The sequence below is a fragment of the Lacrimispora sphenoides genome (assembly GCF_900105215.1).
Taxonomy (GTDB): domain Bacteria; phylum Bacillota; class Clostridia; order Lachnospirales; family Lachnospiraceae; genus Lacrimispora; species Lacrimispora sphenoides_A.
Map to the genome: position 1 here is coordinate 1 of NZ_FOIP01000001.1, position 57,671 is coordinate 57,671.

Here is a 57,671-nt window from a genome sequence, read left to right on the forward strand (position 1 = left end):
TACGAGCTGCTTCATAAAGTTCCCTGAACTCGATTTCATTAAGGCCACTCATGGTGTACTGCATGGATTTGAGTAGTAGGAATTGGGCAGTTGCCGCCGTACTTAGTGCTTTGTATTCAAGATCTTTTATTTCTTTAAATTTCCCATCAAATTCTGAACGAAGTGTTCTCCTAAGTGTTGTAGTAATTATATCAAGGCCACGTTCCGCAGCGTCAGTAGCTATTGCATCATGTAACATTCTTCGAGCCATCTCCGCTTTGCTGATTCCTTGTTCCTCCGCCATGGCTTTTATTTGTTTGTGATCATCGTCTACTAGGCGAACATGTAACTCAGGTAAACTGCAGCTGCTTTTGCTTTTTTGTGTTTTCGTATTCCTCATAATCGTGTAGATAGAAAGTAATTGCTATATGCTTATATTATACTTTTGCTGTTTGAGATTTTATCGTATAGCCCTTTTTGGGCCTCGATAGAATAATTGAGGTATATCATTGTGTTACTGATATATTTGTGTCCAAGCCACCATTGAACGTCCCGCACGTCGATATGAGGAATGGCAATAAGTTCCATGGCACGGGTGTGCTTGAGTGTATGGAAATGCCATTTATCCTGACTTATTGTTGTGAAACTACAATAAAATTTCATCAGAATATCTAAAGTTCTGCGATTTATTGGCCGGCCGCTTTTGGATGGGAATAAATAATTACTGGTGAAGGGAGTTCTAATTCTTTCTTGATAATATTTCTCTAATTCATAAAATACCCGTTCATCAACAATCTTCAGAACATTACTCACACTTCCTTTTAACCTTCGACAGAAAATACTCTGATCTTTCACATTGAAATCTGTAATTTCAATTAAACCAATCTCGCTGGCACGTAGACCGCAATATTCAGCAATCAAAAAAATAGTTAGATTTCGTGAGTGAAATTTTGATGACGTATCAACTTTTTTAATTACATCAATTAATTCATTGTACTCTGCCGTTGATAAATATTTTATGTTTGAGGTACTAAATGATGATCCCATTGGATATTCACCACCTTTTTTTAGTTTAGTTCAAACAGCAATGCGACAAAATAAGCATTTTGTCTTTCTATCGTTCTCCTTTCAAAATTATTATATATTAGTTATTTTCGATTAACAACTATATTACATATCTTTTTGTTATTTCAACTCAAAGTTGACCAAATCCTGTTAATACTGTTGATTTCATACCAAAAACCTTATCTTTCTGGTTCATTTATTCAAAATTCCATCTGTTTAAGCACCAATGCATCATAATCCGTTTCTCGCTGCGGAAAGCTCTGAAAGGCATTTAGAGATTTTGGTAGTCTTTTTTTTGTACCTGGAGTAATGTCCCATTGCGTGGTACCTATAATTCTTGCATAAACAGATTGCACCCAGCCCTGAGGATAGGATATTGGTTCTTCGCTTTGTTCATAAAGCTCAACAATTCGATTTATTGTTTTCGTAAAACTATTTTCTTCAATCGCTCTCACAGTCTTTGATTCTAAGTATTCATATGTCCGTTCCAGCCCTTTACTCTTCACCCCTTGATTAAAAATAAACAGCTCACTAATATACTCTATCACCATCCGTTCCGGATCAGATAGGCATAGCTTGTCCATCGAAGATTTTATATATTGCTCAAATACCACAACAACATCTTCATTTGTTTTACTGGTTAATTTCTGAATTAATAATTCATTAATGTCTTTAGTAGTAGTGGTTTTATAAATACTAGAAATATTATTATTATGGTAGTGTCCTTGTTTTGACCCCATGGCTCCATTTTGCATGTCCCTAGTTTGACCCCATGGCTCATTTTGCGTGTCCCTAGTTTGACCCCATGGCTCGGCTTGCGTGTCCCCAGTTTGACCCCATGGTTCATTTTGCGTGTCCCCAGTTTGACCCCATGGCTCGGTTTGCGTGTCCCTAGTTTGACCCCATGGTTCAGTTTGCCTATCCCCAGTTACAGATTCATCCTGCTCTTTCAGAGGAATATCTGTTACACTTGTCCATGTTGTGGGTGTCAATATGACTTCATATCTGCCACCTGTAACACGGCCAAGTTTGTCCCGTACATGAGAATATTTTACTAATTCCAACGCACTCAATCTGGCAATAGACCTTTTATATGTCTTTTCGCTTATTCCCAGATGTACAAGTATTTCCTCACGTGCAGGCATTCTTGTGTTTCCAGCCCCCATAAATGATACAATATAACCATATATCACTTTTTCGGTACAGGATATGGCTCTGCTTTTCATAACTCTATAACTAAGCATCCCGGAGCCACCAGAAAGAAGCCCCTCCACGACTATTGTATCACCAGATAATTTATCATCAATCATATATCGTTTGGGATTAAGATTCAAATGGTAAATATTATGTTCAAATTTATTAGCTGTTGCTTTTTCTTTGCTAATATGTATGTAATTTTGCTCTGTTAAATTCTCCATGGCAGCATAGTATTTATCCTTACCAATGCCCAAGTCATTCAATATTTGTGCACGAGTCGGATATACACTATAATTTCCACCTGTTAATGAACAAAAGTATAAATATACTGCTTTCGCAGCTATTGACAGTTCAGTATCTTGTGTTAAAAATTTAGGAGCAAAGCCATAGCCTGATGCATATATAGAATGTTCCTCAAATTTAATAATATCTGTTTGTGTTATCATAACGTCCCACCCACTTATCTCTGTTTTTCATGTGCGGATATTATACATCTCCGGCCATTGCAACTGCACCTTTAAAATGATACAGTCCATTGTAAACCTCATCTTCAAACGGATCCTACAAAAGGCTTCTCTCCTCTTCTTCCGGATCTACTGTTTTTTCTCCCTGGGTCAGCCCCCCCACTCATTTCTCATCCTGTTCTTCCTCCATATCACTTAAAACTCCATATACTGCATATCTGGCATTGTTATATTCATAAGAGCATGTACAAAGCACCAATATCCGATCATGTTCTTCTACTGCAACCGGACTTTTAAATGTCGAAGAAACCAAAAGCTTTTTCAACCAGCTCTCCCGTGCATCTGTACTTTCAAATATTATTGGAAATGATCCTTTCTGACCATCCAGTATCTCTCCAGCAAATAAATCTACCCGGTAATCCTGATCTGGAGTATACAAATACAGAATAGGATGCTCCTCATAATAACTTTGTGTCTTATAACCTGAAAGGGAAGAGAATATCTGCCCTCCTCTGATATGATGGCCATATAGAATAGTCACATCATCCTGAAACTCTTTCTGGTTCAGGCTTTCCATAAAGATTGATCCTATGATGCTCCGCTCACCATCCACCATATGATTCAGATAGTAATTATTATCTGATCCCTGTACAACAGGATAATCAATATCTGATCCCGGCGACCATATCCATCCTGCAATATCCGGATTCCATTGTAACAATATCCCAAAATTCGGTCCTTTTCTTGTATATACTTTCACGGCCATAATATCCTTATCATACTCCATTACAGCGGCGGATTCATGGAAAGCACGCTCTCTTATCTTGTTGTATACCTGCTCTGCCTGAACTCTGGGTATCATCTCCTGATAAAAATTCCAGCCGCAAAAAACAGCTACTGCCAGACATGATAAAATCAGCCCCAAAAGTAATAATCGTTTTTTCTTCATCCTAATATCCTAATTAAAGTGCAAAGATATGTATGCAAGCCCAAATATAATGACAAATATTATCGCCCTAATAATTAATCTTAATCTATCACTTTCCTCCAATTCATCCTTAAACCAATTTACAACAATTATTGTGAGAACAAACATTATCATCGGTACTATTAATAATATTAAAGTTAAATCCATATGTACTTACCCTTCTAATTTCAGTTTACTTACCTAAATCACTAACCAAATCAACATACCGATGACACATCATAGACACTAAGCGATCACCTATTTTATGATCTTCATTAAAACGACATATTTCTGAATAATATTTCCACATGGTGACCAAATCTTCATGTGACATTCTTGCAAGTAATCTTACCTGTTCATCTTCTGGTAAAAGTCTCAAATCATCAAATAATTTTTTTCCTCTTGACAATATATTTCCCTTCCCTCCGGTTCTGTCGGATAATCCTAATTCGCCTGCGGCATCAAGTTATGCTCTTCAATAAAATGTTGAACGATAAGCCCGACACGATCTGGAGATATTGGTACAGAAATAAAAGTCCCATGATCCTCCTCAATGCCATCATGTTTTAAAAACACATTACCATCTGACGATATCTCTATTTCAATTTTTGTTGTATTTGCTATCTTCATAAGTTACCTCCATAAAATCCTAATTTAACCGACTAATAGTTAGCGCTATATCATCAATATTTCCTTCGCCGTAGTCAATAAAACAGTTAAGAGCATCATAGAGATTATCTGCATTTACACCCGCATAAGGCACATCCATGAGACTAAAAACTCCCTGAATTTTATTGAAAAGTTCATCTTTGAGACAAGACGCTTTTTCTGTCTGTTTTCTAACCCTGGCTATCTCTTTCGTCAATTCTCCTTGTTTCATGCGCACCTCCTCAAAATCCTAATAAGACCGCTTATCAGTCTGCTTATGATTTGTGAGTGACTCTATTTCCTCTACCTGCTTTTTAGATAGATTACACTCATGGGTGCAATGGTAATCATCACCTTGTGGCTCACATGTACCAAAAGCATTAATTTGATCATTCATATCATAAAATCTACAGCTAATACAGTTCATCGTTCCTCCTCTAATCCTAATCTATTGAATAACATAAATACTCAATAGACAAACTAACACCCATTTCTTTACCGCATTTCGGACACTCCACAACGCTGGTATCCATATTGCAGTTGCAGGCTTCTTTCCCATTAAATACATGATGACAATAGATACATTCACAATCATCTGTTTTCTGCGTACTATCAGCCATTTCACACCTTCTTTCTATCGAAAATCCTAATTTTCTTCCAGTTCAATACATGTTTCTACATCGTACATGCCACCTCCAATTGTTACTATACACTTCACATTCCGGTCCTTAATTTCTGTATACCATGATTCTTCCTTTAATCTATCCAAGCCTTCTCTGTATTCTTCGCAATATGGTAAAATTGAAAAACAGGCTACCCCATCTGTTAATACATTCATAAGTTCTTTCAGTTTCATGTTTTTTCTCTCCTTTTAAATTTCTAGATCAGAGACGCAGCTCTGTGAAATATCAGTTTACTAGTTCAAAATAGTTTTCTAAATCCGACTCTGTTATATTAATTTTAAACGCTTTAATCCCATCAATACGCCTCATATAAACTTCTCCACACAGTTTATATGCACTTACGTCTAATTCCCAAATAGAACCAACAGATACCGTTTCGTATGTCTCGTTGGGATTGATATTTTCATCTGTTATTAGTAATCCCATTTCCTTTATGCACTTATATTCCTTCTTTTCCTCCATCAAATCCGGATTTTCAAATATATTACCGATTACTTTCGCATAATCTTCCAACGGACCTAACGGCATCTGTGGATACCCAACAGCTTCTACATAAAATCCCACATTATCCATATAACAGCCATCTGCTGGGCAATATGCTTCATATGTACCATACCTTATAACCATTACAATAGCCAATATCTGGCTCCCCTGATGGCTTTCAATTATATCTCCCTCAAATACTTCCTTGCCCGATATGTCATGCTTGCCTGTACATTGTCCGACCGTAACAGGGTCAACTTCTATTCCATGTCTTCCATACTCATCTTCTCCGAATATAGTTATTGGAAAGTCAGGGCTATAACAATAGTTCCCTATAACCCACTCACCGTTAGTAGTCCGCTTTCCGCGGAATAAGTATCTGTTATCCATTACTCTATTACCTCCATCAAATACTAATTTAAAATTTTTCAACTAAAACTTACCATCAAAAGAATGCATTTCCCAATACCACCCCTTTTTTAAGGCCGAATAATCATTCTCTTTGATATCCTCAAATTCGGCACCACAATTTGGGCAATATCGGATATTATATTGTAGATGCGGCCATAGCCCAATCAGTATTCTTTCCGGAACTAGACAGCCGCAATTAGTACAGTGAGAAACTTCATACTGATTTTTTCTCACCAACCTTGCTTTTGAGGTAAACATATTCAACTGATATTCCATACTGTTCCTCCTCCAAATCCTAATTTACTAACTAATCTCGCTCATAAATAACATCTTCATCAACAGTCACTTTAACTGGTTCGTCTGTACAGAACATTAGATATAAGGCCTCATCTGCGTCTAATTCCTCTTGATTTTTTATTTTAATTCTTAATTTTTCCAAATCATAATTTGACATAAGTTTTCCTTTATAAATATAAATTGTGGATCAGCACCGTTCCACTCCATAGTGAAATATATCGAACTGTGCCTTGTGCTCCTGCAGTCTTTTGTTTGCCATGTTGTAGGTGTAAATATCCTTTTCGGTCCCCACATACTGGATACCCATATCCTCACAGGCTATTAAGCTGCTAGCACTCCCGACATGGGTATCAATGAGTATATTCCCTGGCTCTAAATACTTTTGCATAATCCATTTATACAAAGCCACCGGCTTCTGAGTAGGTGTTATCCGCCTTTCATTCAGCTTCTTATTGCCTTGCTGTATCCATCCCTCTTCAATAGATTTTCCCTGCATCATTCCCCGCCACATAAAGCGGAATATATCTACCCTATTATTGAAGGAGTTATAGGCAATCTCTGCATCTGACTGATCAGTTCCATCGTTGCATTTATCCCAAATGATCCGGCCTCCGACAAGAGGATAATTAAAGTAGTTACAGCCGAATATGATTTGATGCTTAGATATCCTTATCACTTCGTCAAAGTATTCGCTGTCTGGAGGTTCGTTGTCCCAGCCTCGATTTTCATAGTTCCCATCTTTAACATAAATTTTACTGCCGTTCTTCTGCTTTACAAATCCGCTCCTGTCTTTTCCTCCATGTTCCTTCAAACCATACTGAGGATCACAGAGAGCCAAATCAAAATAATTATCTGGATATAGTTTCATTACATCTTTGCAATCGGCATTTATGAAACTGTTCGGCAATGGTATTTCCATCTGACCATCACAGGCATAATTATCAAATACTTCTAATCCCATCTTTTCAAGAAGCCTGGTATACCCTTACCCCAGCTGGAGGCTGGCCCCTTTCTTTTATTCAATCAAATACTAATTCGCTTTATCCAAAACTCGATTGTAAGGAATTCCCACCCTATCATTTATAGTTTTTATGTAAAAATCCCCTGTTTGATTTTCTCTTATAAGAATAGTCCATACAACATTTAATACTGCCCCTTGTACATTTTCTGCTAATTGCGATTCAGTAATTCTGCTCGAAGAAGATGAACCATATCCATTATACATGTAGTAAAATGTTTCACTTTTATCAACAGCTTCTACTTGAAATGGAATTGTATAAGGCTCTGACTTTTGTATACTTATTCCACCTGTAGGCAAGGAATAATATTCAACATTGAGACTGTCTTGCCTAATACCATTATATTTTGCATATTTAGACAGCAATGATATATCGCTATACACCTGAGATGTCATAACATCAATACCTTCTGGAACATCATCTATATAAAGAGACAATTTTATAGATGAAGATTGTGTAAACAACCAGTTTTTAGCCCTTGAAGTTTCAATTGAATATGTAGGTTTTAATTTCAAACTGATATCTTTAAATTCAATTGTATGGTTTGTTTCAAGGTCAGTCATTTCTTCTTCCCGACTTTCAATCGTCATATCTTTTCCGATTGTACCGATTGTTTCATTTTCCAACGTCACACCACTTTCTTCCAACGTACATCCTGTAATAGATAAAATGATTATCAAATTAAGTAGTATTGTAATTATTCTCTTCATCTATAAATTTTCCTTTCAATTAGCAAGTCTCATTTTTCTGTTTCAAAATAAAATTGCTTAGATCATCAGTTCCTCCATACCAGTACAAGGATTCCACATGATCGACTTGCATTTCACTAAGTTCCATTTCACAGCCGCAATAGGCACAATGCCCATTATATTTTTCATAGACCTTTTTTCGTATCTTTTTAGGGATTGCTTTTCTCTTTACTTCTGTATTACCCATGGTATCCTTTCCTCGATTCTCCGGAAAATCCTAATTCAACACATTAGCTTTATAAATTGCATCGGATCTTGTATGTGCTGATACATAAAAACCCACACTGACCATATAACACTTAAACCTAACACAATCAGAATTCGAATCAACTCATGATTCTATTAAGGCTAATAGCTTTTTCAGCTCCTTCATACTGAGTGTCATTTCAGAAACATGTTTAATATCTTCTACTTTAGCCAATACCTTATAGCTCTCAATATTTGCGATTAGCTTACTACAAAGATTTCCCAGAAAAGAAAAGTTCATATCCAGTTGTGTCTGGATACGTAATAACTCCTCCAACTCCTCCATTTGCGCTGTATCCTGTTCCTGGTTCTCCAACTCCTGGATACGCTGCTTCGCCTCTTGTAATGCTCCCTGCGCTTCTTCTAGGCGGTTATTTGTATCTGTAATCATTCGGCTAGCACTATTCTTTTCTTCAGCAAGTTCATTTTGTAAACGTATAATTCGGTCAGCATTTTTTTCTTTCTCAGCTTTCGCTATCTCCTCCCGGATTTGTTTTTCCCGTTCTTTGGATTCCTCTAGGATTCTGTCAATATCATCATCTCGGTTCGCACGAAGGGTATCTAAATCTGATTCAATTTGGTCTTTTTCCTCTATTAACTGCCGCTTTTCTGTTTCAGCCTTCTCAGCACGTTCCATATACAATTTTACCTGTGCTGGGTCAGCATTTTTTTCTCTCTGCAGGAAATCCAGAAATAAAAGCTGTTCCTCCTCAGACATTTTTGCGATTGTCGGCACCTTATTAATACTTAGATTTCCATGTTCAAATTCTGCCTTCAGTGCTGGAATCAGTTCCTGAATCTGTTCATATTTTCGAATCTGCCGCTCTGTTATCCCTGTTGCCTCAGCAACCTGGGCCTGTGTCACTTTAGGGGGATTGCCTCCATACAATAGCAAGTTTTTTTCTTCCATCAGAGTACGTACTTTTTGTGTGTACTCGGCTCGTTGTTGCGGTGTAAAAGTACGGACATCAATATTTGCTGTATATTTTCTTAGATTGCTATCAATCTCATCTACTTTGGACAGCTCCGGCTCGTCTTGATATTTAGCTTTTTTTACATTTACAGGAAAACCATTGATATAAAATTCCTTAATATACTCTACATAGGAAAGATACTCTACATCCTCTGAATCTTCATAGTCTTTAAAACGTTCATGTGCCAGATCAAAAGCGCGTAACCTTCTCTCTCCAGATTCCAGAATATACTTATCTGTATCCTCATCATAAAATGCTACTAAATTATGTAATAAACCATCTTCCAAAAGCTTGGCTGATAGACTTTCAACTTCATCCATATCAAAATCATTGTTTTTATTGAATACGATTTTCTCTCGTGGAATAAATTTGAAGTTAAATGCCTTATTGGACTGCTCCGATGAATCCACAGCCTTAACCAGCTCATGTAAACCCGCCTGTGGCTGAAAACTATCCACATTTTCTTTGCTAGTCTCCATTTCTTTGCTCTGCACATCTGCTTTAGTGAATGCCGGATTTTTTCCATCAAGATTTAAATTATTAAATTTTCCCATTATTCATTTACCCTTTCATTATTACGCACTTATGCTCATTATCAATTTTTCTTTTGCTTCATCTGGTAAAATGTCCATCTCCAGTAAAAGATTGCAATAATCAATCAGTGCATTGCTATCGTTACTCAATTGCAACATAGGGATATGCTTCTTTTGCATTTGTTCTATCTTTGTATCTCTTCTAATACAGGTATTGAAAAATTTATCTGCAATCTCATCTTTATATTCCTGAACACATTCCTTATATACATTGGTTCGACTATCAGCTTGTGTCAAAAATGCTCCCAGAAATTTAACATTATCCAAATCATACTCATCCTTGATCTGATTAAGTTTATCCAATATTTCCACTACACCTTTTTTTGAATAATCTTCCGATCGGACAGGAGTTATTATATAATCACTTGCCACAATACTGTTTAGTGTGAAAAAATTCATACTTGGAGAATTGTCGATGAGGACAAAATCGTAATCCTCTTTTACTGCTTTAATAGCCTTACTGAGAATAAATGGGCTTTTATAGCAGTCTTCCAAATTCTTTTCTATATTATTAAAGCGGTTACTTGACGGAATAATATCAACGCCTAAAATATTGGTATGTTTAATTAGTCTAGTAATTTCTGTTTTTTCTTTTAATCGATCAACAAACACCTCAAAGATGTTTTCCTGTTCTGGTGCTGTCCTTCCTGATACACTACTAAGAGATTCCTTTACATAAGAATGTAATGTTAGAGAAACATTACTCTGACCGTCAAGATCAAGAACTAATACCCGGAATCCCAGATAAGCTAATAATTCTGCCAAAATTAAGGTTGTTGCTGTTTTCCCTACCCCACCTTTATTATTGATAATGCTGATAACATTGAAAATCCCTGCTTTGATAGTATTTTTAATATTGTTACACATATTAGACATCCTCCTCCACTTTTTCACTCCAAATGATTTTATTACCACAATTCCCACAGCAAGAACTGTTAAATCGCTCCATTAATTCATTACCACAATAAGGGCAAATTCCTTGTCTTTCCTTTGCTATTTTCCTTACTTTATTTACGGCTTGTACGATATTATCAGAACACTTTAAAATCAGCTCTGTTCCATTTACACGAAATTCACATGCCGTTCCTATAGACATTTTCAACTTACGTCTAATCTCAATCGGAATCACAATTCTTCCTAATCGATCAATCTTTCTTACCATATGTCCCCTCTCCTCTCAGATTTAATGCTTTCTTTCATACCTATTCCTTTCTTAAAAATCCTAACATTCATCCACAGTTACTATAATCTCTCATGTAAATAAGTAACAATATCCTCAATATTTCTTTCCAGCTCTCGTAACTGCAAAGAAGTATCTTCAATCTGGTTTTCTCCGGATTCCTCATCCTCATATCGTTCCCGCTGAAATAGTTTACGTTTATTTTCCAGATCTTCTAGCTCATTCAGCAATCGAATTCTTTTTTTTCGATGAACTTTGATCATAGTGCACTCCCTTCTTATCAAAATTAATATAGATGAAATGCCATCCGTTTCTAAAATGAGTTCTTGAATTTTAGACAAAAACATGATATACTTTTTTGCATTAGGGCAAAGTGATTCATGTGACCAATGTCACGACGATGGATTCATTGAAGTTTTGTCCTTTAAGGAAGTCTCTTGGCGGGGGCTTCTTTTTTTGCTATTTTAAGTTCATCCATTTTCGTTCACTTCCCTGTTCTCAAATTGAAAACAAAAAAAGGACACTTCCTTTTAAGGAAATGTCCAAATAACAAGCAATTCTGCTATATTATATTGTATGAATCAATTACTGATATTTTTTACATAAACGTGTAGAGCTTTATTCCGGCTTATATCAAATTAACTATTTGATGTATATTTGATGTAAACTCTCTATTTTTCAAGAAAAAACCTTTGTAGACTATTGATTTTATTAGGTTTTTACTTGTCGAGACTCTTCATCGTCGGGAACAACAACACATCCCTGATCGCATAAGAATCCGTAAGCAGCATAACAAACCGGTCAATACCGATACCAATACCGCCAGTAGGAGGCATACCGATCATGAGTGCATTTACAAAATCATCATCCATGGAATTCGCTTCATCGTCTCCAGCTGCAAGAAGTGCTTCCTGAGCCTTAAAGCGCTCGATCTGATCCAGAGGATCATTTAACTCAGAGTAAGCATTTGCCATCTCACGCTTTGTAATGAACAGCTCAAAACGCTCCGTATAATCTGGATCATCAGGCTTTTTCTTGGTAAGAGGAGAAATCTCTACCGGATGGTCCATAATAAAGGTCGGCTGTACCAGATGCTCTTCAACAAATTCCTCAAAAAGCATGCTTAAAATGTCGCCCTTCTTATGATGTGCCCCATACTCCACATGATACTGGTCTGCGAGAGCCTTAGCTTCTTCATCCGTATGAATGGTGGTAAAATCAATATCCTTATATTTCTTTAAAGCATCTACCATGGTAATGCGTTCAAATGGCTTTGATAAGTCAATTTCCACACCATCATAGTTCACCACAGCCGTTCCAAGGACCTTAAGGGCAACTGACCGGAATAAATCCTCTACCAGATCCATCATGCCGTGGTAATCGGTATAAGCCTGATATAATTCCATTAAAGTAAACTCTGGGTTATGACGGGTATCCACGCCTTCATTACGGAAAACGCGTCCGATTTCATAAACTCTTTCCAGACCGCCTACAATCAGTCTCTTTAAGTAAAGTTCCAAAGAAATACGCAGCTTCACATCTTCATCAAGAGCATTGTAGTGAGTTTCAAATGGTCTTGCCGCAGCGCCGCCTGCATTAGCAACCAGCATAGGTGTCTCCACCTCCATAAAGCCCTGGGCATCCAGATGGTCACGGATGGACTTGATGATCTGGGAACGTTTTACAAACGTATCCCTTACTTCAGGGTTCATGATCAGATCCACATATCTCTGTCTATATCGAATGTCCGTATTGGTCAGGCCGTGGAACTTCTCCGGAAGAATCTGAAGGCTCTTGGTAAGCAGGAGAACGCTCTCAGCATGGATGGAAACTTCTCCCGTCTTTGTTGTAAAAGCAGTTCCCTTAATGCCTACGATATCACCGATATCCAGCTTCTTGAATTCCTTGTATTCCTCTTCTCCGATACTGTCTCTGGCCACATAGGACTGAATATTGCCCTTTAAATCCTGTACATTACAGAAGGAAGCTTTCCCCATCACGCGCTTTGACATAAGACGTCCTGCGATGGATACTTCCTTACCTTCCCATTCTTCATAATGCTCTTTGATTTCACCGCTGTGTACGTTAACATCGTACTTTGTAACTTTAAACGGATCCTTTCCCGATTCCTGAAGCTCTGCCAGCTTTTCCCGGCGGACCTTCAGCAAATGGTTTAAGTCCTCTTCTTTCACCTGATTCTGGTTTTGATTCTGCTGTTCTGCCACCTGTTTGCACTCCTTTGTGAACTATGTTAAGGAAGTTCGATTCGCCAGACGGCTCATCGAACCGCTATTTTTCTATGACACTCTCTGGATTTCCAGAACTTTATACTGGATCACGCCGGACTGTGTCTCTACGTCTACCACATCTCCAACTTTCCTGCCCATCAGTGCATGACCAACCGGGGATTCGTTGGAAATTTTATTCTGAAGGCTGTTTGCCTCTGTGGAACCCACGATTTTGAATTCCATTTCTTCGTCTTCATCAACATCGTAGACTTTTACCTTGCAGCCAATATTAATCTTATCTAAATCAATCTCATCCTCAACCACTACCTCTGCATTTTTAAGGAGCTTCTCCAGCTCTTCAATACGCATCTCAATGTCTCTCTGCTCATCCTTAGCGGCATCATACTCAGCGTTCTCGGATAAGTCACCTTGCTCCCTGGCTTCCTTGATCTTCTGGGCGACCTCTTGTCTTTTGACTACCTTTAAATTATGAAGCTCATCCTCGTATCTTTTAAGGCCTTCGTAGGTTAAAATATTTTTCTTGTCTACCATGGTTTTTGATTCCTCCTGGTTTCATACTCGCTCATTCGCATTCCAAATATTATAGCGTAAACATCTAAAAATGTCAAGAATGTAACTATTCCTTATTCTATTTCTCTGATCGGAATTTTCCGATCCTATCTTCCGCAAAATGCCTTAATTCGTCCATGGTTCCCACCTGGTTGATATCATTTCTAAGCTTTGCAGAATGAGGAAGTCCGGCTGTATACCACGCCATATGCCCGCGCATTTCACGCATGGCCACCGCTTCCCCTTTGTGCTCCATCTCCAGGGCACCATGGCGGATGATCATATTAGAAATCTCTTCTCTGGTGGGTGCTGGAAGCAGCTCTCCTGTTTCCAGATAATGAAGGGTCCTTTTAAAGATCCAGGGATTTCCCTTAGCTCCTCTGGCGATCATCACCCCGTCACAGCCGGTTTCCTCCAGAAGAGCCTTTGCATCCTCCGGCTTAAATACGTCGCCGTTTCCAATGACCGGAATTGAGACAGCTTCCTTTACCTTCCTTATAATATCCCAGTCCGCTGTTCCTGAATAATATTGCTCCCTGGTCCTGCCATGAACAGCAACTGCCGCCACTCCGCAGCTTTCCGCCATTTTGGCAAATTCCACGGCATTGCAGTCCTCATCTGTAAAGCCTTTTCTGAATTTTACGGTCACAGGCTTTTTAATGGTCTTTACCATAGCGGTTAAAATACGCTCTGCAAGCCTGATATCTTTCATTAGCGCCGACCCCTCGCCGTTATTAACGATCTTCGGCATGGGACATCCCATGTTCACATCAATGAATGCATAGGGCCCTTCTTCCACTTTAGCAGCAATATCCGCCATGATATCCGGATCAGAACCAAAAAGCTGGAGGCTGACAGGACCTTCCCCATCGGCCACCTTTAGCAGCTCATTTGTATTTTTGTTTTTATATAAAATTGCCTTAGCGCTGACCATCTCCGTTACTGCCATACCGCAGCCCTGCTCCCTGCAGAGAAAACGAAATGGCAGGTCCGTAACTCCTGCCATAGGTGCCAGTATCAGGTTGTTGTCCAACGTCAAATTTCCAATTCTGAGCTTCACGTATCTATTTCTCCGCCTTCCAATTCTTCTCCCAGATAAAACACCCGGTAATACATTTCCAAAGATTCCAGAAGTTCTCTTTTCTCTTTCCGGTACTGCTTGATCTTCAGCACGCTTCCGATCTCATCAAACAGATAATCCCCCTCCTCTGCTGTTACCTTAAATTCCAGGGTGCCATCCTCATCGTATTCCATGATAAGGATTCCTCCTACATCTTCGGTATAAAGCACGCACATAATTTGAAGATCCTGCTTGATGCTTTCGGGGAGGCTCATAAACTGCTGGTTAAAATAATATTTCTGCTCATAGGAATTGGCGCCGCAAAGCACCACATTATCTCCATCATGCTCCATCGTTTCTGCCACCGCTCTTTCCTTATTAATGCGCATTTCCAATATTTACTGAGATTATATTTTAGCATACACGGAAAGAAATGACAATAGGCTAAAAATCAGTGGTACACCGCTTAATCAGCCGGCATGGAATCCGGTTATTCCTGTTAACTTCCGTTTCTTCTCCCAGAAGGATTTTCATCATATTATCGACAGAGATGTTGCATAATTCCTCGACCCGGTTATCAATGGAAGAAAGCTCCGGATCGCTGCAGATCGACAGGGCGGAATTATTAAATCCGGTAATACACAAATTTTCCGGTACCTTTAATAGCTTTGCATTGGCATACTTAATCGCACCTACGGCAAGACCGTCATCTGTAGCTACCACGCTGTCAAATCGTAAATCACGGCGCTCCAGAAGAATATCCCTTACCGTATGGATCCGGTTCTTTACATAAAGCTTTAAATCTCCCAGCACAGGAAGCCCGTGGGCTTTTAAAGCGGATTCATAGCCTGCCAGTTTCTGATTTGCGCTGTAGGAATGGGAGTCACAGAGAAACAGGATTCTGCGCCGTCCTGTCTCAATCATCTGGCTGGTCACATCGTAGGTTGCCTGATAATCATCTCCATAAGCACAATAAATATTCTCGCCATCCAAATATCCGTTGATCAAAAATATCGGAACCTGCTTTGCTGCATTGCGGACATACTGCGTATTTTTATCTGATTCCCCTGTTCCTGCATAAGTAGAACCAACCATGAGGAGTGCATCAATCCGCTTCGCAAGAAGAAGGCTGACATACTTTTCTTTCACGGACTGTTCAAATCCGCTGCAGCACAAAATACAGTCGTAACCATGCTCGTGCATGCGGCTCTCTAAATGGGCTACCGCTGTAGCCATATATGCATCTGATACATCCGGACATAATATCCCAATGGTCTTCATGGAATCAAGCCCAAGGCCTCTGGCAAATACATTGGGAGTATAGCCATGTTCTTCCATAATCGTCCTGACTTTTTGTTTTGTTTTCTCACTCACACGGGGGCTGTCGTTCACCACCCGGGATACGGTAGCGATGGAAACTCCTGCAAGTTCTGCAATGTCATAAATGTTCATCCTAGTAATCCCTTTTACTCATCAAAATTTCCACACACAAAGTAAGCGTAAGCGCTTACACTTTTCTCGCTTCATTATACAGGATAAATTTCTGTAAAGCAACTGTTATTGCTGATTTTATTTCTTAAAAAAATCTGTTTATTTCTTAAATTGTTCCCCTAAACAAAAAGAAAAATCTCTTTTTTTCTTTCCCTATTGACGTCTGCACCAAAATAGTGTATGTTTTATGTAAGTACTTACATTACATGTACCGATTGATTCTGGTACCAAGAAAGGAAAGGAAGCTTATGCAGGATTTTATCAAAATTCATTCCGGAGATAATGTTGCAGTTGCATTAAAGCCGCTTTCTTCCGGCACTGCCGCAGAGATAGGCGGAAATACCGTTACACTCCTGGAAGATATCCCACAGGGTCATAAATTCGCCCTCGCCGATATACCTGCCGGCTCATCCGTCATCAAATACGGCTGTGCCATTGGCATGGCAAAGGAACATATTAAGACAGGGGCCTGGATTCACACGCATAATTTAAAAACAGGTTTGGGGGATTTACTTACTTATACGTACGAGAAACAGGAAACGGCTGTTATCCCCACAGAAGAACGTTTCTTTCAAGGCTACCGCAGGACGGACGGTAAAGTGGGTGTGCGCAATGAAATCTGGATCATTCCCACTGTTGGCTGTGTCAATAACATAGCCACTGCTCTGGAGCGTATGGCTAAGAAATACGTAGGCGGCTCCATTGACGAAATCGCCGCATTCCCTCATCCTTACGGCTGTTCCCAAATGGGTGACGACCAGGAATATACAAGAACCATTCTGGCTGATTTAATTAACCATCCCAACGCCGGAGGCGTTCTGGTCCTGGGACTTGGCTGCGAAAACAGCAGCGTTTCCGAACTGAAACCCTATATCGGCGATTACGACGAGAACAGGGTAAAATTCCTGGTAACTCAGGAGTCTGAGGATGAAATGGCTGATGCCATGGAGCTCATCGGACAGCTGGCTGAATACGCAGGCACGTTCCACAGAGAGCCTGTAAGCTGCAGCGAACTCACCATTGGTATGAAATGCGGCGGTTCCGACGGTTTATCCGGGATCACAGCCAATCCCACGGTAGGAGCATTCTCCGATATGCTGGTTTCTAAAGGCGGAACCACCATCCTGACGGAGGTTCCCGAAATGTTCGGTGCGGAAACGCTTCTTATGAACCGCTGCCAGAATGAAGAAACCTTTGATAAAACCGTGGATCTGATTAATGATTTCAAGAACTATTTCACCAGCCATAACCAGACTATTTACGAAAATCCTTCCCCTGGCAACAAAAAGGGCGGTATCTCTACCCTGGAGGACAAATCCTTAGGCTGTGTCCAGAAATCCGGCAGCGCTCCGGTCGTAGATGTATTAAAATACGGGGAACCGGTACGCGATAAGGGCTTAAATCTCTTAAGTGCTCCCGGTAACGACTTAGTGGCCTCCACGGCACTGGCCGCTTCCGGTGCCCACATCGTTCTGTTCACCACAGGCCGCGGTACTCCATTTGCCTGTCCGGTACCGACCATGAAGATTTCGACCAACACTGCCTTAAGCACAAAGAAAAGTAACTGGATTGATTTCAACTGCGGCGTACTGGTCGAGGGTACTGATATGGATACCCTTAAAAATGAATTCTTTGATTTTGTCATCGAGGTAGCTTCCGGCAAAAAGGTGAAATCCGAAGAAGCAGGTTTCCATGACATGGCTATCTTTAAGCAGGGCGTGACCTTATAATTCAACTACTATGCCATTCTGTGTCCCTATATGAATGCAGAATGCAGATTGAAATATGCAATGAAGAAAAAAGGAGATAAATTCAATGGAAAAGTTATGTTATGAAACACTGGAAAAACTTGGGTATGACGGATATCTTTTAAAGGAAGCCCCAGAACGTGTGCTGCAGTTCGGCGAAGGTAATTTCTTAAGGGCATTTGTGGATTATTTTATCGATGTCCTGAATGAAAAAACTGGATTTAACTCCAAGGTTGTATTATGCCAGCCCATTGCACCAGGTCTTGCGGATATGATCAACGAACAGGAAGGACTTTATACCCTTTTCCTCCGCGGTTTTGAAAACGGGCAGAAGGTAAATGCCAAGCGGGTGATCTCCTGTGTAAGCAGATGCTTAAATCCTTATGCAGATTATGAGTCCGTATTGGCCTGTGCGGATAATCCTGACCTGCGTTACATTGCCTGCAATACCACTGAAGCAGGTATTACCTACGATCCTTCCTGCCAGTTTACAGATGTTCCGGCTGACAGCTACCCTGGAAAACTGACCCAGTTCCTTTACAGAAGATTTGAAAAGTTCGGAAAGGAAGCCGGAAAGGGATTTGTTATCCTCTCCTGCGAGCTGATCGATAACAACGGAAAAGAGCTGGAGAAATGTGTTTTAAAATACGCCGAGCAATGGAACCTGGGCGATGAATTCATTAATTGGATCAAAGAGGAGAACATCTTCTGCTCCACTCTGGTAGACCGTATCGTAACCGGATATCCGAGAAATGAAGCTGCTGCCATCTGTGAAGAATTAGGCTATCAGGATAACATCATCGATACCGGTGAAGTCTTCGGCTTCTGGGTCATCGAAGGACCGGACAGCTTAAAGAAAGAACTGCCTTTTGAAGAAGCAGGCCTCCCTGTTATCATCTGTAACGATCACAAGCCATATAAGCAGAGAAAGGTCCGCATTTTAAACGGCGCACATACATCCTTTGTATTAGGCGCTTACCTTGCCGGTCAGGATATTGTCCGCAACTGCATGGATGACGAAGTGATCCGCGACTTTATGAATAAGACCATTTATGATGAGATCATTCCTACCCTGACCCTTCCAAAGGAAGAATTAATGAGTTTTGCATCCTCTGTTACGGAGCGTTTCAAAAACCCATTTATTGATCATGCTCTGTTATCCATTTCCTTAAATACCACCTCCAAATGGAAAGCCCGGGTTATGCCTTCCCTTAAAAGCTACGTGGAGCAAACAGGCACACTTCCTAAATGTATAACAGCCTCCTTCGCTTTCTACATTGCATTCTACAACGGAATGAACCTTACGGTCGACGGCCTTGTTGCAGTACGTCCTGCAGGTGACGAATACACCATCAAGGATGATAAGCCGATTCTTCAGTTCTTCTATGATCATAAGGATGACGATGCGGCTTCCCTTGTTCACGCGGTTTGCACCAATGCTGACTTCTGGGATGAGGATTTAAGTGAAATTCCAGGATTTGAAGAAGCCGTGGCAGGTTATTTAACAGGTATTAAAGATAAAGGCGCGTATGAAGTTATGAAGGAATGTTTAAACTGACCGGAATAACGAGTGCCCATTCATAAAGCACATATAGACTTGAGGATACAAACACCGGTGTCACCTTGATTGGTGATACCGGTGTTTTAATCTGGATGTAAATGGAGCAATCCCTTATTCTCCGGATGCAATAAGTAAGTTGTCAATATGCCGCAGTCACATTGCTTGCCGTTTTGCGCAGGCCGCATTAAGAAGCATAGAACTTTACCACCTTATTATATTCCTTCATGATACTATGCAAAACATCTGCATGTTTAAAATCGCTGTGATACAGAATGTTGATCTCCCGAATCATACTAAGATTTTCTATAGGCAATGCAGTAATTTTCCCTTTCTTTAGTTCGTCCAGACATACGCTTCGTGAAAGTATGGAAACTCCTATATCCCGTCTAATAAGATCTTTAATCGTTGCAATATTGTCGACTTCTAAAATGACATTAAAATCATCAAGTGACATGTTATTACTTTCTAAGTGGGCAGTAAACAGGTTTCTAGTCCCCGATGAGGGTCTGCGAAGTATCAATGGCTCCTTCATTAATTCATTTATGGTTACCATGCTCTTTTTTGCCAGGAGATTATTGTTTGATACAACCAGCATCAGGGAATCTGTGTCCAACAGAAGCGAGTTAATGCTGTCATCTTGAACCTTCCCCTCTACAACAGCTAAATCCACCTCATAATTTTTCAGCATATCATAAAGATTATTTATAGAGTCAGAAATAATTGTTATGCTTGCACCAGGATTTTTGGAGCTGTACTTTCCTAACACTTCTGCCACTGCATTACTTTCCGCAGTATGGGTAATTCCAACCGTAAGCCGTCTAACATGGCGCTGCTCATCCAAAATATTTTGTTCCATCCTCTGATATAGGGCTATGCTTCGCCGGGCATATTGAATTACAATATTTCCTTCATTTGTAGGCTTTATATCATTTCCAACACGATTGAAAATTTTAATATTCAATTCTCTTTCCAATTGCTTTATGTGTTGAGTAACCGCTGGCTGCGTCAAAGAAAGATGTTCTGCCGCACGTGTGTAACTGTTAAATTCGACCACTGCTAATAACGTATAAAGTTTAGTATCAATCATCTTATTCACCCCCAACTATAATGATTACTTATGGAATACTAAATAATTATAAATATACATTATGCAATTTATGATTATAATAGTAGCATAAATCAAGAAAGGAGGCAAGAATAATGAGGCAAAAGCTTTTATTTGTATGGCATGTTCTTATTTTTAATGTAATTAAACCATTTCCATATTCTTCATACTATTTTAACAATCATTTTCGGTCACCGACACAAAATATTGCTGATTATTCAATTTCGCGATACAAGGGGATCGTTAACTTCGGAAAGGAACAGTCAGGTTATGCCGGAGTAATCTTAGCAAATATTGCACTTATGTTTTTCTTCTTACCACTTTGTTTTTCAGTAGATTTGGTAAATCATGCAGTGCATCTGCTTTCAATAAAAATATCATGCAATGTAATTCTTGTCCTAATGACTATGGTTAAATTTGATATGCTTCACCTTCGTGACACGCGAAATTATTTAAAACTTCTTTATCTTTTTAGTTGTATGGTTACATCATCATATTGGACTTTAACGTGCGTGTTTTTAACCGCATTTGAAAATATAGGATTATAGAGGAGGATTTATCCATGGATCATCTTTTTAGTCATTTAAATGACACAACAATTATTCTTTTATCTTTATCAGTAATATTGCTGGCCGGATTTCTGCTTACACGTATTACAAAGCTGGCTAAACTGCCTAATGTAACTGGTTATATTATTGCCGGAGTTGTGATAGGACCATATGTTTTGAACTTGATTCCACATGAAATGGTTGAACATATGGGGTTTATCAGTGACATTGCTTTGGCCTTTATCGCGTTTGGTGTTGGGCGTTTTTTTAAAAAAGAGGCTTTTAAAGAAACTGGATTGGGAGTTATCGTGATTACTTTAATGGAATCTTTATTGGCCGGAATATTAGTAACGTTATCCATGCACTACATATTCCATTTAAGCTGGAGCTTTTGTCTGCTCTTGGGAGCGATTGCAACGGCAACAGCCCCAGCAAGCACTATGATTACAATCCGGCAATATCATGCGCGTGGGAATTTTGTAAATATATTATTACAGGTAGCTGCACTCGATGACGCTGTGTGTCTTATCGCTTTCAGCTTAGCCTCAGCTTTTGTCAATACGGAAGCCGGAGCAGGTGTTTCTGCTTTTGAAATCATATTGCCCATCATTTATAATATTGGTGCATTGGTAATCGGTTTTATAAGCGGAGCTTTATTAAGCCGGCTGATGACTCCGGGACGGAGTGAGGATAACAGGCTGATATTAACAATTTCACTTCTTCTTGGAATTGCGGGTCTATGCGCCTCCGTAGATATTTCACCTTTACTTTCTTGTATGCTTTTTGGCACAACTTATATCAATATGACGAAAGACAAAGAATTATACAGGCAAGTTGAAAGGTTTACTCCGCCTATTTTGTCTATGTTCTTTGTTGTATCAGGAATGAGTTTAAATATTCGCTCGTTTGGTACTCTGGGGATAATTGGAGCATCTTATTTTGTAATACGGATTGTGGGAAAATACCTTGGTGCTTTTGGAGGTTGTATGATAGCTAAAACAACAGCAGCAGTACGAAACTATTTAGGGTTAGCCTTGATCCCACAAGCCGGTGTTGCCATTGGCCTTGCTTTCATGGGGAAAAGAGTTTTGCCCGATCGTATGGGAAATATGTTGCTTACGATAATATTATCCTCTTCGGTTTTGTATGAGTTAATTGGACCAGTCTGTGCTAAAATCGCTCTAATTCATTCTGGATCTATAAAAAAAGATAAAGTTGAAACTTGTAACGATAAAACTGAGCCAACAACCGATAGAACACAAGAGGGTCAAAATGTTAAACTGGACGTAGTTATGCAAAATAATACGTTCATTTAATCAGCAGAGCATGCAAAACGGTGAGGACAAAAGCCTCACCGTTCTCATCTGCTGTATTTTAAGTTATCTTCTTAACCACCATAATTCTCAAGAAATTTCCTTGACCATTCTGCATTATCCGGCCTGCTGTCCTCAATGGTCATCTGGATATACGGCTTTTCCTTTTTTACAAAATCCAGGATCGCATCGTATTTCATAACACCGGTTCCCGGAGCGCCGGATATGATGCGGCCGTCTTCCACTACAAAGTCTTTCATATGAAGAACATCTGTATAGCAGCCTAAATCCTCAATGGCTTCCCTTATTACCTGCTCGTAATTACCGCTGTTTTCTACTGTCAAAAGATTAACCGGATCCAGGATAATTCTTAAATTAGGCGAACCAATGGCATTAATCACCTTTAGTGCCTGTTTGGAATTGTATACAATATGGCTCCACACCGGTTCGATTGCCAGAATCACACCGAATTTTTCCGCACACTCCACAACCGGACGCAAATTGGTGATAAAAGTCTGTAGGGCTTCCTCTGTGTGGCAGGCCGGTTCATAACAATATTCCTTATTCGGTGCGCCAGTCTCGGTTCCGACAACGCTGCAGCCTAAAATAGAAGCAAAACGCAGATGGGCGAAATAACGCTCCTGGATTTTTTTGATTTCTTCCGGATCTGGATGAGCCAGATTTAAATAGCAGCCCAAAACTGCGATATCCACATCATGTTCTGCGAATTTTTTACGCAAATATGAAGCATAGCCTGGCGTCAGTGCGGAATTCTCCACGGAATGTTCCTGCACAGTTTTTGCCAGGGCCAAATGGGCACAGGTAAATCCCTGTTCGTGGGCAATCTTCACCCGTTCCTCCAGGGTTCCAGGTGCGACATCATGTAACCGGATTCCGATCTGCATAATAAACTCCTCCTTTATCTCACTTCGTAATGATTGATGCTGCTTAACTCAAAGGCTTCCCCTTCCTGGCCGGAAATCTTCACATGATCACAGATAAGGGTGTCTACGTTACTGATGAGAAATCCTTTTTTCCTGCACTCTCCTACTCCGGACAGCATGGCGGGGGCTCCTGTCTTTGCCTCGTCCGCAAAGGAAATATCAACATTTTTAAATTCAATGCGTTCAATTTTTTTCTCCGGCAGCCCATAGAGAAAGGAAGCCGCCACATGGCAGTTTTCCGCCTTGATGTTGGTAAAGTACAGCCTCTTGATCTCTGGGGTCCGTTCATCAACAGGAAGGGCCTCTCTGCACTGCACATAATCAGACTTTCCATCGGGATCACAGAAATAAAAGCTATTTACAACAAATGGTGTCATGACATGATCCATGTGTATTTGGTCAAAATAAATTTCAGAAAGCACAGAGTCCTTTCCCCGGCCTCTTCTTGTCTTGATCCGCAGGCCTCTGTCCGTTTTGGAAAACAGGCAGCGCTCCACTCGGATATTCTTAACGCCTGCACCCACTTCGCTTCCCACAGTCACCCCCCCGTGGCCATCTTCCATCAGGCACTGGCGGATCACGATGTTTTCAGAAGGCGTTTGATACCTGCGGCCCATGTAGATTTTTCCAGACTTGATTGCTATGCAGTCATCGCCTAAAGAAAAGTGAAGGCCCAGTATTTCCACGTTCTTGCAGGATTCCGGGTCCAGACCATCCGTATTGGGAGAATCTGCCGGATTATGAACATCCAGATTGAGGAATTTTAAGTCCTTACTGAAATATGGATGAAGCACCCAGGCAGGACTGTTTTTTAAGGAAAAGCCCTGAAGGGTAACGTTTTTACACCTTTCTAAAAATACCATGCGCGGACGGAATGCCACCTTCATCTGACGGACATTATCCCACCAGTTATCAAAGGAAGCCTGACCATTGATGAGGCCGCTGCCATAGACCACCGCATCTTCTACATCGATACCGGTTATGATTCCTGCAAACATTGGGAGAGGATTACCTTCCCAGGTCCCCAGATTGTAATCCTCTTTTTCATCATAGCTCTCGATCATTCCAGGAAATCTGGGATATTTACTCCGGTCCGTATCTGCCAGAAGTTCCGCTCCCTCCGCCAGCTCAAGCCTTAAATGGCTCTTTAGAAACAGGCTGGTAATACGGTATTTTCCTTTTGGAATCAATACCCGGCTGTCCTTCGGACAGGCCATGATAGCCGCCTGGATAAAGGAGGTATCATCCTGGATTCCATCGCCCCTGGCTCCCATATCTTTTACATTTAATGTTACAAATTCATAGTCGGTATGGAAACTGGCTTCCGCCCTTTCCCCATTTCTTTCCAGAGAAATATTATAATCCATATCAGGTTTTAAGTCAAACAACGTAAAGACAACCCGTTTCGTTTCTCCATAAACATTTCCGTTTACCAGAATCTTTCCCGGTGTTTCAAATTCATAAATCTGCTCCGTCACAGTCTCCAGGGTTACGGACCGTGCCGTTTTAAAGACAATTTTTAATTCCATTCTAACTTCACCTCTACTTTTTCCTATGTCAATCGGATGTTCGCAATCCGCGATCCTACTTGATGATGTTAAAAAGGGCGCGGAAATTACTTACCACGCCCGTGCTTTTCATTATCCTTTCACGCCTCCTGCTGCGATACCGTCAATAAAGGCATCCTGGGCACAGAAGAATACGATCAGGGAAGGAATAATGGAGATTAAAGACATCGCCAGAATCCGGTTCCACTGGAATCCTACATCACCGTCCATGGACATGCGCAAATAAATGGAATTCGTATATTTGGGCATATCGGAAACGTAAATAAGCGGTCCCATAAAGTCGTTGGACGTCCACATGAACTGAAACAATGCAACGGATACCAGCGATGGCTTTAACATGGGAACAATCACATGCCATAAGGTTTTAATGGAACTGCAGCCATCAATTTTGGCAGCTTCCTCCAGTTCCTTTGGCACACCTCTTAAAAACTGTATCAGCATGAATAAGAAATAGGTATCTCCTGCAAACAGTGAGGGAACCACTAACGGTAAATAGGAGTTGGTCCAGCCCCATTTATTGAACATGATATACTGGGGTGCATTTAACACTACCTGAGGCAGAAACAGGGTGGAAATCATAAGAGAGAACAGGATTCCCTTTCCCTTAAATTCAAACCGGCCGAAACCATAAGCCGTGATCGTGGCTGATACAACGGTGAAAAGAACCTTTGGCACAACAATCTTGTATGTATTGAGCATGGATTTGATCAGATTGATCTTTCCACCGTAATCTACAAATGCATTGGCATAACCATCGGTCACAGGCTTTTTGGGCCAAAACCATGCGCTGGTAAAAATCTCCGAGTTTGTCTTAAAAGTAGCCCCCACCATCCAGATCAGGGGGTATACCATAATAAATCCGACAAGAATCAATAATGCATAACGGATCGCTGCACTGATCTTTCTCTTAGTCTCTTTCGTCATGTCATTTACCTCCCATCCTCATCTGAATAATAAACCCACTTTTTCTGGCTTACAAACGCTACTACCGTAAAGGTCATAACAATGAGGAACAGGATCCAGGCCTGTGCACTTGCCATACCCATCTTATGCCGTAAGAATGCGTTGTTATAAATCAGGATCGAGATCAAAGTAGTCGCACCGTTAGGTCCTCCCTTTGTTACAAGGAATGGCCCATTGAATTCCTGGAACGCCTGGCATAACTGAGTGATCAGGTTGTAGAAAATAACCGGTGTAATTAAAGGAACCGTAATTTTAAAGAACTGTGTCCACTTTCCTGCCCCGTCAATGGAAGCTGCTTCGTATAAGTCTTCAGAGACACCCTTTAAGGCTGCGAGGAAGATTACCATGGCAGAACCAAACTGCCAGACCCTTAAAAGTACAATCACGGTCAGGGCACCGCCTCCGCTTGCCATCCAGTTGATCTTTTCAACACCAAATACGCCAAGAACTGTATTAATCAGGCCGTCTGTATTGAATACGGCTCTCCATAAAATTGCAATGGCAATGGATCCTCCCAGAATAGACGGAACATAATACGCAGTCCGGAAGAAATTAACTCCTTTTAATTTAAAGTTCAGGATATATGCGATGAACAATGCGAACATCAGCTTTAAGGGAACATCAAAAATTGCATATTTAAATGTAACATAAAACGCTTTTTTAATGTCGGAATCTGTGAAAATCTTATTATAGTTCATCATACCTGTCTTCGAAATGCCGTTAAACAAATCATAGTTTGTAAAGCTATAGTATAGGGAAGAGGCGAACGGATAAACTTTGAAAAGTATAAATCCGACCAGCCATGGTAAGATGAAAAAGAATCCTGCATTGTCTGCCAGAACCTTACGGATACCTTTTGACTTCATACTTTATTCCTCCTGTTTTTTTAATATAGTATGTTGCGCTTTAAGCATTTCCTGTAGGCCTGCGCATGTATCTTTATCGTTACTTTCGATCGTTTTCCATATTAATTCCCCGAAATCACTGTATTTCTCTCTTTGAAGCACGCCCATATTGCATGCTCTCAAGATGGAATAACCGATTTCCAGGGCTTCAGAAGAATCCGGGAGTTCCTTTATTTTTTCCTTGACTGCGGTTTTAAATAAATCCCTTAATTCCCTATAATATTCATAGATTTCTTCTGACATCTGACCAATTGTTTCTATAAGAGCTATCAGATCACTTCCTGCAAGCCTTTCTTCCCCCCGGAACAAAGCTGCAATCTCATTATAATGTTCTTTTCTTTTATACCTTGTCTCGTATGCTGTTACAAAGGGCATAAAATCTAAGGTCCAATCATTCTGCCCGATGAATGACTTTATCGTCTGTCTGTATTTCTCATTCCCTGTCTGATCCAAAGCAAAAAAGCAGGCCAGGCTATCCTGTATCGGCAGACCTTCTGCCAATCCTTCCGGAGCTTCCAGCCCGCTTAGATAAGTCATTACAGCATCCTTATAGACCTCTTCGCCGGTAGCTTCATACATCTGTATTGCCCCCGTCAGCTGGTATGGTTTTATTCTCTTAATTCTGCATTCCATAACTTTTGTCTGCCCTTTTCTTTATGGGAGCCGCCATAAAATTATGGCGGCTCGTATGAAATATGTATCACTTATTCAAACTGTCAGAATTCTTAATTAACTCTCAAGAGTCTCTGTAATGCCCTTAATCAGTTCACTTGCTGCCTGCTTGGAATCAATTTCCCTTGTGCTTAACTTACCAAATACTTTATAGTAAACGCCATCTGGATTTGCTTTTAAATCGTTGTGCTCAAACTTGCTGTCTAAGTTGAACTTGCTGTAATTCATAACCTTTGTATTAGCTTCAATGGTCAGAGGATCGCCAAGTTTGTTCGCCTCAAGAATCTTTAAGCCCTCTGTAGAGCAAGGAATCCCTCTCTCTGTGGAAACGAGCTTAACGCCTTCCTCATCATTTAACAAGAAGTTGATTAACATTGCTGCTTCCTTTGGATGCTTGGAATTACCTGCAACTGCATATGCCATGGAAATCTTTGTAAAGCCTCCGTTGTTATCGCCCATCTTAACGAAATCACCAACTACGAACTTTTGACCAGGCTTGTTTACGCTGCCTTCCAGTGCTGCCATGAATTTAGAAGCAGAGGAATCCCACTCAAAGATACCTGCATACTTGCCATCGATCCATTTTGCATTCTTGTCAAGAGAGTCAGCCATATCACCCTGAATGGTTGCCAATGTCGGAATGACATGCTTCGTTTCCAGTTCGGTAATGAAATCCATTCCGTCCTTAACTTCATCTTCCGTATAATTGACCTCTCCGCCTTCAACCCAGTTTTTACCGTACTTGGATTCCAGATAATAAACCATTAAAATCATACGATCATATTCGCCAAGGGCTAAAGGATACATATCTGGATCTTTTGCTTTAAATGCTGCACCTGCTGCATACAGGGAATCCAGATCAGTAGGAATGTCACAGCCTACTTCTTCAAATGCAGTTTTATTCCAATAAAATACACGTCCTGTTAAAGAAATCGGAACAGCCATTAACTTATTGTCAACCTTACAGAGGTCAAGGCTTTCCGGTGTAAACTGTTTTAAATCAAGAACATCGGAGTAATCCTCCAGATTGGCAAATGCTGTTCCGCCCTGGCTATAGGATTCGATCCAGTTCCAGTTGATCTGCATAACATCAGCAGCATTTCCGCCTAAAATATTTAAAGACTGCTTCTCTTCCCAGCCGGTCCATGCGCCATACTCAGGGGTCACCTTGATGTTTGGATATTTCGCTTCAAATGCCTTAATCGCTTCTTCTGTTGCAGCATGTCTGGTATCGCCGCCCCACCAGGAAAACTTAAGCTCTACCGGCTCTCCTGAAGTAGTTGGCTCCGCCGTTGTCGCTTCATCTGCCGCTGCAGCAGTTGTCTCTGCCGCTGTAGAAGCTGCTGTCTCACTTGTGCTCTTTCCCCCGCCACAGGCGCTTAAGGACACTGTCATAACAGTTGCTAACCCCATCGCAGCCCACTGTTTGATTTTTTTCATAGTTTTCTCTCCTTTTTCTTACCCTCATAATTGAGTTCTTCAAAGCCCTGTGTAAGTGGTTCCACTTTTTCTACATTTTTTGACATGTTTGCGTAAGCGCTTACACTCTGCTTTTTCCTTATTATAACATCCATCTTCTTATATTTCATTTCAAATCTCGCACAAAACATTGCAAATATTGACATCCTATGGTATAACTTTAGTATAATTAGCTAAGGAATTTATGGTTTATGAAAGTACTTACCTCTTTTTCAGATGGAATAGATCAATGCATTGCCTCCCGGTCATTCTCGATTGTACATCTCCACAACGAGTTGGGAGTTTTAAGCATGCACAGCCATCGCTGCCACGAGTTTCACTTTTCCTTAAGCGGAGGCAGCACATTCTTGATCGATAATAAAAATTACCTGATTGAACCGGGGAGCCTGTTCATGATCAGCCAATATGAAAAGCATCATTTGCTGCAGATGGATACCACCAGCCCTCAGGAACGGTTTGTTATATTCATAGACCCCTCCTATCTGGAAAGCATCTCAACGCCGCAGACGGATCTGACCTACTGTTTTACCCACAGACCTGAGAGATTTTCCCACCGTATCGCCTTAAACCATGGACAGCAGCGGCATTTCATGTATTTTTTTAATAAAATAGCCGTGGAAGAGGGATTCGGTCAGGATGTGGTGGAGCGTTCTGCCTTTGCTGAGTATATGGTTTTCATGACAAAATTGGCTGCAGAGGCCTTCCTTGGAAAGGAATCGGTAGAACAGAAACAGTATTTCAGCAGTAAGGTGACCGACATCATCGCCTATATCCACCACAACATCGATTCCCAGCTGAGCATCGGAGATATTGCGGCCCATTTTTATTTAAGTACCTCTTATCTTTGCAGGCTGTTTAAGAAAAGCACCGGTACAACCATCAATTCCTACATAATCTCCCGCCGCATCGAACTGGCCCAGAAACTTCTGTCAGGCGGCTACAGCGTCAATGAGGTTTACAGCATGTGTGGGTTTAACGACTACAGCAATTTTTTTAAAGCTTTCACAAAAAAAGTGGGGATTTCACCGAAGAAATATTCACAGAATAGTTTAAGATAATATGATTTGGGGATTGGAACCCGGTAATCCGGGACCCAATCCCCATTTATATTCCTGTTTCTTTATTGATTGTATACCCAGCCGGTTCTTTTCATCTCCGTATAGGCAAGAAGGAAGGGTCCTACCCCTTTGGCATCATCTTTTACAATGGGCTCGGACATGTAATAATCAAAAGTTCCGTTTCTCCTCTCTTTGCCGCCAAGTCCTGCTACCAGGCAGATTCCTCCAAGGCTTATCCCCCCCTCTTCCAGATGAAGATAGGTATCGCAGATTCCCTCAAAGGCCTTTTTGCCAGAACCGGCATAGGACTCCGGAAGATAACCCAAACGGACTCCCTTTAAAATGGCATAAGAGAAAATGGCGCTTCCGCTGGTTTCCAGATAATTCCGGTCCATGCCGCCTAAGTTTACCACCTGATACCACATACCGCTTTCATCTTGGTATTTTAACATAGAGTCTATCAGGTCACGGAAGGCTTCTTCCATTTCCTTTAAGCTTTCCTCATCCGACGGATCTGACTTGTCCATGGTATCTAAAAGAGCCATGGCGTACCAGCCTAACGCTCTCAGCCAGAAATTCTGGGACAGCCCGGTCACCTTATCACACCAGAACATCTCTCTGGAAGAATCGTACGCATGGTAGTAAAGGCCGGTTTCTGTATCCCTCATGATCCTCATCACATTGGCAAACTGGCTGTAAATATCGCCGCAGTTTTCCTTTTGATTAAACCGGGTTTCGTATTCCATATAAAATGGCTGACACATGTACAGACCGTCAAGCCAAACCTGGTTGGGATAAATATTCTTATGCCAGAAGTTCCCCTCTTTTGTCCGCGGCATCATTCCGATCTGGCTGTAAACCAGATCAATGGCTTTTCTGTATTTTTCCTTTCCTGTCAGGTCATAAAGCTCGAGCAAAGTTTTTCCTGCATTGACATTGTCAATGTTCCGTTCTTCCACATCATATCCGTCAATGGTCCCATCCTCTCTCACCCTGTAATCGATAAATGTGTCCGCAAAATTCAGATATTTTAAATCCCCGGTAATGGCGTACATTTCTAAAATGGATTTGATCATACAGCCGTCTATGTAATTCCATCCGGCCTTCTCCCCCTGAAGCAGCTTCTCAATGTTCCATACCGGACGGTCCGGTGTACTCTTTTCCATCAGTTCATTGATATACCTTTCAATTGCATCCATGTTCTTCTTCTCCTTATTTTCTTCCCTTTTGTCCCCTTAAGCGTTCGTTTTGCTATGGTCATTTTAATACAATATAACCGTAAAAAACCCGGTTGTCAAATTGCATTAAAAAACTGACAATAAAAAAATGGCGGGAAACAGCCGGGAATTTACTAAAAATCCCGTTTGCTCTCGCCAATTCATTATATTTCATTTCATTAAAAACCCAGTGCCTCATCCACAAAGATGATTTCGCACTTCATGCCCATAGGAGCCCGGTCGATCACCGCCGTTATGCGGCAGATCCGTTCAGGGCTGTTGCAGTCATAGCACTTATCTCCTTTTTGGGCGCACGGTGTCTTTGCATGGATTCTTTGGGCATTTTGCGGAGCAGCCACATTCCTGCTTCGGTAAATGGCGTCCTCCAAGTTGGGGGTGATTTTATTTTTGCCCACAACATAATAGCATGTCTGAGGTCCAAAAGCGGTCATAGCGACCCGGTTTCCGGTTCCGTCGATATTAACGATCTGCCCGGTCTCCGATACGGCATTGGCGCTGGTTATATAGATATTGGCGCAGTTTGCCAGGTGCCGCACATCTCTGGAAGGCACCTTGTTGTGCCATACCACGGCATTGTTCTTAAGCAGAGCTTCATATAGACCCATTTCCAAAAGGGTCACGCTTCCGCCGAATCCAATGGTCTGGTTCTTTAAGGCTTCCACAAGATAATCACGTGCTTCTTCTTTTGTAGGAAAAAGCTGTGTGGAAAACCCGTGTTTTTCAAAATTCTGCCTGATCACCGTATATTCCATATTCGCCTCCAGCTGAATCTGACCCAATTATCTCACAAGCATCTTGCTGATCTGATACTGGTCTTCCGGGATGTCCTTTGTCATGCTAAGGGCTTCCTGAATATCGAAATCCTGGAATTCTCCATGCTTATAGCCTACGACACGGTTGCTCTTACCTTCACATAGAAGCTCTACTGCCCTTGCGCCCATAATGGAAGCATAGACACGGTCCTTGCAGGTAGGCGCGCCGCCTCGCTGCATATGTCCCAGGATGGTAGCTCTGGTCTCAATGCCTGTGGCAGCTTCGATTCTCTTAGCCATAGAGGAGGAATGTCCGATTCCCTCTGCATTGATGATGATATGATGCTTTTTGCCCCGCTTTCTGTTCTCAATGATACGGTTAATAAGGGCCTGTTCATCGCCGTCATAGCGCTCCGGTAAAAGAATGTCCTCGGCGCCGTTTGCAAAACCGCACCAAAGGGCAATATAGCCTGCATTACGTCCCATTACCTCGATGATGCTGCAGCGCTCGTGGGAAGTGGATGTATCACGTACCTTATCAATGGCCTCCATGGCTGTGTTGACAGCCGTATCAAAGCCAATGGTGTAATCCGTACAGGCAATATCTAAGTCAATGGTTCCAGGAAGCCCAATGGTATTGATCCCTAGCGCGGAAAGCTTACCGGCTCCCCGGAATGAACCATCTCCTCCGATGACCACAATGCCGTCGATATTATGTTTTCTGCAGATCTCAGCGCCCTTTTTCTGCCCTTCGGCAGTTGTGAACTCCTGACATCTGGCTGTATATAAAACGGTTCCTCCGCGGTGAATAATATCGGATACACTGGTGCTGTTCATATCAACAATTTCTTCCTGCAGAAGGCCTGCGTATCCCCTCATGATTCCCTTTACTTCCAATCCTTTATGGATTGCAGTCCTGACAATTGCGCGGATTGCAGCGTTCATACCTGGTGCATCACCGCCGCTGGTTAATACGCCGATGGTTTTCACTTGTTTTGCCATAGTAGCTTCCTCCTGATTCACGGATATCTGTTATTGTAAGTTTTTCATTGCATACATGTTGTATTCTAATTCATTTTCCCAATCTTTTCAAGTTTTTTTTCTACAAGCTTGACATTTTTTTCACCAAGTTTTTTAACCAGAGCCTTCAGGAGTCCATCTCCCGCGTTCACGTTCCGGTTGGCCGGCAGAACCTTTCTGGCCCGTTCTTTTTCCAGATAGATGATGACTGAATCATCGCCCTCTGATTCCATTAGGTCATTTAAGATTTCCCGTTCTACCACCATATAGGATTCCTTATCAGGGAATTTCAGCCACAGTTCCTTTGGCAGAGCTGAAAATGGAGTTACCCGCTCACAGATCAGTTTTCCCACCGGATCCTCTCCCACTGATACCCTGCCTTGTATGAAGACCTTGGAATCTTCCACAAAAAGCTCCCTCTTGCTCTCATAATCCTTGGGGAATACGATTACTTCCACGGATCCTGCCAGATCCTCCAGGATGAGAAACGCCATCATTTTGTTGTTTCTAGTAGTTTTTACGGTCTTTCCTGTAATCATACCTCCGATGGTCACATAAGAACCGTCGGAAACACCTGCATCTCCAGTTTCCTCGTCCACAACAAAATCTATGGTGGTTGCGGTAATATTAGTTCTCCAGGTGGTTTCGTAAGCTTCCATGGGATGACCGCTTAAATAAATGCCAAGAGTCTCCTTCTCAAATGCCAGAAGATCTTCCTTTATGAATTCTCCCACATCAGGGAACGTTATCTGAAAATGGCTCTTTTCTTCTTCCCCTGCAATATCAAACAGAGTCATCTGGCCTTCCATGGTATTTTTCCGTTCCTTGGCTTTATGCTCCAAAAGCTCCGGTGCAGTCAAAAGCTTTTGCTTTCTTGTACCTGGAAGAGTATCCAATGATCCGGATTTTATGAAATTTTCCAAAGTCCTTTTATTGACCTCTTTATTGCTCATCCGGTCAATAAAATCTTCCATATCGTGAAATATTCCATTTTGTTCCCGTTCCGCAACGATCTGCTCTACCACGGACTTTCCTACGCTCTTAATGGCCGACAAGCCGTAGCGGATAGATCCTCCTGAAACGGAAAACCCGCTTTCTCCCTCGTTAATATCCGGCGGAAGAATGGAGATTCCCATCTGTCTGCAGCTTAAAATATATTCGGATACTTTTGTTACGTTATCCATGACCGAGGTAAGAAGAGCTGCCATGAATTCCTGGGGATAATAATATTTTAAGAAGGCGGTCTGATAAGATACCACCGCATAAGCTGCCGCATGGGACTTATTAAAGGCGTATTTGGCAAAATCGATCATCTCGTCATAGATTTGATTTGCCGTCTTTTCATCGATTCCATTGGAGATACACCCGGTTACTTCCTCTTCTGGATTCCCATAAACAAAATTCTGCCGTTCCTTTTCCATGACAGAAGTCTTCTTCTTTGACATGGCTCTTCGCACTAAGTCGCTGCGGCCCATGGTATATCCGGCAAGGTCCCTTACGATCTGCATTACCTGCTCCTGGTATACGATACAGCCATAAGTAGGACCTAAGATGGGCTCTAACTGGGTGCATTCATAGGTTATGGAGCTTAAGTCGTTTTTCCCCTTTAAATACTTTGGAATAAAGTCCATGGGACCGGGGCGGTAAAGGGATATTCCGGCAATAATATCTTCCAGGCTTCCCGGTTTCAGCTCCTTCATAAAGCTCTTCATACCGGAACTTTCCAGCTGGAACACTCCATCGTCCTTTCCGGTACCAATGGAATCCAGCACTGCCTTGTCATTATAATTGATCCGGTCCATATCAATGGATAATTGCCTGTTTTTCTCTATGCCCTTTACCGCATTCTGAATAACGGTCAGAGTACGCAGCCCAAGGAAGTCCATTTTTAAAAGCCCCAGTTCTTCCAGAGTCGTCATGGTAAACTGTGTGGTAATGGTTCCGTCGGCTGCTCTGGAAAGAGGAACATATTCATCCACAGAAGTCCGGCTGATCACGACTCCGGCAGCATGCATGGACGTATGCCTTGGCAGGCCTTCCAGACGCATGGACATGTCAATGAGGTATTTGACCTCAGGATCTTCCTCGTATGCATTTCTTAAGTCAGGGCTTTGCTTTAAAGCCTTTTCAAGGGTCATGCCAAGGTCTCCCGGGATCATCTTTGCTATGGTGTCGCAACGGGCATAGGGCATATCCAGCACCCTTCCCACATCCCTTACCACACCCTTGGCCGCCAGGGTACCAAAGGTCACGATCTGGACCACCTGGTCCTTTCCATACTTCCGCACCACATAGTCGATAACTTCCTGACGCCGTTCAAAGCAGAAATCCACGTCAATATCAGGCATGGAAATTCGCTCCGGATTCAAGAAACGCTCAAACAGAAGGTTATAGCGGATAGGGTCGATGTTAGTGATCCCCAGACAGTAGGACACGATGCTACCTGCTGCTGATCCCCGTCCCGGCCCCACGATAATATCCTGGGACCTGGCGTAATGAATGAAATCCCATACGATCAGGAAATAATCCACGTACCCCATGGAATGAATGACATCCAGCTCATAATCAAGCCTTTCCTTTAATTCCAAGTCATCCTGGGGATAATGGCGCGCAAAGCCCTCCAGGCATAGCTTGTTTAAATAGGACCAGGAATCATACCCATCCGGCACGTCATACTTTGGCAGTTTGGTTACGCCGAACTCAATCTCCACGTTACAGCGCTCTGCAATCTTGTAAGTGTTGTCAATGGCTTCTCCCGCATAGGAGAAGAGCGTACGCATCTCCTCTTCCGATTTGCAGTAATACTGGCCCCCCTCGTAGCGCATGCGGTTCTCATCCGCCACCTTTTTTCCGGTCTGAATACACAGCAGGATATCATGAGGTGTGGCATCCTCTGCATAGGTATAGTGGATATCATTGGTGGCCACCAAATCGATCCCGGTTTCCTGACTCATCCGTAAAAGGTTCTGGTTTACCGTATTCTGAGCCGGTATTCCGTGATCCTGAAGCTCCAGAAAGAAATTCCCCTTCCCGAATATCTCCTGATAGCGAAGGGCCGCTTCCCTTCCCTTCTCATACTGTCCGCGGCCGACCAGCCTCTGTACCTCTCCTGCCAGACAGGCACTTAATGCAATGATCCCTTCACTGTATTCCTTTAAAATCTCATAATCCACTCTTGGTTTATAGTAAAATCCATCTACAAAGCCCTTTGAGACAATCTTCATTAAGTTCTGGTAGCCCTGGTTATTCTCCGCCAATAAGACCAGATGATAGTAACGGTCCTCCCCGCCCACGGTTTCCCTGTCAAACCTTGATCCAGAGGTCACATATACCTCACACCCGATGATGGGCTTGATTCCAGCCTCTCTGGCCGCCCTGTAAAAATCAATGACGCCATACATCACCCCATGATCAGTGATGGCCATGCTGTCCATTCCAAGCTCCTTTGCCCTGGCCACAAGCTCTTTTATCTTACAGGAGCCGTCCAACAGACTGTATTCCGTATGGACGTGTAAATGTGTAAATGCCATTTGTACCTCCCTTCTTCTTTACCTATGTATGAATAAGGCCGCAGTGAGAGCCTGAGAGTCCTGTTTCACACTGCTCATTGCTTTTGTAAATAGTATACCATAAAGAAACATGCTGGAAAACCTTTTGTACCAGATTATATCTGAATTGTAACGCACGCACAAGAGGCGGAGCCTCCAATATCAGAGCCTCCGCCTGGAACATACAGTATTCTTTAAATATTACTCGTGATTGCTTAAGTATTTTTCGATTTCGGCAATCGCCTGCTCCTCATCCGTACCGTCCGCAGTGATCGTAATCTGTTCTCCCGCTGCAAGTCCCAGAGTCATCATGCCCATAATACTCTTTGCATTTACTCTCTTGGATTCGATTTCAACATAAATGTTGCTTTCATACTGGCTTGCAACCTGAACCAGCATAGCAACTGGTCTTGCCTCTAAGCCTGATGCAAGTTCAACGGTGACTGTTTTTCTTACCATAATTATCCTCCTCAATCCTATGAACGGATTATTCCATTCCGCTGCTAATGCCTGTCCCGCGCAGCCGCCCTGCCAGGTCGCCAAGCTTTCTAAGTCGGTGGTTCACTCCTGATTTGCCTACAGGAGGGTCCAGAGCTTCTCCAAGCTCTTTTAATGTTGCTTCCGGCCTCTCCAACCGTTCCCTGGCAATTTCGCATAAATTGTCCGGAAGATTATCAAGTCCGATTGTATCTCTGATATATGTTATATCTTCTATCTGCTTTACCGCAGCTGATACCGTTTTATTAATATTGGCAGTCTCGCAGTTGACCTGTCGGTTCACACTGTTGCGCATGTCCTTTAAGATCCTGATGTTTTCCAGTTCCATTAAGGCCACCGGAGCTTCCATAACATTCAGAATATCTACGATCTGGTTTCCTTCTTTTATATAAACCACAAAATAGCGTTTCCTCTTAACGATCTTTGCCTCAAGGTCAAAGGTCGCGATAATGGACTTTAGCTGCTGTGCTTTTTCTTCTGTTGCACATACGATTTCAAAGTGGTAGAATTTCTCAGGATCACTTATCGATCCGGAAGAGAGAAATGCACCACGGATAAATGCCCTCCTGCAGCAGGACTGCTGGATGACAACATTCCTTACAAGATTTAAGTTTTCCCCTATTTCTCCGTTTTCATCAAGAAGCTTTGTGGCATGTAAAACACGGATCGCCTCCTCATGTTCCCGGATTGTCACCGTATAGGTACGGTTTTTATTTAAATAAGCATTTCTTCTAATGGACACATCAGTACTTATATTAAATGTTTTTTTCAATAATGTAAAGTACTTTCTTGCAACTGCCACATTTTCCGTATTAATTTTAATCGTAAAGCGGTCGTCTTCCGATATGATTATTTTCCCGCAAAGGCTTATGATCGCAGCCATCTCAGCAATCTGGCAATGCCTTGCCGGACTGATCTGTCTGGAAAGCTCTTCTTTTAACTTGGAAGAAAATGACATGGCTAGACCATCCTTTTCCGTATATTATCCTTATCGATGTCCCGGTGTTCGATCTTAATCCCAAATTCTTCCCTGGATTTAAATCTGTCATAAACAGACCTGGCAATGGTAACCGACCGGTGCTTGCCGCCTGTACATCCGATGGCAATAACCAGCTGGTTCTTTCCCTCCAGTACATAATTGGGAATCAGAAATTCCAGCATATCGTTAAGCTTGTCTAAAAACAGGGCAGCGGTCCCATGCTGCATCACATAGTCCCGCACTTCTTTTTCTTCTCCGGTTTTAGGCCGCAGATCTTCTGCATAGTAGGGATTTGGCAAAAACCTTACATCAAATACCAGATCCGCATCCGACGGAATCCCATACTTGAATCCAAAAGAAAGGATCGTGATATATAAATTCCGGTAGGATTCCCGGTTCACAAATATTTTTTCCAGCTCCTGCCTGAGTTCCTTTGTAAGAAGCCGGCTGGTATCGATGATAAAATCCGCTTCTTCCTTTAAAAACCCCAGCTTTACCCGTTCTTTTTCAATCCCGCTGTCGATCCTTCCGCCAGCCGCCAGGGGATGGGCTCTCCTGGTTTCCTTATAGCGCTTAATCAGTGTTTCGTCACCTGCATCAAGGTAGAGAATTTCAAAGGGTACCCGTTTTCTTGACCAATCATCAAAAATCCTGTTTAAAACCGATAAATCCTCTCCACTTCGGATATCAATCCCCATAGCTGCGTTCCGGATCCCTCCCTGATTGCTCAGGGTCAGCTCTGCGAACGTTTCAATCAGGGGAATGGGAAGATTATCCACGCAATAAAATCCCATATCCTCCAGCATCTTAAGCGCCTGGGTCTTTCCTGCGCCTGACATGCCTGTTACAATTACAAGCCTCACGTTGTTCTCCTTTGCACCGTTAAAACTTCCCCAGTGTCTTTACCTCCATCTCAAGAGCTACTCCGGAATTTTTTAACACCCTTTTTTTCACCTCTTCACACAGGTTTCTGATATCAGCCGCAGTTGCGCCGTCTTTGTTAATGACAAATCCGCAGTGCTTCTCCGAAACCTGGGCGCCGCCCAGGGAAAAACCTCTTAATCCGGCCTCCTCTATGAGCTTGCCGGCAAAATGCCCTTCCGGTCTCTTAAAGGTGCTTCCCGCACTTGGATATTCCAAAGGTTGTTTTTCCTTTCTCCTGCGGGCCAGTTCATCCATCCGGTTTTTAATTGAAACCTCATCTCCAGCCCTTAACCGGATCTTGGCTTCCAACACAACATACTGCTTTGGTATAATACAGCTGGCTCGGTATCCTAAAGAAAGCTGGTCAGCAGGCAGCTCCCTTACTTCTCCCTCCGGTGTCAATACTCTAACAGACCGGAGAACCTCCTTCATCTCCGAACCATAAGCTCCGGCGTTCATCACCACAGCTCCCCCTAGGGTGCCCGGTATCCCGGCTGCAAATTCAAAACCGGTTAAGGTCGCCCTATATGCTTCCAGTGCAATCCGAGCAAGCGGTGCTCCGGCTCCAGCTTTTAAAACCCCCGTCTCTTTATCCACCTGGCAGTGGTTTAAGCAGTCCATGGAAATGACCACTCCATCATAGCCTTCATCTCCAACCAGAAGATTACTTCCATTGCCTAGTATGAAAAAAGGCACCTCTTCCCGACGGCAAAGAGCCATAACAGCAGCAAGCTCTTTCTCATCTGCCGGAATAACAAAGCAGGCGGCAGGCCCCCCCACCCGGAATGAGGTATGCTTTCGCATCTCTTCCCCAACTTTTATATGGTCTTTATCAGCTGCACCAAGAAGTTTTTCATAAAATCCAGTCATCAGACACCTCAATCATCTTGTTTTCTTGAAAGGTTTGCCTGAACGCGGTTATATAATTCCTGAGCCGCGTTGTACCCCATCTTCTTTTGTCTGTAATTGACGGCAGCAGATTCAACAATAATGGCCAGATTACGTCCCGGACGCACCGGAATGGAATGGCATACCACCCGGTTTCCAAGGAATTCCGTATACTGGTCCTCGATTCCCATTCTGTCGTATTCCTTATCTCTATCCCAGTCCTCCAGTTTGATCACCATATCTATGGCCTGAGTATCCTTTACACTTTCCACGCCGAACAGCGTCTTGACATCAATGATGCCGATGCCCCTTAATTCAATGAAATGCCTGGTAATCTCCGGGGCGGTTCCAATCAGTGTCTCATCGCTTACCTTGCGGATTTCCACCACATCATCGGTGACAAGACGGTGGCCTCGTTTGATCAGTTCCAGAGCCGCCTCACTTTTTCCAATGCCGCTTTCTCCCATGATCAGTACACCTTCGCCGAATACGTCAACCAAAACCCCGTGAATGCTGATACAGGGTGCAAGCTTCACTTTAAGCCAGCGGATGATCTCCGCCATAAGATCGGAAGTGGTTTTATCTGATACAAGGCATGGTACGCCGTAATGGTTGCAAAACGCCAGCATATCTTCATCCGGACTCTGGCTCCGGCTGTATACCAGGCACGGAATCTGGCTGGATAAAAGCTTGTCGTACATCTCAAGCTTTCTGTCATGTTCCATCTGATGAATGTATTCCTGTTCCACATAACCGATGATCTGCACCCGCTCGTTGTCAAAATGGTCGTAAAATCCGGCTAACTGTAAAGCCGGACGATTGACATCCGGATGGCTGATCACAATTTTTTCCGCGTCAATCTCCGGAGTCATGTTCCGGAAATTCATCTTCTTTATCAAATCAGTAATAGCTACTCCATGCATGGCGCTCCTCTTTTCCATCTGTTTTTTTCATACTATCACAGATTTCGTCATTTGAAAAGCTATATGTGGAAGAACTCGTAAACGCTTTTCGCTGCCAGAGCATTCATACCCGGTACTTCGGAAAGCTCCTCCACGGTCGCTTCCTTTATGGCTTCCAGCCCTTTAAACCGGCGCATCAGCGCCTTTCTCCTGTTGGGGCCGATGCCAGGAATATCGTCAAGAATGGATTTTACCTGTCCCTTGCTTCTTAAACTTCTATGGTATTCGATGGCAAACCGGTGTGCTTCATCCTGGATCCTGGTGACCAGCTTAAATCCTTCGGAATGCCTGTCAATGGGAATTTCTACGTTATTATAGTAAAGCCCTCTTGTCCTGTGATTGTCATCCTTTACCATACCGCAGACAGGAATGGAAATATCCAGTTCCTTTAAAACCTCCAGGGCAATGTTTACCTGCCCCCGTCCTCCATCCATCATGATTAAGTCCGGGAAACGGGTAAAGCTTCCAAGCTCCTCATCCACGCCCTTTTCTTTTAAGCTTTCTGCTTCCTTAAGGCCATGGGAAAATCTTCTTGTGAGCACCTCATTCATGGAAGCATAATCATTGGCACCCTTGACCCATTTGATCTTAAACTTCCTGTAATCATTTCTTCTTGGTCTTCCATTTTCATAGACAATCATTGAGCCTACAGACTCAAAGCCGCTTATGTTGGAAATATCAAATGCCTCGATCCGCTTAATGCCGGAAAGACCGAGCCAGCCGCCTACCTCATTCATGGCGCCGATGGTACGAAGCTCTTCCCGCTTTATCTTTTCCTTATCCTGAGAAAGAACAAGTGCGGCATTTTTCTCCGCCAGTTCCACCAGGCGTTCCTTCTGGCCTTTCCGGGGAACTACGATTCTGACCTTCTGACCGCGCTTTGCAGAAAGCCATTCCCCTATGACGCTTTCATCCTCAAGATCGGTCTGCACCCACAGCTCTTTTGGAACAAAAGGAGTTCCTGCATAGAACTGTTTGACAAAACTGGTCAGGATCTGCTTGTTATCCTCTGCCGTTGCGATACTTACATGGAAATGCTCCCGGCCGATAAGCCTGCCTTCCCGGACAAAAAATACCTGAACCACGGCATCCTTTTCATCCTTTGACATGGCAATGATATCCCTGTCTTCCATGCCGCTGTCCGTGATCTTCTGCTTCTGGGAGATCTGCTTAACACTGTTTAACAGATCCCGGTACTCAATGGCCTTTTCATAATCCATTTCTTCCGATGCCGCCTGCATCTTCTCTTCCAGCATCTTAATTACAGGTCCATATTTTCCGCCTAAAAAGTCCAGGGCACGGTTTATGGATTTCCAGTAATCTTCCTTGCTGATATAATCCTGGCACGGGGCCGAACACTGCTTGATATGATAATTCAAGCAGGGGCGTTCCTTCCCGATGTCTCTTGGCAGATTCCGGTTGCAGGTTCTTATCTGATAAAGCTTATGGATCAGCTCAATGGTATCCTTTACCGCTCCGGCGCTTGTATACGGTCCAAAATACTTGCTTTTATCTTTTTTCATATCCCTGGAAAATAAGATCCTGGGATAGTCCTCGTAAACCGTTACCTTGATATAGGGATAGGTCTTATCATCCTTTAGCATGGTATTGTAACGGGGACGATGTTCCTTAATGAGATTGCATTCCAGCACAAGGGCTTCCAGCTCAGAGTCTGTTATAATGTATTCAAACCGGGCGATCCTCGACACCATTTGTTCGATTTTTGCCGTTTTATTTCTGCTGCTCTGAAAGTACTGCCTGACCCTGTTTTTTAAGCTGATGGCTTTTCCCACATAGATGATTTCGTCCCGCTTGTCGTGCATGATATACACGCCAGGCTGGGACGGCAGTTTTTTTAATTCTTCTTCTATATTAAATGACCTGTGGTCCACTGAAACAAATCACCTCAATCTTGATCCCTCGTATTTATTCTGCAGCTCCAGATACCTTTTCACTGCATAATATTTCTCCTCAGGTTCTGAATCCGGCCTTCCGATCTCCATTATCTCGCAGATTGCTAAAAGCTCTTCCGCAGAAAACCGGTCCTTCCGGTTCTCAAGAACCTCCAACTTCTCATGATACGTCCCGGCATCAAGAAATGCAAGGAGATTTTTATTTTCATGATGACAATCATCCGGGGGCAAGCTCTCCTGACTTTGGAGACTGGCTTCCGCCACAGGCTGTTCAGAACCGGTGTCCACCCGTTCAAACCTGCATTTCTGCTTTACATCCGGATACTTTTCATGGTCCACCTCACTGATAAACATGGACAACGGACGGGCATATGTTCCAAAGGATCCATATAACGCCTGATAAACAACCAACTCTTCTCCTGTTTCGGAATGAACCGCAACGGTTATCACCTGGTACATCTTGTCTTTAAAATGCCGGTAGAAATCTCCTGGTCTGGGTGCTCTGTCCATGGCTTTCCTCACTTCCTAATCCCTTAAGCCGCCTGTGGTCACAATGACAACATCGGGCTTGGGTCTGGTTTTCTTTTTATTTTCCTTCTCCTGTTCCGTCTCTGCTGCTGTGCTTCCTTCCAGGCTCTTTTCTGTCCTTACTTCTTTGCTTTCCGTCTGTACCTCGGTTGGTACTTCAGTTGGTACCTCGGTCGGTACCTCAGTTGATGCGGAAGAGGTCATTTCCGTTTCTCTTATTCTGGCAAGCTTTTCTGCCTCTTCTTTCGCCGCCTCCCGGCTTAAGAAGCCATCCCAGGTATACCGGTTGGATGCGCTCCAAAGAATCCACTCATCATAGCCTGCATCATAGACCGCCTGGATCTGGGCCCTTACTTCCTTAGCCCCGTAAGTAATATGGTGTTCCAGATAGGAAGCCGTAAAATCCTGGAGCCAGGGGCGGACAATGGCCTGTTGCTTCCCAGCCACTCTGGCAGTTTCCAGTTCCTTCCTGGACAGCTTTAAAGCGGCTCGTATGGTACGGTATGGCTCCATATCCGGATGATCGATTCCAAAGTTACCGTCACCGTAATGGGAAGGGTAAATCATGGGACAAATATAATCCAAGTGGCATGCCATCTCCTGATAGATCTGCCCTACTGCCTCTGCGTCCACCCTGCTTCCGATGATGGTGCCAAACACATCTGCTGAAACAAAAATATTGCGGGAAGACAGCTTGTCATATGCATACTGGATAAATTCCGTAATAATATCAGTTTTGGAACGGCCCCTGGTATCCTTTTCGTCAAATACCACCTGCTTCATGGTGCTGTCCGTGGAAAAACGGATGTAGTCAAACTGGACTTCATCAAAACCAACCTTGGAAGCTTCGGTTCCCACCTCCACCAGATAATCCCATACCTCTGTCCGGTAAGGGTTCACCCAGGCCAGTCCCTTGTTATCCCGGTATAAACTTCCGTCCTTGTTCTTAAGTGCCCATTCCGGCTTTTTCTCGGCCAGATAAGGATCCCTGAACGCCACCACCCGGGCAATGGTATAAAGCCCCCTGGCCTTTAACTGAGCCATGAGACTGTCAATATCTTTGATGTACTTTTCTGTGGCACCGATCTCATTAACCGTAGGTGCATCCGCCATGGCAAAGGTAATCCGTCCGTCATCATTCTTCACATCAATGACAACCGTATTAATCTCAGTACCCTGGATCTTGTCCAATATTGCCTGGAGCCCTTCAGAGCCGGCCATATATCCGGAAATATAGATTCCCTTTACCTTTACCGGCTTCTTTCCCGGTTTTGCGGAAACTTCAACAGGAAGCTTCTCAGCCTCTGCCTCTGTGCTCTGCTCGGATTCCTCTGTACTCTGCTGAGATTCTTCTGTTTTGTTGTCTTTCTCTGGGGGGTCGGAAATTCCTTTGTACCTGCTGCATCCGGAGGTCACCAACGAGAATGCAATCACTGCCAAAAGCCATCTTTTCATAATACTCCTGTTCACTTTCTTTATGGTTTCAGGTGTTGAATGTAATAAATATTTAACATTTTACCACAATTTGTAAAATTTTCCAATAAAAATTACATTTTCCGGATGCAGCCCTATTCTTTTAGCCTCTTATTTCATAAGCTATGTACTCTTTATCCAAATAATTCCCCACTTTTTCTTTGTATGATCTGCCTCTGTTTTCAGCCGTTCTGACTGCTCTCCCGGCAGAAACAGGAAAGCTCATGGTCATTGACCACACCAATTGCCTGAAGATAGGAATAGATGGTAACAGAACCTACAAAGGCCATTCCCCTCTTCTTTAAATCTTTCGAAACCTGGTCGGACAGCTCCGTTTTAACTGGGAAGTTGTCATCCTGATTGATAATGACTTCCCTGTTTGTGAATCCCCATAGATACTCGGAAAAAGAGCCGAACTCCCGCTGGATCTCCAGAAATGCACGGGAATTTTTTACTGCAGCTTCTATTTTTTTCCGGTTTCTTATAATGCCGGTATTCTCCATTAAGCTATTTATTTTCTCCTCACCGTAGCATGCCACCTTTTCCACATCAAAGCCATCAAAGGCTTCCCGGAAGGATTCTCTCTTTCTCAGTATGGTGATCCAGGAAAGACCTGCCTGAAAGGTTTCCAAAAGGAACATCTCATAAAGCTTTTTATCATCATAAACAGGAACTCCCCACTCTTCGTCGTGATATTTCACATAAACCGGAGAGGATTCATCCACCCAAAAGCATCGTTTTTTCTCCATTTATCTTGCAAGCACCTCCGCTCCTTCTTCCGTGATCAAAACAGTATATTCCCACTGGGCAGACAGGCTTCCATCCTTTGTATAGATGGTCCAGCCGTCATTGTCATCCTGTACTACATCGGCTTTTCCGGCATTTACCATTGGCTCAATGGTAAATATCATCCCTGGTACAAGAAGCATGTCGGTTCCCCTTGTGCCGATGTGGCTGACCCATGGCTCCTCATGGAAATCCACGCCCACGCCGTGTCCGCCGATTTCCCGCACTACCGTAAAGCCATTGGCATAGATATGTTCCGAAATAGCTGCTCCGATATCTCCCAGATGGCCCCATGCCCTGGCTTCCTTCACAGCCAGATCCACACTCTCCTTTGTGACACGGACAAGTCTTAATGCCTCATCCGACACATTGCCGACGCAGAACATTCTGGAGGCATCGGCGTAGAAACCGTCAACAATGGTGGTCGCATCCACATTGACAATATCCCCATCCTTTAAGATCCGGTTAGAATCCGGGATTCCGTGGCATACTACCTCATTGATGGATATGCACACACTTTTGGGATACCCCTCAAAATTAAGGGTAGCAGGGATTCCTCCCATTTTGATAGTATTCTCGTGTACCAGTGTATTGATATCTTCCGTACTGATGCCTGGCTTTATCATCTCACCCACCAGATCAAGAATCCTGTTGTTTACAATTCCTGCACGGCGGACTCCTTCAATCTGAGCCGGCGTTTTTATCATATAGTGCTCTGGAACTTCATCTCCCATGACCGCATAGTTTTCAAGCTTTTGGTCAAAGGGCAGATGACAGTTTTTGTATTTTTTTCCGCTACCGCACCAGCATGCATCATTTCTTCCTATTTTAAACATTTCCATCCTCCTTCTTACTACAACGTTTTAACACGTTTAAGGCCGGTTGTAAAGGGTTTCAGGAAAAAGAAGGGGATAGGAAAAAATCCGTGGTAATTTCATAATTTATATGATACAATTTATAAGTACTATGGTCAAAAAGTTCGTGTATGCGTTATGGTTCAACCATGCCATTCTTAATTTGGCGGATAAAACATATTTCCGAAAGGTATATGTATTTGCCGCCAAATTATTCATGTTGGGCGTCTGCCCTCTGGAAATAATTACACAATTGTTTCTGCATGACTGAACTGTAAGCACACATCATGGAGGGACAAATGAAATTCGGATTTGATAACAATAAGTATTTAACCATGCAGTCAGAACACATCAGGGAACGGATCAGCCAGTTTGGCGACAAGCTTTATCTGGAATTCGGCGGCAAGCTGTTTGATGATTATCACGCTTCCAGGGTGCTCCCAGGGTTTGAACCTGACAGCAAGCTCCGCATGCTGATGCAGCTGTCAGACCAGGCAGAAATCGTGATCGCTATCAACGCTGCGGATATTGAGAAGAATAAAATCCGCCATGATCTGGGCATCACTTATGATGTGGATGTCTTACGACTGATCCAGTCCTTTACGGATAAAGGGCTTTATGTGGGAAGCGTTGTTATCACACAGTATTCCGGCCAGAAGGCCGCTGACCTATTTAAAAGTAAGTTGGAGAAAATGGGAATTAAAGTATACCGCCACTATATCATTGACGGTTATCCAAGCAATGTTTCTCTTATTGTCAGCGACGAAGGATATGGCAGGAATGATTATATAGAAACAACAAAGCCCCTTGTTATTATTACTGCACCAGGACCTGGAAGCGGAAAGATGGCAACCTGCTTATCCCAGCTTTACCACGAGAACAAGCGGGGGATCAAGGCAGGGTATGCGAAATTTGAGACATTCCCCATCTGGAATATCTCCTTAAAGCATCCGGTAAACTTAGCCTACGAGGCCGCTACCGCAGACTTAAACGATGTAAATATGATCGATCCTTTTCATCTGGAGGCCTATGGAAAGACCACCGTTAATTACAACCGTGATGTAGAGATCTTTCCGGTATTAAGTGCTATCTTTGAGGGAATCTACGGAGAATGCCCTTATAAATCCCCCACTGACATGGGTGTAAATATGGTCGGCTTCTGCATGGTGGATGATGAAGTATGCAGGGAAGCTTCCTTGCAGGAAATCATCAGGCGTTATTACCAGGCCCTTTCCCGTCTGGCAAGGGATATGGGTTCCAAAGATGAGGTCTATAAAATCGAGCTTCTCATGAAGCAGGCAAAAATAACTGCTGACATGAGAAAGGTTGTGAATGCCGCCAACAAGCTGGCCGAAGTAAAAGGCTCTCCGGCTGCTGCCCTTGAATTAGAGGACGGAACCATTGTCACAGGAAAAACGACCAACTTATTAGGTGCATCTGCTGCTCTCCTATTAAATACAGTCAAGGTTTTAGGAGATATTCCTCATGACATCCATCTGATTTCTCCATCTGCCATTGAACCGATTCAGAAATTAAAGATCAACTATCTGGGCAGCAAAAATCCCAGACTCCATACGGATGAGGTTCTAATTGCGTTGTCCGCCAGTGCTGCAACCGATCCCAATGCTCAGATTGCCCTGGAACAGCTTCCGAAATTAAAGGGGTGTGACGCCCATACTTCGGTACTGCTTTCCGATGTGGATGTTAAGGTGTTTAAGAAATTGGGTGTAAATCTGACCTGTGAACCTATTTATGAAGAGAAGAAAATCTACCATTAATTAGGAAGATAACTTCCTATTGAAAAAGCAAGGATTCCATATCCTTGCTTTTTCGATGTAAGTCTATCTGCTTTTTATGTTTTTACTTTTATACTGGTTAATATTGTTTAGAATTTCATCTCTTACCTTTGCATAATAAACAACATGTTCTATAGTCTCTTTTACTTCATTTATTCCTAAGTCCTGTTCTTCTTTTGTGTCGCATTCAATCATTAATGCCCTTTTTATATTAAATTCTAACCATTCAAGTCTTCCAAAATTACAATAATAAACAGTTTCCCAATCAATATTGGTATCTAGTGTTGTATTCCTAAAATAAGAATTGAAAAAGGAATTAAACAAATCGTAATGGATATTACATTTTTCATAACCAGACCAGCATAATGCAAGCTCAAACAATTCTAAATATGGATTAGAATATCCCAGGCACTCTAAATCAATTATTTTATAATCGTCTTTTATCCATAATACATTTTTACTATCCATATCATTGTGACAGATACTTAATACCTTAGGCATACTTTTTATTGCCTTATTACCACAATTCATACTTTCATTTAAAATTTCAACTTTATCTTGCAGCAAAACATAGATTGGTGAATTTACTTTCTTTGCTGACTCAATATATTTATTAAAATCCACTCCACATGAATTTCATTCCTTATAAATTCATTATTCTTTAAATCGATATTGTGGATATTGGATAAAGCTTCTCCTATTTTATTACAATTAATTTCTTTTATCTCATTATTTTTTAATGATTTTCCATCATACCAATTATATACATAAAAATATTGTCCGTTTAATTCCTGCATTTTCTTTTTGTTATAAATCAAAGAGTATATTGCCGGAATATTATTTTGTTTTAATTTTTCTTCAATAATATCCGCTTGATTATAGTTATTCATAGCGGTAGCTCTGCTCATAATGTTAGGATTTAATAAATTGATGATATAGTTTCCCTTATCAGTGCTAATTTTGTACATCTTATGTGTAAGACCACCTGTAACCTTTTCAGGTTCCGAAATCATTTTACCCATGTTAAAACTTATTAAAATCGTTTCAAAGAATTCTTTTAAATTCATGCGAATATTCCTCTTATAAAGATTGTACCTTGCAGTTGATAGGGTCACCATACATGGAGTCAGATAACCGGCAAATGAAACCATTATTGAATCTTCTCTTACGGCTCAAATTTACATACATTTCCCTCTTTTATAACAAATGAAATCTTCTCCATGCTTGTAATATCATACCATGGGCTTACTTCTGCAGCAACTACATCCGCAAAGGATCCCGGCTTTATGCAGCCTGCCTTTCCTGAAAAGCCCATCATCTTTGCAGGAGTTATCGTTGCGGACAACAGTCGTTCCTTAGCGTTGAAATCCCCATATTTCTGCGCAAATTCTTCCACCTCTTTCTATGACTATTGTTATAGGTTCCGTCATCCGTGCCAACAGCAATCTTCACACCTGCCTTCCGGCACTTTTTCAATTCTCTCCATGACGCACTACGCACATCATGGCTTTTTCCATTTCTCCTTAGTCAATCCGCCAGCTGATCCCATCTCGATGATTTTGGTTGCTGCAATAATCGTTGGTACCAGATAAAACCATGCTTCACCAACATTTCAATGCACTCATCAGCCATCATCATGCCGTGCTCGATGGAGGTGATTCCGCGGCGAATCGCCATCTTTATCCCATCTGTCACATAGGCATGGGCGGTTGAAATGCGCCCTTTACTATTTGCCACTGTGGAATGGCTCTTATCTGCAATGCTCCAGATCAGTCATATCAAATCTCGTGAAGCACTTCTTCCCGCATTTCATAGAAAAAATTGATTCCAACCAATTAGTCTACTAAGATTATCAAACATTTAGCAAAAAAATGATGCTAAAAACGTATTCTTCATATATTCCCGACTTAATCAATGTTGGTCTACTTAATTAACAGAAGTCATAAAACCTTGTCCTTTAGCTGGATTTACTCCTGAGTTTATGATGGAAGGTCTTTAACTTATAGTCTGACAAACTTGTCTTTCAACTCATATGATACATTATAAAGCGGTGAAAAACCCTTTATATTATGATTTTAGCCTTGTTAAAGAAGGTTTAAGAAAGTACTCGCAAATCACACCTTAACAGAAGGGAGTTATAATGAATAACTGTAGAAATAGCGACGATTTTTGTTGTTTTGATAGATGCTGTTGTTGCAGACCTAAATGCCGCCAGGGCCCGACTGGACCGACTGGACCGACTGGGCCTACCGGACCGACTGGACCTAGAGGCTTACAGGGACCGACTGGACCTAGAGGCTTACAGGGACCGACTGGACCTACTGGACCGACCGGCGCTCAGGGGCCGACTGGACCGACCGGGGCTACTGGCGCCCAGGGACCGACTGGACCGACCGGGGCTACTGGACCGACTGGACCTCAAGGACCGACTGGACCGACTGGCGCTACCGGTGCCCAGGGACCGACTGGACCGACCGGACCGACCGGGGCTACTGGCGCTCAGGGACCTATTGGACCGACCGGGGCTACTGGCGCCCAGGGACCAACTGGACCGACTGGCGCTACCGGTGCCCAGGGACCGACTGGACCTACTGGACCTCAGGGACCTACTGGACCGACCGGGGCTACCGGCGCTCAGGGACCTACTGGACCTACCGGGGCTACTGGCGCCCAGGGACCTACTGGACCTACCGGGGCTACTGGCGCTCAGGGACCTACCGGACCTACCGGGGCTACTGGCGCCCAGGGACCTACTGGACCTCAGGGACCTACTGGACCGACCGGCACTACTGGCGCCCAAGGACCGACTGGACCTACTGGACCTCAGGGACCTACTGGACCGACTGGCGCTACCGGTGCCCAGGGACCTACTGGACCTACTGGGGCTACCGGTGCCCAGGGACCTACTGGACCGACCGGGGCTACTGGCGCTCAGGGACCTACTGGACCGACCGGGGCTACTGGCGCCCAGGGACCTACTGGACCGACAGGGGCTACTGGCACCCAGGGACCTACTGGACCTACTGGACCTCAGGGACCTACTGGACCGACCGGGGCTACTGGCGCTCAGGGACCTACTGGACCGACCGGAGCTACTGGCGCCCAGGGACCTACTGGACCTACTGGCGCGACTGGACCTCAGGGACCTACTGGACCTACTGGCGCTACCGGCGCTCAGGGACCGACCGGACCGACCGGGGCTACCGGCACTCAGGGTCCGACTGGACCTACTGGTGTCCAAGGACCGACTGGACCTCAGGGGCCTCAGGGACCACAAGGTATTGAAGGATCTGTTGGACCTACTGGACCTATTGGATCTACCGGACCTACCGGGCCTACTGGGCCTACTGGCTCTACCGGCGCTACTGGTGCCCAGGGACCGACTGGACCGACTGGACCACAGGGACCACAAGGACCACAAGGTATTGAAGGACCTGTAGGACCTACCGGACCTACTGGTGCTACTGGTGCCCAAGGACCTACTGGACCTACTGGTGCTACTGGTACCCAAGGACCTACTGGACCTACTGGTGCTACTGGTACCCAGGGACCGACTGGACCTACTGGTGCTACTGGTACCCAGGGACCTACTGGACCTACTGGTGCAACCGGACCTACCGGACCGACTGGCCCTACTGGCGCTACTGGTGCCCAGGGACCTACTGGACCTCAGGGACCTCAGGGACCACAAGGTATTGAAGGACCTGTTGGACCTACTGGACCGACTGGTGCTACCGGTGCCCAAGGACCTACCGGGCCTACTGGCTCTACCGGCGCTACTGGTGCCCAGGGACCTACTGGACCTACTGGACCACAGGGACCTCAGGGACCACAAGGTATTGAAGGACCTGTTGGACCTACCGGACCTACTGGTGCTACAGGGGCCCAAGGACCTACCGGGCCTACTGGACCTACTGGCGCTACTGGTGCCCAGGGACCTACCGGACCTACCGGACCTCAGGGACCTCTGGGGCCACAAGGTATTGAAGGACCTGTTGGACCTACTGGACCTACTGGTGCTACAGGGGCTCAAGGACCTACCGGGCCTACTGGCTCTACCGGCGCTACTGGTGCCCAGGGACCGACTGGCCCTACTGGACCACAAGGGCCTCAGGGACCACAAGGTATTGAAGGACCTGTTGGACCTACCGGACCTACTGGTGCTACAGGGGCCCAAGGACCTACTGGACCTACTGGCTCTACCGGCGCTACTGGTGCCCAGGGACCTACCGGACCTACTGGACCTCAGGGACCTCTGGGACCACAAGGTATCGAAGGACCTGTTGGACCTACCGGACCGACTGGTGCCCAAGGACCGACTGGACCGACTGGCTCTACCGGTACTACTGGTGCCCAGGGACCGACTGGACCGACTGGACCTCAAGGACCTCAGGGACCACAAGGAATTGAAGGATCTGTTGGACCCACTGGACCTACTGGGCCTACTGGCTCTACTGGACCGACTGGGCCTCAGGGATCAGAAGGACCTCAGGGACCACAAGGAATTGAGGGACCTGTTGGACCTACAGGACCGACTGGATCTACAGGACCGACTGGACCTACTGGGCCAACCGGCGCCAGCGGCGCCATTCCAACCGCGTTTTTTAATGCCAATCTCTCCGCTTCCGGAAGCTTTATTGATGTGCCGGTGGAGAATGTCATTTATCATTTACAATTTAGCACTGCCACGCAGTTGACGTTATTTTTAATGCCAGCCACTGTACCTGTACTAATAGATTTGAAACGTTCCAGCCAATTTGACACAACTGGAGTTGATGCGTTTACCAGAGATAATTTTACGCTTTCAGCTAGCTTAGATATTGATACCATCGTGTTCAATTCGTCCAGGGAAATGCATAGAACCTGGCTGCGGCAGCAGAATCCTGTTACCGGCTTATGGTCCTTGCACGAAATAGACCTTTTCGCTTCCAATGGCAGCGCTAGAGTCACCATTTGGATATACCAAATCTTCACGAATGTAAGCCTTTGATAAAGATTATTAGGTATGCTTAATTATTAATGGTCCCATTACCCCAGCAGTACAGTCTGGGATTTATAACCATCGGTGGCACTCAGGCGCAAAGCTTGCCTTTCTTCTATTCAGGAGGCCTGTTTATTCAGTAAAAAAGTCAAACGGAAGGAATATACCCTTATTTAATAATAGTAAAAGTCTCCATCACCCATAAACGGTTGGTAAAACGAATGGTAATAAGCCTTTATAGTCAGGCCAGCATTTTTAGATGCTGGCCTTCACTTTGTTCAAACCAGTATACTTTTGACTCGCTGAAGCTTCCGAAAGCACATCTATTGTTTTTACCCTTGAAATTTCTTATTATGATACTTAATTTAAATTACTTGTTGAAATATCTTCTCCTTTTTAAATTCCCAGGGACTCATTACTGGCAGCCGCTGCAAACGCATCTTAGTGTCAAACTGCTTATGGCGGCGCCTTAACGACCAGCCATTCCCTTTGATTGAATGATAAGTTTCAAAAAGACAGAACGACGGCGGGGACAGAGCTTAATCCTGTTCCCTATTATCGACAGCGCAATGTGGACAAGATATTAGGGTCAATTTACTTTTTAGTCCTTTCATTCTTTTCATAGCCTTCTCATAATCTTCTCATTTTACGGCTTTCTAAACAAACCGTTAAGTGAGAAGGTAAATTCGTGATTTTTCTACTCCCTTGATTTTGCAGGACTGAAATCATGTTTTACCAGTTTACGGGTTACTTAAATAGCGTTATAATGCATTTATAGAGGTCTGTTTCCATGAGTGCAAGCATGGTAAACAGGCATCTGGCTTAGCGTGCAAGACTAAATTCCACATACCTTTTTCGTGCAGGATTAAATTCGGCAGTGGATTCCGTCTTGTATATAGGTTTATTTTTTGAATAAGGAAGGCTTCAGTGAGACCTCATCTGCAGGGATTTCCCTGAGCTTAAGGAGTTTATGGAGCTTGTTATTCAAAAGAAGCTGGGACAGCCTGAACGGAGTGCAACTGTTCAGGCTGTCCCTCGCTTCGCTATTGATGTGGTTCATTAGTTTTATGGCATCAGCCTGTGTGTATGGATCCAGACTTTCGCCTTTGGGAATCACATAACGTATATATTCATGATTCTTTTCTATCATGCCTTTCTGCCAGGAACTGTTCGGATTACAGTAAAAAATCTTTGTGCGGATTTGGCCATTTCTATCACACTCCAGACGGGAAGGGAACTGGAATTCAGTTCCATTGTCGGTAAGAATAACCGGAAACAGTTCCCGAAAGGTTTCTATACCAAGCTTTTTCGTCAACTGATCAAATACTCCAATGACATGATCCTGGGTCTTTTCTTCCAAAACAAAAATCAGCATAAGAGAGCAGTTCCGAAAGAACATCGTCATAAAGGCCTGTTTGCTGTTATCTCGTCCACCTTCCACTGTGTCCATTTCCACAATCGGAATCATAGGATTTTCCTGTATGTATTTCTGAAAATCTTCATAGGTTCTGCCAATACGAAATTCCTTAGCAGCAAGGCTTATCCTTGTACCTGTTTTCCTTGGTTTACATTTATAACGCACTTTACGCCTTAGATCTATATTCCTGGCGGTAAATACACCCTGCTCAATGTAACTGTAAAGAGTTTTACGACTACAGGGAATCTCATGCCCATGAAAGGCATAGATATGGGCCAAGGATTGACCCTGCTTTAACAAAGGTGAAATTAAATCATCCAGCATTGCGATATCGGCAGGATTTTGGTTGATGCCTAAACGGCAGGATACAAGCAGTTCCTGATATGACTTATCCGCATTTTGGGCGATATAGAATGCTTTATGCTTATTACACCGTTTGCTTTTAGGGCAGCTATTGCAGACATAAGGAGCTTTTCGGACGGAAGGACATTGTGGTTCTTTGTATTCAGGACAAAGATAAGAACATTTAACAACCTGCAGTTTTACATCAAAACAGGATTTGCACATTTTCACACAATCCTTTTCATCACAGAGGAACCGCATGGTACATTCTTTGAACAGAGCACACCGGGACGGCTTTTGGGGATCAGCGTCATAAGGCTGAAAAGTGCGGTATTTCTTCACTTCTTTTGTGATGGTGCTTGGATGTTTATCCAGCTTCCTTGCAATGGCAGCGAAGGAAAGTCCCTCATTCAAGCCCTTTTCGATATGGATACGTTGACTGGTAGAAAGATGCTTCTGGTCATATACTTTTTTCTTGGGCATAATAGACCTCCTTTATCGGAGGAATCCACCATCTTTACCATACCATATATCGTGTAAGACTAAAATCCTCTAACACGAATTTAATAGGTGAATCACGAATTCACTTTAACATTTAACAGCTTTCTAAACAAACAACGATTGACTTAAAGTTAACATTAAGGTTTATAATTATCACAAGCATTACCAATGAGCATATCAAAATACTTTAGAGGAAACGGGAAACATGATGACTATGGCAGCCTGCCTATGCTGTTTGCTTAAGGCGGTGTAGTGTACAGCTTAAATCCAGCAGAGCAGCCTGATTAGGAGTTGCTTTATGATAGCGGCCCCTCATATCCGAAAGGAGGAATCTATATGCAATATAACAATTTGCCCGGAACAAGTATTAAAGTTTCATTACTAAGCCTTGGCACAATGATGTTCGGCGCTCAGACCAGCGAAGCTGACAGTCTCGCCATCATGGATTTTGCCTGCGGTCAAGGTGTAAACTTTTGGGACACTGCCAATGTGTACAATCAGGGCGAAAGCGAACGCATCGTCGGCAAGGCCTTAAGAGGACGGCGCGATAAAATCATTCTCGCCACGAAAGTCAACGGCCAGATGGGCGAAAACCCGAATGACAGGGGCCTTTCGCGCCGGAATATTGTCTCCGCTGTGGATGCCAGCTTAAAGCGCCTGAATACGGATTATATTGACCTCTATTATATGCACGCCCCAGATTACGAAACAAAGATTGAGGAAACTCTGGAGACAATGACTGGTCTTGTTAAGGCTGGAAAGGTCCGCTATATCGGTGTAAGTAATTTTGCCGCCTGGCAGATCGCCGATATGCTGGCTATCTGCGATAAACGGGGATACATCGCACCGGTCATCACGCAGAACGTATACAACCTCATTACGCGCGGCGTAGAGACGGAGCTCATTCCATTTTTGCAGGCGCATGAACTTGGAATGGCAGTATACAACCCTATCGCAGGCGGACTTCTGGCCGGAAAACATAAGCCAGGCGCCCCGGCAGAAAATACCCGTTTCGCAAACAGTGAAGCCTATTATAAACGCTACTGGTCAGATGAGAATTTTGCAGCTGTTGAAAAGCTGACAGAAATCGCTTCAGAGAATGGTATGAGTATACTAGAACTTTCCATGAAATGGTGTGCAAACCGCGCCAAAGTCACCAGCGTGATCAGCGGTGTCAGCAAGCTCTCACAGTTAGAACAGAATATAACTTCACTGGAGGGAGCCGCGCTTCATGATGACGTGCTGCAGGCTTGTGATGCTGTATGGCATTCCCTGGCGGGTACACGCTTTGGATACAATCGATAACAAATAAAAACGGAAAAGTAATAAGCTTAGTAACATATTTTAATCACTTATAGAAAGAGGATTTATATATGAAAAAAATAGTGATAACCGGAACCGCGGGCCTTCTTGGCCCCTACGTAGTTAAGCATTTTTTAGAGCAGGGATATGAGGTTCTGAGTGTAGACAAAGTAAAGCCGGCCGAGACTTTGACACGTCATATGACGGCTGACTTAACCAACCTGGGCGAATGTTATGGAATCTTAGATGGCGCATATGCTGTGATCCACCTTGCTGCAATCCCTACAGCATACATTTTCCCCAATGAGGTAACATTTCAAAATAATGTAATGGCCACTTATAATATTCTCGAAGCGGCGGCAGGATTAGGAATCACAAAAGCTGTTATTGCCTCCAGCGAATGTACTTATGGGATCTGCAACTCCCGCCAGGGTTTGACACCTGTTTATGTTCCCGTAGATGAAGAACACCCTGCACTTCCTGAAGACAGCTATGGCCTTGGAAAAATAGTTGGAGAAACAATTGCTGACGCGATTAACCGCCGCTGCGGAATGCAGATTATCTCGTTTCGAATCGGCAATATTATAAGCAAAGAGAAATATTTGAACTTCTCCGGTTTTATACATAATTCTGAGAAACGCAAACAACTTATGTGGAATTATATTGACGCTCGTGACATCGCTGTGGCATGCCGCCTTGCTATCGAAAAAGATGGACTCGGTTCTATCGTAATGAATCTTGCCGCTGATGATAACTGTATGGACATCAAAAGCTGTGATCTGATGAAAGCTGAATATCCAA

General features: G+C 43.1%; 58 protein-coding genes and 1 pseudogene (1 of these 59 running past the window's edge). 8 read left to right on the plus strand and 51 right to left on the minus strand.

All coding sequences use genetic code 11. The features are described from left to right. From BMW45_RS00005 to BMW45_RS00105, 24 genes and pseudogenes are all read right to left on the minus strand, one after another. On the minus strand, positions 1 to 238 hold a 238-nt coding region (locus tag BMW45_RS00005), incomplete at its 3' end, for a hypothetical protein (protein ID WP_143056995.1). 173 nt (positions 239 to 411) lie between these two features. Further along, entirely contained in the window at positions 412 to 1,026 is a 615-nt protein-coding gene (locus tag BMW45_RS28305; RefSeq protein ID WP_092240002.1) for a tyrosine-type recombinase/integrase, read from the minus strand. Between the two features lie 218 nt (positions 1,027 to 1,244). Continuing rightward, positions 1,245 to 2,687, minus strand: a complete 1,443-nt coding sequence (locus tag BMW45_RS00015) for a helix-turn-helix domain-containing protein (RefSeq protein ID WP_092240003.1) — start codon at positions 2,685 to 2,687, stop codon at positions 1,245 to 1,247. A gap of 181 nt (positions 2,688 to 2,868) precedes the next feature. Further along, positions 2,869 to 3,654: a class B sortase gene (gene srtB, locus BMW45_RS00020; protein WP_092240004.1), complete on the minus strand. Its 786-nt coding sequence runs from the start codon at positions 3,652 to 3,654 to the stop codon at positions 2,869 to 2,871. A gap of 211 nt (positions 3,655 to 3,865) precedes the next feature. Next, complete coding sequence (locus BMW45_RS27370; RefSeq protein WP_143056997.1) at positions 3,866 to 4,081, minus strand: hypothetical protein; 216 nt, start codon at positions 4,079 to 4,081, stop codon at positions 3,866 to 3,868. A gap of 35 nt (positions 4,082 to 4,116) precedes the next feature. Beyond that, positions 4,117 to 4,302 carry a hypothetical protein gene (locus BMW45_RS00025; RefSeq protein WP_092240005.1) on the minus strand — a complete coding sequence of 62 codons (186 nt, stop codon included), beginning with the start codon at positions 4,300 to 4,302 and terminating at the stop codon, positions 4,117 to 4,119. A 19-nt stretch (positions 4,303 to 4,321) separates the two neighbouring features. Further along, on the minus strand, positions 4,322 to 4,552 hold the full coding sequence (locus tag BMW45_RS00030; protein WP_092240006.1) for a hypothetical protein: 231 nt from the start codon (positions 4,550 to 4,552) through the stop codon (positions 4,322 to 4,324). Positions 4,553 to 4,763: 211 nt separating this feature from the next. Beyond that, positions 4,764 to 4,940 (minus strand): hypothetical protein, encoded by a 177-nt coding sequence (locus tag BMW45_RS27655; protein ID WP_166433249.1) that lies wholly within the window; start codon positions 4,938 to 4,940, stop codon positions 4,764 to 4,766. Positions 4,941 to 4,966: 26 nt separating this feature from the next. Beyond that, a complete protein-coding gene (locus BMW45_RS00035) occupies positions 4,967 to 5,176 on the minus strand; it encodes a hypothetical protein (protein WP_092240007.1) in 210 nt (69 codons plus the stop codon). Between the two features lie 52 nt (positions 5,177 to 5,228). Then, positions 5,229 to 5,876 carry a YopX family protein gene (locus BMW45_RS00040; RefSeq protein ID WP_092240008.1) on the minus strand — a complete coding sequence of 216 codons (648 nt, stop codon included), beginning with the start codon at positions 5,874 to 5,876 and terminating at the stop codon, positions 5,229 to 5,231. A gap of 42 nt (positions 5,877 to 5,918) precedes the next feature. Further along, positions 5,919 to 6,173, minus strand: a complete 255-nt coding sequence (locus BMW45_RS00045) for a hypothetical protein (RefSeq protein WP_092240009.1) — start codon at positions 6,171 to 6,173, stop codon at positions 5,919 to 5,921. Positions 6,174 to 6,204: 31 nt separating this feature from the next. After that, on the minus strand, positions 6,205 to 6,351 hold the full coding sequence (locus BMW45_RS27660) for a hypothetical protein (RefSeq protein WP_166433250.1): 147 nt from the start codon (positions 6,349 to 6,351) through the stop codon (positions 6,205 to 6,207). A gap of 30 nt (positions 6,352 to 6,381) precedes the next feature. Next, positions 6,382 to 7,155 (minus strand): DNA methyltransferase, encoded by a 774-nt coding sequence (locus BMW45_RS00050; RefSeq protein ID WP_242882842.1) that lies wholly within the window; start codon positions 7,153 to 7,155, stop codon positions 6,382 to 6,384. 69 nt (positions 7,156 to 7,224) lie between these two features. Further along, a complete protein-coding gene (locus BMW45_RS00055; protein WP_092240010.1) occupies positions 7,225 to 7,923 on the minus strand; it encodes a hypothetical protein in 699 nt (232 codons plus the stop codon). A gap of 19 nt (positions 7,924 to 7,942) precedes the next feature. After that, on the minus strand, positions 7,943 to 8,149 hold the full coding sequence (locus tag BMW45_RS00060) for an HNH endonuclease (RefSeq protein WP_143056998.1): 207 nt from the start codon (positions 8,147 to 8,149) through the stop codon (positions 7,943 to 7,945). A 144-nt stretch (positions 8,150 to 8,293) separates the two neighbouring features. Beyond that, positions 8,294 to 9,736: a ParB/RepB/Spo0J family partition protein gene (locus BMW45_RS00065; protein WP_092240011.1), complete on the minus strand. Its 1,443-nt coding sequence runs from the start codon at positions 9,734 to 9,736 to the stop codon at positions 8,294 to 8,296. A 21-nt stretch (positions 9,737 to 9,757) separates the two neighbouring features. Then, positions 9,758 to 10,642: a ParA family protein gene (locus BMW45_RS00070; protein ID WP_242882843.1), complete on the minus strand. Its 885-nt coding sequence runs from the start codon at positions 10,640 to 10,642 to the stop codon at positions 9,758 to 9,760. 1 nt (position 10,643) lies between these two features. Continuing rightward, on the minus strand, positions 10,644 to 10,937 hold the full coding sequence (locus BMW45_RS00075) for an AbrB/MazE/SpoVT family DNA-binding domain-containing protein (protein WP_092240012.1): 294 nt from the start codon (positions 10,935 to 10,937) through the stop codon (positions 10,644 to 10,646). An 80-nt stretch (positions 10,938 to 11,017) separates the two neighbouring features. Then, positions 11,018 to 11,218: a hypothetical protein gene (locus tag BMW45_RS00080; protein ID WP_092240013.1), complete on the minus strand. Its 201-nt coding sequence runs from the start codon at positions 11,216 to 11,218 to the stop codon at positions 11,018 to 11,020. A 465-nt stretch (positions 11,219 to 11,683) separates the two neighbouring features. After that, positions 11,684 to 13,180: pseudogene (gene lysS, locus BMW45_RS00085) on the minus strand (lysine--tRNA ligase); the annotation flags it as partial. 72 nt (positions 13,181 to 13,252) lie between these two features. Continuing rightward, positions 13,253 to 13,735 carry a transcription elongation factor GreA gene (gene greA / locus BMW45_RS00090; protein WP_025231851.1) on the minus strand — a complete coding sequence of 161 codons (483 nt, stop codon included), beginning with the start codon at positions 13,733 to 13,735 and terminating at the stop codon, positions 13,253 to 13,255. 97 nt (positions 13,736 to 13,832) lie between these two features. Next, complete coding sequence (gene dusB, locus BMW45_RS00095) at positions 13,833 to 14,813, minus strand: tRNA dihydrouridine synthase DusB (protein WP_092240015.1); 981 nt, start codon at positions 14,811 to 14,813, stop codon at positions 13,833 to 13,835. Next, positions 14,810 to 15,166 (minus strand): DUF6145 family protein, encoded by a 357-nt coding sequence (locus BMW45_RS00100; protein WP_092246034.1) that lies wholly within the window; start codon positions 15,164 to 15,166, stop codon positions 14,810 to 14,812. The genes dusB and BMW45_RS00100 overlap by 4 nt, the downstream gene beginning before the upstream one ends. 91 nt (positions 15,167 to 15,257) lie before the next feature. After that, positions 15,258 to 16,265, minus strand: coding sequence for a LacI family DNA-binding transcriptional regulator (locus BMW45_RS00105; protein ID WP_092240016.1), 1,008 nt, complete (start codon positions 16,263 to 16,265; stop codon positions 15,258 to 15,260). Between the two features lie 287 nt (positions 16,266 to 16,552). Here BMW45_RS00105 and BMW45_RS00110 point away from each other — a divergent pair, with 287 nt between their 5' ends. Together BMW45_RS00110 and BMW45_RS00115 are read left to right on the plus strand one after the other, a co-directional pair. Next, positions 16,553 to 18,034: a UxaA family hydrolase gene (locus tag BMW45_RS00110; protein WP_092240017.1), complete on the plus strand. Its 1,482-nt coding sequence runs from the start codon at positions 16,553 to 16,555 to the stop codon at positions 18,032 to 18,034. Between the two features lie 85 nt (positions 18,035 to 18,119). After that, positions 18,120 to 19,610, plus strand: coding sequence for a tagaturonate reductase (locus tag BMW45_RS00115; protein ID WP_092240018.1), 1,491 nt, complete (start codon positions 18,120 to 18,122; stop codon positions 19,608 to 19,610). A gap of 187 nt (positions 19,611 to 19,797) precedes the next feature. Here BMW45_RS00115 and BMW45_RS00120 read toward each other — a convergent pair whose 3' ends face one another. Continuing rightward, the gene (locus BMW45_RS00120) at positions 19,798 to 20,700 is read right to left on the minus strand and encodes a LysR family transcriptional regulator (RefSeq protein ID WP_092240019.1); all 903 of its coding nucleotides are present in this window, start codon (positions 20,698 to 20,700) and stop codon (positions 19,798 to 19,800) included. Positions 20,701 to 21,280: 580 nt separating this feature from the next. On the opposite strand from BMW45_RS00120, the gene BMW45_RS00130 reads away from it, so the two are divergent. Then, entirely contained in the window at positions 21,281 to 22,582 is a 1,302-nt protein-coding gene (locus tag BMW45_RS00130; protein ID WP_092240021.1) for a cation:proton antiporter, read from the plus strand. Positions 22,583 to 22,653: 71 nt separating this feature from the next. On the opposite strand, the gene BMW45_RS00135 is transcribed toward BMW45_RS00130, so the two are convergent. From BMW45_RS00135 to BMW45_RS27665, 7 genes are all read right to left on the minus strand, one after another. Further along, a complete protein-coding gene (locus BMW45_RS00135) occupies positions 22,654 to 23,484 on the minus strand; it encodes a sugar phosphate isomerase/epimerase family protein (protein WP_092240022.1) in 831 nt (276 codons plus the stop codon). Positions 23,485 to 23,498: 14 nt separating this feature from the next. Next, on the minus strand, positions 23,499 to 25,052 hold the full coding sequence (locus BMW45_RS00140; protein ID WP_092240023.1) for a glycoside hydrolase family 28 protein: 1,554 nt from the start codon (positions 25,050 to 25,052) through the stop codon (positions 23,499 to 23,501). A 111-nt stretch (positions 25,053 to 25,163) separates the two neighbouring features. Then, complete coding sequence (locus BMW45_RS00145; RefSeq protein WP_025231843.1) at positions 25,164 to 26,015, minus strand: carbohydrate ABC transporter permease; 852 nt, start codon at positions 26,013 to 26,015, stop codon at positions 25,164 to 25,166. 5 nt (positions 26,016 to 26,020) lie between these two features. Next, entirely contained in the window at positions 26,021 to 26,920 is a 900-nt protein-coding gene (locus BMW45_RS00150; protein ID WP_025231842.1) for a carbohydrate ABC transporter permease, read from the minus strand. A gap of 3 nt (positions 26,921 to 26,923) precedes the next feature. Further along, entirely contained in the window at positions 26,924 to 27,592 is a 669-nt protein-coding gene (locus BMW45_RS00155; protein WP_092240024.1) for a glycoside hydrolase family 88 protein, read from the minus strand. A 96-nt stretch (positions 27,593 to 27,688) separates the two neighbouring features. Continuing rightward, complete coding sequence (locus tag BMW45_RS00160) at positions 27,689 to 29,071, minus strand: ABC transporter substrate-binding protein (protein ID WP_092240025.1); 1,383 nt, start codon at positions 29,069 to 29,071, stop codon at positions 27,689 to 27,691. Next, positions 29,068 to 29,220, minus strand: coding sequence for a hypothetical protein (locus BMW45_RS27665; protein ID WP_166433251.1), 153 nt, complete (start codon positions 29,218 to 29,220; stop codon positions 29,068 to 29,070). The genes BMW45_RS00160 and BMW45_RS27665 overlap by 4 nt, the downstream gene beginning before the upstream one ends. Positions 29,221 to 29,301: 81 nt before the next feature. Here BMW45_RS27665 and BMW45_RS00165 point away from each other — a divergent pair, with 81 nt between their 5' ends. Further along, positions 29,302 to 30,168: a helix-turn-helix transcriptional regulator gene (locus tag BMW45_RS00165; RefSeq protein ID WP_092240026.1), complete on the plus strand. Its 867-nt coding sequence runs from the start codon at positions 29,302 to 29,304 to the stop codon at positions 30,166 to 30,168. Between the two features lie 62 nt (positions 30,169 to 30,230). Here the strand turns inward: BMW45_RS00165 and BMW45_RS00170 are convergent, their stop codons facing one another. The 14 genes from BMW45_RS00170 to BMW45_RS00235 form a co-directional block, all read right to left on the minus strand. Continuing rightward, positions 30,231 to 31,367 (minus strand): glycoside hydrolase family 88/105 protein, encoded by a 1,137-nt coding sequence (locus BMW45_RS00170; RefSeq protein WP_092240027.1) that lies wholly within the window; start codon positions 31,365 to 31,367, stop codon positions 30,231 to 30,233. A 197-nt stretch (positions 31,368 to 31,564) separates the two neighbouring features. Continuing rightward, complete coding sequence (locus BMW45_RS00175; protein ID WP_092240028.1) at positions 31,565 to 32,158, minus strand: lactate utilization protein; 594 nt, start codon at positions 32,156 to 32,158, stop codon at positions 31,565 to 31,567. A 27-nt stretch (positions 32,159 to 32,185) separates the two neighbouring features. Beyond that, on the minus strand, positions 32,186 to 33,160 hold the full coding sequence (gene pfkA, locus BMW45_RS00180) for a 6-phosphofructokinase (protein ID WP_025231836.1): 975 nt from the start codon (positions 33,158 to 33,160) through the stop codon (positions 32,186 to 32,188). A gap of 65 nt (positions 33,161 to 33,225) precedes the next feature. Then, entirely contained in the window at positions 33,226 to 36,708 is a 3,483-nt protein-coding gene (locus BMW45_RS00185) for a DNA polymerase III subunit alpha (protein WP_092240029.1), read from the minus strand. A gap of 219 nt (positions 36,709 to 36,927) precedes the next feature. Then, on the minus strand, positions 36,928 to 37,185 hold the full coding sequence (locus BMW45_RS00190) for an HPr family phosphocarrier protein (protein ID WP_024291282.1): 258 nt from the start codon (positions 37,183 to 37,185) through the stop codon (positions 36,928 to 36,930). A 28-nt stretch (positions 37,186 to 37,213) separates the two neighbouring features. After that, positions 37,214 to 38,182 (minus strand): DNA-binding protein WhiA, encoded by a 969-nt coding sequence (gene whiA, locus BMW45_RS00195; RefSeq protein WP_092240030.1) that lies wholly within the window; start codon positions 38,180 to 38,182, stop codon positions 37,214 to 37,216. A 2-nt stretch (positions 38,183 to 38,184) separates the two neighbouring features. Then, positions 38,185 to 39,066, minus strand: a complete 882-nt coding sequence (gene rapZ / locus BMW45_RS00200) for an RNase adapter RapZ (RefSeq protein ID WP_092240031.1) — start codon at positions 39,064 to 39,066, stop codon at positions 38,185 to 38,187. 19 nt (positions 39,067 to 39,085) lie between these two features. After that, on the minus strand, positions 39,086 to 39,997 hold the full coding sequence (gene murB / locus BMW45_RS00205) for a UDP-N-acetylmuramate dehydrogenase (protein ID WP_092240032.1): 912 nt from the start codon (positions 39,995 to 39,997) through the stop codon (positions 39,086 to 39,088). Between the two features lie 8 nt (positions 39,998 to 40,005). After that, a complete protein-coding gene (gene hprK / locus BMW45_RS00210; protein WP_025231831.1) occupies positions 40,006 to 40,938 on the minus strand; it encodes an HPr(Ser) kinase/phosphatase in 933 nt (310 codons plus the stop codon). Between the two features lie 59 nt (positions 40,939 to 40,997). Beyond that, complete coding sequence (uvrC, locus tag BMW45_RS00215; RefSeq protein ID WP_092240033.1) at positions 40,998 to 42,869, minus strand: excinuclease ABC subunit UvrC; 1,872 nt, start codon at positions 42,867 to 42,869, stop codon at positions 40,998 to 41,000. A 9-nt stretch (positions 42,870 to 42,878) separates the two neighbouring features. Beyond that, the gene (locus BMW45_RS00220; RefSeq protein ID WP_092240034.1) at positions 42,879 to 43,400 is read right to left on the minus strand and encodes a DUF1653 domain-containing protein; all 522 of its coding nucleotides are present in this window, start codon (positions 43,398 to 43,400) and stop codon (positions 42,879 to 42,881) included. 15 nt (positions 43,401 to 43,415) lie between these two features. Then, positions 43,416 to 44,873: a putative glycoside hydrolase gene (locus BMW45_RS00225; RefSeq protein ID WP_092240035.1), complete on the minus strand. Its 1,458-nt coding sequence runs from the start codon at positions 44,871 to 44,873 to the stop codon at positions 43,416 to 43,418. A 200-nt stretch (positions 44,874 to 45,073) separates the two neighbouring features. Then, entirely contained in the window at positions 45,074 to 45,640 is a 567-nt protein-coding gene (locus tag BMW45_RS00230; RefSeq protein WP_092240036.1) for a DNA-3-methyladenine glycosylase I, read from the minus strand. After that, complete coding sequence (locus tag BMW45_RS00235) at positions 45,641 to 46,513, minus strand: methionyl aminopeptidase (protein WP_092240037.1); 873 nt, start codon at positions 46,511 to 46,513, stop codon at positions 45,641 to 45,643. A gap of 317 nt (positions 46,514 to 46,830) precedes the next feature. Here BMW45_RS00235 and BMW45_RS00245 point away from each other — a divergent pair, with 317 nt between their 5' ends. Then, positions 46,831 to 48,309 carry a DUF1846 domain-containing protein gene (locus tag BMW45_RS00245; protein ID WP_092240038.1) on the plus strand — a complete coding sequence of 493 codons (1,479 nt, stop codon included), beginning with the start codon at positions 46,831 to 46,833 and terminating at the stop codon, positions 48,307 to 48,309. A 63-nt stretch (positions 48,310 to 48,372) separates the two neighbouring features. Here the strand turns inward: BMW45_RS00245 and BMW45_RS00250 are convergent, their stop codons facing one another. The 4 genes from BMW45_RS00250 to BMW45_RS00265 all read right to left on the minus strand — a co-directional run bounded on the left by BMW45_RS00250 (position 48,373) and on the right by BMW45_RS00265 (position 50,064). After that, entirely contained in the window at positions 48,373 to 48,951 is a 579-nt protein-coding gene (locus BMW45_RS00250) for a phosphotransferase (protein ID WP_092240039.1), read from the minus strand. Further along, a complete protein-coding gene (locus BMW45_RS00255) occupies positions 48,912 to 49,394 on the minus strand; it encodes a hypothetical protein (protein ID WP_092240040.1) in 483 nt (160 codons plus the stop codon). The genes BMW45_RS00250 and BMW45_RS00255 overlap by 40 nt, the downstream gene beginning before the upstream one ends. Before the next feature lie 98 nt (positions 49,395 to 49,492). Then, positions 49,493 to 49,723, minus strand: a complete 231-nt coding sequence (locus BMW45_RS00260; RefSeq protein WP_143056999.1) for an amidohydrolase family protein — start codon at positions 49,721 to 49,723, stop codon at positions 49,493 to 49,495. Between the two features lie 131 nt (positions 49,724 to 49,854). Continuing rightward, the gene (locus tag BMW45_RS00265) at positions 49,855 to 50,064 is read right to left on the minus strand and encodes a hypothetical protein (protein WP_092240042.1); all 210 of its coding nucleotides are present in this window, start codon (positions 50,062 to 50,064) and stop codon (positions 49,855 to 49,857) included. A gap of 403 nt (positions 50,065 to 50,467) precedes the next feature. Between BMW45_RS00265 and BMW45_RS00270 the strand changes: the two genes are divergently transcribed. Then, the gene (locus tag BMW45_RS00270) at positions 50,468 to 53,317 is read left to right on the plus strand and encodes a collagen-like domain-containing protein (RefSeq protein WP_092240043.1); all 2,850 of its coding nucleotides are present in this window, start codon (positions 50,468 to 50,470) and stop codon (positions 53,315 to 53,317) included. An 892-nt stretch (positions 53,318 to 54,209) separates the two neighbouring features. On the opposite strand, the gene BMW45_RS00275 is transcribed toward BMW45_RS00270, so the two are convergent. Beyond that, positions 54,210 to 55,550, minus strand: coding sequence for an IS30 family transposase (locus BMW45_RS00275; protein WP_092240044.1), 1,341 nt, complete (start codon positions 55,548 to 55,550; stop codon positions 54,210 to 54,212). A 369-nt stretch (positions 55,551 to 55,919) separates the two neighbouring features. Between BMW45_RS00275 and BMW45_RS00280 the strand changes: the two genes are divergently transcribed. Next, complete coding sequence (locus BMW45_RS00280) at positions 55,920 to 56,873, plus strand: aldo/keto reductase (RefSeq protein WP_242882844.1); 954 nt, start codon at positions 55,920 to 55,922, stop codon at positions 56,871 to 56,873. A gap of 68 nt (positions 56,874 to 56,941) precedes the next feature. Beyond that, positions 56,942 to 57,671: the 5' portion of an NAD-dependent epimerase/dehydratase family protein gene (locus BMW45_RS00285; RefSeq protein WP_092240046.1), read on the plus strand. Its footprint extends 122 nt past the window's final position; the window shows 730 of its 852 coding nt (coding positions 1-730); its start codon is at positions 56,942 to 56,944; the stop codon falls past the right edge of the window.

Bases quoted from the DNA above. Each gene is read 5' to 3' on its own strand.
- BMW45_RS00120 (WP_092240019.1), bottom strand. From the start codon at position 20,700: ATGATTGATACTAAACTTTATACGTTATTAGCAGTGGTCGAATTTAAC.
- BMW45_RS00145 (WP_025231843.1), bottom strand. From the start codon at position 26,015: ATGACGAAAGAGACTAAGAGAAAGATCAGTGCAGCGATCCGTTATGCA.
- BMW45_RS00225 (WP_092240035.1), bottom strand. From the start codon at position 44,873: ATGAAAAGATGGCTTTTGGCAGTGATTGCATTCTCGTTGGTGACCTCC.
- BMW45_RS28305 (WP_092240002.1), bottom strand. From the start codon at position 1,026: ATGGGATCATCATTTAGTACCTCAAACATAAAATATTTATCAACGGCA.
- BMW45_RS00230 (WP_092240036.1), bottom strand. From the start codon at position 45,640: ATGGAGAAAAAACGATGCTTTTGGGTGGATGAATCCTCTCCGGTTTAT.
- BMW45_RS00245 (WP_092240038.1), top strand. From the start codon at position 46,831: ATGAAATTCGGATTTGATAACAATAAGTATTTAACCATGCAGTCAGAA.
- BMW45_RS00065 (WP_092240011.1), bottom strand. From the start codon at position 9,736: ATGGGAAAATTTAATAATTTAAATCTTGATGGAAAAAATCCGGCATTC.
- BMW45_RS00135 (WP_092240022.1), bottom strand. From the start codon at position 23,484: ATGCAGATCGGAATCCGGTTACATGATGTCGCACCTGGAACCCTGGAG.
- BMW45_RS00160 (WP_092240025.1), bottom strand. From the start codon at position 29,071: ATGAAAAAAATCAAACAGTGGGCTGCGATGGGGTTAGCAACTGTTATG.
- BMW45_RS00165 (WP_092240026.1), top strand. From the start codon at position 29,302: ATGAAAGTACTTACCTCTTTTTCAGATGGAATAGATCAATGCATTGCC.
- BMW45_RS00060 (WP_143056998.1), bottom strand. From the start codon at position 8,149: ATGGGTAATACAGAAGTAAAGAGAAAAGCAATCCCTAAAAAGATACGA.
- whiA (WP_092240030.1), bottom strand. From the start codon at position 38,182: ATGTCATTTTCTTCCAAGTTAAAAGAAGAGCTTTCCAGACAGATCAGT.
- BMW45_RS00150 (WP_025231842.1), bottom strand. From the start codon at position 26,920: ATGAAGTCAAAAGGTATCCGTAAGGTTCTGGCAGACAATGCAGGATTC.
- BMW45_RS00075 (WP_092240012.1), bottom strand. From the start codon at position 10,937: ATGGTAAGAAAGATTGATCGATTAGGAAGAATTGTGATTCCGATTGAG.
- BMW45_RS00055 (WP_092240010.1), bottom strand. From the start codon at position 7,923: ATGAAGAGAATAATTACAATACTACTTAATTTGATAATCATTTTATCT.
- BMW45_RS00220 (WP_092240034.1), bottom strand. From the start codon at position 43,400: ATGGACAGAGCACCCAGACCAGGAGATTTCTACCGGCATTTTAAAGAC.
- BMW45_RS00155 (WP_092240024.1), bottom strand. From the start codon at position 27,592: ATGGAATGCAGAATTAAGAGAATAAAACCATACCAGCTGACGGGGGCA.
- BMW45_RS00140 (WP_092240023.1), bottom strand. From the start codon at position 25,052: ATGGAATTAAAAATTGTCTTTAAAACGGCACGGTCCGTAACCCTGGAG.
- BMW45_RS00030 (WP_092240006.1), bottom strand. From the start codon at position 4,552: ATGAAACAAGGAGAATTGACGAAAGAGATAGCCAGGGTTAGAAAACAG.
- BMW45_RS00040 (WP_092240008.1), bottom strand. From the start codon at position 5,876: ATGGATAACAGATACTTATTCCGCGGAAAGCGGACTACTAACGGTGAG.
- BMW45_RS00080 (WP_092240013.1), bottom strand. From the start codon at position 11,218: ATGATCAAAGTTCATCGAAAAAAAAGAATTCGATTGCTGAATGAGCTA.
- BMW45_RS00270 (WP_092240043.1), top strand. From the start codon at position 50,468: ATGAATAACTGTAGAAATAGCGACGATTTTTGTTGTTTTGATAGATGC.
- BMW45_RS00235 (WP_092240037.1), bottom strand. From the start codon at position 46,513: ATGTTTAAAATAGGAAGAAATGATGCATGCTGGTGCGGTAGCGGAAAA.
- greA (WP_025231851.1), bottom strand. From the start codon at position 13,735: ATGGTAGACAAGAAAAATATTTTAACCTACGAAGGCCTTAAAAGATAC.
- BMW45_RS27655 (WP_166433249.1), bottom strand. From the start codon at position 4,940: ATGGCTGATAGTACGCAGAAAACAGATGATTGTGAATGTATCTATTGT.
- BMW45_RS00110 (WP_092240017.1), top strand. From the start codon at position 16,553: ATGCAGGATTTTATCAAAATTCATTCCGGAGATAATGTTGCAGTTGCA.
- BMW45_RS00015 (WP_092240003.1), bottom strand. From the start codon at position 2,687: ATGATAACACAAACAGATATTATTAAATTTGAGGAACATTCTATATAT.
- BMW45_RS00050 (WP_242882842.1), bottom strand. From the start codon at position 7,155: ATGGGATTAGAAGTATTTGATAATTATGCCTGTGATGGTCAGATGGAA.
- BMW45_RS00070 (WP_242882843.1), bottom strand. From the start codon at position 10,642: ATGTGTAACAATATTAAAAATACTATCAAAGCAGGGATTTTCAATGTT.
- BMW45_RS00035 (WP_092240007.1), bottom strand. From the start codon at position 5,176: ATGAAACTGAAAGAACTTATGAATGTATTAACAGATGGGGTAGCCTGT.
- BMW45_RS00105 (WP_092240016.1), bottom strand. From the start codon at position 16,265: ATGAACATTTATGACATTGCAGAACTTGCAGGAGTTTCCATCGCTACC.
- BMW45_RS27665 (WP_166433251.1), bottom strand. From the start codon at position 29,220: ATGAAATATAAGAAGATGGATGTTATAATAAGGAAAAAGCAGAGTGTA.
- BMW45_RS00190 (WP_024291282.1), bottom strand. From the start codon at position 37,185: ATGGTAAGAAAAACAGTCACCGTTGAACTTGCATCAGGCTTAGAGGCA.
- srtB (WP_092240004.1), bottom strand. From the start codon at position 3,654: ATGAAGAAAAAACGATTATTACTTTTGGGGCTGATTTTATCATGTCTG.
- hprK (WP_025231831.1), bottom strand. From the start codon at position 40,938: ATGCATGGAGTAGCTATTACTGATTTGATAAAGAAGATGAATTTCCGG.
- BMW45_RS00185 (WP_092240029.1), bottom strand. From the start codon at position 36,708: ATGGCATTTACACATTTACACGTCCATACGGAATACAGTCTGTTGGAC.
- BMW45_RS00170 (WP_092240027.1), bottom strand. From the start codon at position 31,367: ATGGATGCAATTGAAAGGTATATCAATGAACTGATGGAAAAGAGTACA.
- BMW45_RS00100 (WP_092246034.1), bottom strand. From the start codon at position 15,166: ATGGAGCATGATGGAGATAATGTGGTGCTTTGCGGCGCCAATTCCTAT.
- BMW45_RS00175 (WP_092240028.1), bottom strand. From the start codon at position 32,158: ATGGAATATACGGTGATCAGGCAGAATTTTGAAAAACACGGGTTTTCC.
- pfkA (WP_025231836.1), bottom strand. From the start codon at position 33,160: ATGGCAAAACAAGTGAAAACCATCGGCGTATTAACCAGCGGCGGTGAT.
- BMW45_RS00045 (WP_092240009.1), bottom strand. From the start codon at position 6,173: ATGGAATATCAGTTGAATATGTTTACCTCAAAAGCAAGGTTGGTGAGA.
- BMW45_RS00025 (WP_092240005.1), bottom strand. From the start codon at position 4,302: ATGAAGATAGCAAATACAACAAAAATTGAAATAGAGATATCGTCAGAT.
- BMW45_RS00275 (WP_092240044.1), bottom strand. From the start codon at position 55,550: ATGCCCAAGAAAAAAGTATATGACCAGAAGCATCTTTCTACCAGTCAA.
- BMW45_RS00130 (WP_092240021.1), top strand. From the start codon at position 21,281: ATGGATCATCTTTTTAGTCATTTAAATGACACAACAATTATTCTTTTA.
- BMW45_RS00115 (WP_092240018.1), top strand. From the start codon at position 18,120: ATGGAAAAGTTATGTTATGAAACACTGGAAAAACTTGGGTATGACGGA.
- murB (WP_092240032.1), bottom strand. From the start codon at position 39,997: ATGACTGGATTTTATGAAAAACTTCTTGGTGCAGCTGATAAAGACCAT.
- BMW45_RS27660 (WP_166433250.1), bottom strand. From the start codon at position 6,351: ATGTCAAATTATGATTTGGAAAAATTAAGAATTAAAATAAAAAATCAA.
- BMW45_RS00255 (WP_092240040.1), bottom strand. From the start codon at position 49,394: ATGAATTTAAAAGAATTCTTTGAAACGATTTTAATAAGTTTTAACATG.